Raw genomic sequence first — 57671 nt, 5'->3', positions numbered from 1 at the left:
AAAACCCATTTTAAAGTGCGGCAGCCGCTCGTACCAGGGTCCGGGTACGCCCATTTGCTCGGTGCAATTTTCGGCGGGTAGGTTGGCTATGGGGTGCAGGTTTTGTGTAGCCGCCTTTGCGCCCAAAAAAGCAGACTGGTTATTAAAATTTGTATCTGCGTCGGTCCGGCTTTTTATCCAGACCGCGTTTACATAATCTTGTTGCCAATTGGTAAACAAACTAACGCTGTAACCGGCTCCCATTATTTCCCGAAAATTTCCGGCGAGTTGTTCCAGTGGCAGTTTTTCGTAAACGTTTTGTCTCAGGTTAAAGCTGGGTTGCAGGGCCAGGGTTATTTTGGTAATAAAACCCAGTGCACCTAAATTTACCACTATGCCGTCAAAAATATCGCCGTTCTTGTCTTTAGAAAGTGTTTGCACCTCTCCGGTGGCCGTAACCATTTCCAGGGCTGTTACGGCCGTAGCCAGGTTGCCGTTGGTAACGCCCGAGCCGTGGGTTGCCGTTATAACCGAACCCGCCACCGAAATATGCGGTAACGAAGCCAAATTGGGTAAAGCAAACCCTTGGGCCTGCAGGTAAGGAGCCAATTCGCCGTATTTAATCCCGCTTTCTACCGTTATAGTATGGGCTTCGGCATTTAAATTCACTACTTTATTCAGGTTGCGCGTCGAAACAAACAGGTGCCGGCTATCGGCTATGTGGTTAAAGCAATGCCCTGAACCCAGCGCTTTTACTTTATCATGTTTTAAAATCAAGGCTTGTACTTCGGCTACCGACTCCGGATAAACAATTTGGTTGGTGCTAAATATAATATTACCGGCCCAGTTTTTTAAAGCGTTTGCGGTACCATCTGCCGGCGTCGGCGTAAGCAAGCTACCAGCCGGCTCGTCGGGTAAACGGGAATATAATTTTCTTTTCATGATTTAGTTCTTCCGGCAATGTTTTTTGCATTGGCTTAAGTAAGTAATCAACGATATTCTTTATTGTAAAACACTGTTTTTAAGTAATTTATACAAATAAATAGGAAAGGATAATTTTATCCTGGTCCTTACTATAAACTTTACCTTTTAGAAAAAGTCAGGTAAAATATTCGCTAAAAGATAATATTCTATAAACCTCTAACTAAGTAAAACAGTTTTCCGGTGCGGTCATATTTCTCATTTCTACGCAAGTTACCAGTCTTGTTCCGGCTTTAAATAAATAATACGTGTTGGTTTAAACAGGTAGAGCGGGCAATTTAACCTTTTATTTCAGGCACTTATCCCGGCACATCGGCCCTTCGGGTAAGATTATTTTTATTCGCTTTAACGGCACCGCATCTTTGTCAGGTAATCTTAAAAACAACCCTAAAACCTAAAATACACGATGAAAAATTTACTTATCTGCACGTTTGCAGCCGCTACTTTATTTTTAACCAGTTGCGAAAAAGAAGACCTTACTAAAACCAGCCGCCTGGCAGCTACCGAAAATACCACCGACGGCCAAAAAGAAGAAAACAACACGGGTAAATATACCCTGACCAGCCAATCGGTGGCCGAATGGAATGGCGCGGGACCAGCCGCCAACCACATTGGTACGTTTGCGGTAGAAAGTGCAGATATTAAGGTAAAGAAAAATAAACTGTACGGTGGTTCTTTTGTAATTCCTATTGCGTCTATTACCAATTTCGACTTACCCGATGAGCTGAAGCCGGTATTGCTGAACCATTTAAAAAGCCCCGATTTCTTTAACATGGCTTTATATCCCGAAGCAAAATTTAATATTACATCGGTGCAGGGCTACTCTGGTGCCGGCAATGGGGTAGCTGGTGCCAATACCCTGATTACCGGTAATTTTACCCTGCTGGACCAAACCCATGCCATTAGTTTCCCGGCCAAAGTAATTATTGCCAACGGCACGTTGCAGGCCGAAGCCAAACTGGTTTTAGACCGGACCCAATGGGGCATGGACTACGCCGCTGACCCTAACTTAGGCGAGCACCACATTTACCCCAATGTAAATATTCACTTAAAACTGAGTGCTTTAAATAAATAATATTTTCTGGTCTGGGTTGCTGATCCGCTGTATCCGGATTGGCAACCCGTCTGGCCGGGCATTTACTTGCGGCAATTTGTCTTTACAAACATATTGCCTTAATTAAAATTAATACCTGTAGATTTCTCTTGCACGAGGAGATTAGTTTAGCGTATGTTTAAATTTAGTAGCATCAGTCCAAATCCGTCATTCCCAAAGAATCTTCTGATTAGGTAAACCCTAAGGTTCTTTGGGAATGACGGAGATTAATGGGAGAAAGTGGCCATTTTATTCCGCTTTTTTAATCGTTAAATAAAATTTAAACATACTCTTATCACAAAACCGTTGAAAGAAAATATTTCTATTTGGCCGCGGCCTTATGTTAGCATCCATAAGCATTTGCTTATTTTAATCTAATGCGTTCTTAACCACGTCTTCCAATCTAAAGCAACTTTATCCCAGCCAAATTTGTCATAATCTGGTCTTCCGTTTGGCTTTAAACCAAAATAATTATGCTCTACACCTGGGTACGGCATAAAAGTAAAATTCTTCTTTCCTTCCCGGATAGCTTCTAAGCGTAAATAATCCTGAAAAGGGGCAGCCGCATCCTTGGTGCCATAGGTAATTAATACGGGTATTTTCAACTTCCTTAAATAGTCGATAGGTGGTTTAGAAAATGCATAAATATTCTTATAAGTATCGCCGGGCTGATAGGTTAAATCATTTTTCTTTTGAATTACCGTTTCATAAAATTCAAATTGCTTTTCGGCATAAGTACCCACCGAATCATCATTGGCTCTTATTTGAGAAATGATTGTCATCATACGGCCAAATGGGTTAGCATTAGAATAAATAACATGGGTAACATCTCTAGAAACAGAAGCAATTTGGGCTACCAGCCGGCCACCTTCTGAATGCCCGGCTAATACCAGCTTCTTTTTATCTACCCAATTTCTTTTCTTTAAATATTTAATCACCGCTATATCGCGGGGAATATAGTATTCTGGTATGTTTCGTTTGGCATAACCCGCCGGCAATAAGTTATTTTTTAAATCAGCGTAGTAAAAGTTGTTGGGGCCTAAATCTTTTTGTAGTACCACCAGCGGTACCGCTGGTTTACTTATAAAAACCAGGTGATAATCGTCGGATAAAATTTCTCTTTTAAATGGCATAATACCATAAGGCTTACCATCATCGGCCAAAATTATTAAAGGTATAGGACCAGAACCTTTCTCGAACAAGATTACTGGTTTTGCTTTTTCTTCTTCGCCTTTTTTAGATAGCACCAAAATATCGACGGTATCTTGCCGGAACCTTAATTGGAAGTGCCGAAAACCATAATCTTCCGGCTTTAAGCTTTGTGCTATTAAAGGATATTTAAGCAGGAAAAGAAAAAGAATACTAAAGAAGAATTTACGCATTACTTAGCTAAAGTTTATTTACAGCGAGCGAGCTATCTATAAATTAACAACTTAATGCGGAAATTTAAATTTTAAGGAAGATATTTCTTTCCCAAACCAACCAACCAGAGCGTATGCCTAAACGGAAGAATGCCTGCAGTAGGAACACATCAGGCTCCAACCTATCTGTTTACGTGCCTTAATTATTCAATATTCTGCTTAGAAAAAGCTTCAACAGATTTATTGCCAGATTATTGTATGACATTAAATTTTTATTTCTATTGGTTTAGCCCTAGTTTTGCGCCTCCTAAATAGTTTTAAACAAAGACCTGGATTAATGATTAAACGTAAAAAAGGCTTTGCCATTCTCATTGCACTATCATTTATTATCTTTTTTTCTGCTGCCCAATCTTTGCGCTTAGACCTTACAGAGGTTATTAATACCATCCAACCCGCTCAACCAACTACCGAAACCCTGACCACTCCAGTTAAAGAAATTAAAGCCCCTGCTCCTATTGTTTATGGCATCCCGACGGATTCTTTAGAAATAGTAGAAGACGTGGTAGAACGCGGCGAGAGCTTATCAACCATACTGGCCGCTTACAACATTACCCCCACAACCGTTTTTAACCTGGCCCAGAAAGCCAAAGGTATTTTTAACGTTAGAAATATTCAATCGGAGCGAAATTACATTTTGCTGCACACCCGCGATTCGGCCCAGACTGCCCAATATTTTATTTACGAACCCAACGAGCTGGAGTATGTTATTTATGACCTACGCGACACCCTGGGCATAACCCGTCACCAACGGGAAATGAAAGTAATTGAGCGGGAACTCGCCGGTGAAATTAAAGGCTCTTTGTACGAGTCGGTGCTGGCGGCGGGTGGCTCGGCACAACTGGTAAATAAACTGGCCGATATTTATGCCTGGCGCCTGAACCTAAACAAAATACAACCCGGCGACCAGTTTAAGCTTATTTTTGAAGAAAAACAGGTAAACGGCAGCACCATTGGCTACGGCACTTTAAAAGCGGCATTTTTCCAGCACAATGGCGAGCCGCTCTACGCCATTGGCTTCGACCAGGGCCGCGGCCTGAGCTACTTCGACCAGAACGGTAAAAGCTTTAAACGAGCCTTCTTGAAAGAGCCTTTAGAATACAGCCGTATAAGTTCGCGGTACACCATGAACCGTTTTCATCCGGTACAAAAACGGTACAAAGCCCATTTGGGCACCGACTTTGCCGCTCCACGGGGCACACCCATCCGGAGTGTAGGCGACGGCGAAGTATTAGAAGCTGGTTTTACCCGGGGCAATGGCTACTACGTAAAAATCCGGCATAACAAAACTTATAGCACCCAGTACCTGCATTTATCTAAATTTGCCAAAGGCATCCGGCGGGGCACAAAGGTACGGCAAGAGCAAACCATTGGCTACGTGGGCAGCACCGGCCTGAGCACTGGTCCGCATTTGTGCTACCGCCTCTGGAAAAACGGCAAACAGGTAGATGCCTTAAAAGTTAAACTACCCACCGCCGACCCGGTACAAAAGAAAAACAAGCCGGCATTTTTAGCGACCAAAGAAGAAATAGTAAAACGGATGGAAGCGCTGGAAATAAATACGCAGCAACCAGCAATTTTAGCATCCGAGAAAGCCCCGGCCAAAGAAAGCATTTAGTAGTTTTTTCCTGGCGCTAATATGGTTAACCAGCGAAATATTTACTTGTATATTCTAAATAAGGTCTGTGTTTACACAGACCTTATTTTTTCCTAGTCTACAGCATTATTTATACCATATAAGTAGCTGAACAAATAAAGGCACCTATTCAAATATGCTGAAAGCTGCCCCCCTTTTTCAGGTTACCATCAGGGCACATACTTCCCTTCTCGGTCATGCTGTAGAAGTTGTAGCATTCCAGCACCTGGGTTCCAAAAGCATATTCTGTTTTGGAAGTAAAACAGGTAATTAAGCTTTACAATTAGTTGCCGGTATGGCTTTCTACCCAGAAGATTCCCTCCGGGAATGACTTAAAAATGACGAAGATTTTAGAGGGAATAAACTGTTTAACATTTGTGTCTTAATTGTAGCCTAAAAAGCAGGGGCAGTAAATTTTTCAGACATTATTTTAGCTTACTTATTTCTGTACTGGTACTTAACCGGCTTTATCCGTTTGCTACAACTAAATTACCCGCTACATCTTTCCGTTTTAAAAGCAAAGCACAGAGCAACGATATTAGTAAGCCTACGGGTAATATTTCAGAATACGTAATTAGTACCACCAGTAACGGATTTTTATACATTTCTTTAAAGCTGGCCATTTCGGCGGCTTTTTTGCTTAGTTCGGCCTGGGTAGCGCCATCGTTTTGGGCTTGTTTAAGCGTGTAGGCGGTATATTTATCCATAAAATCCGGAACAAACACATAATAATCTACCAGCCACACGGCCGTATAAATGGTAGCGGCTACCAGCGTAATAAGTAAACCAATTTTTAAAGCCTGGGCAAAAGAAATAACACCGCCATTTTCCTTATCGCGGTAGTTTTTTACGCCCACAAAAATAAACGAGAAGGCCACAATCATGGCGGCATAGCCCAGCAGCATATTGCCTTCAAAATCTTCCTGGGTGTAACACATGGCTACCGAACCTACCATCCAGGCGGTAACCAATAAGCCGGCTATTATGCCAAAGCGCAGAATTATTCTTTTCATTTTCTTAATATTTTAAGTTTATCCGGCCCAAAAATGGGGTAAGTGCCCAATGCTTTCGTCATACTTTCGGGTGATTTTAGACTAGACTTAGCTTTTCACCCGAACGGGCGATAAATTTTAGGGAATAATGCCCAGTTTTTTGGCCTTATCAATAGCCTGGGTGCGGCGTTGCACGTCCAGCTTCTCGAATAATTTAGAAGCATGGGTCTTAACCGTGTTTAGGGACAGAAACAAACGAGCAGCAATTTCTTGGTTACTTAAACCTGCGGCCATTAAGCTTAAAACTTCCTGTTCACGTTTGCTTAAATTTAGCTCGGAAAGCGCAGCTTCGTTTAAAATAAAATCTGGTTCGCGCTCGATGTAAACTTCTTTCTCTACTACCACCGTTTTTATCCGCGCCTGGGTAAGTTTAAGTGTTAGCCAAATGCCCAAACCGGTAAACAGAATCGCAATGGCCCCAATGTATACTTCCAGCACATGATTAATAACCACCAAACGCCACTCGAGCCATTTTAGCAAAAACAGCAGCACGGCTAAACCTGTACTGTACAGAATAATTATTTTATGTTTTGCCAGAAAATTAAGAAGCATCTTTTTAAACTTAAGCCAATAGCTGCTTTTACCCGAATTTATGAATAACTGCATTTTTTATTACCCCAAAACCGGTATTTGCTTAGCCCCGGGTTAAAATTTAAGTACCGGTGGTTCTGTCTTTCTTTACCCGTTTATCCTGAAAATAATAAATAGTAAGGTAATCATTTCGGGTAATTAAAAGCTAATTTTTACCCCAAAGTTCTGGTATCCACCCGCTGCATTGCTTACTCTGGCCGGACAAAATCACGGCCAAGGATAAATCCAAAATTTATATATTACCTTTGGGTTGTATGGGGTTATTAAAAGTATCGGGTATTAATTTACAGGAAGCCGGCCAGACGGTTCTGCAAAATATCAGCTTTACGCAGGTCGCATTGCAAAAAATTGCCATTGCCGGCGAAACCGGTTCGGGTAAAAGCACTTTGCTCCAAACCATTGCGGGCCTGGCCCAACCCAGTTCCGGCGAAGTTTTGTTCCAGGATAAACGTGTACTTGGGCTGCACGACCAATTGGTGCCGGGGCATCCGGGCATTGCTTATTTGTCGCAGCAGTTTGAGTTGCCCCCCTTTTTACGTGTAGAGCAAGTTTTAAAATACGCAAACCAATTGCCCGGCCCAGCCGCCGAAACCCTTTACGATTTATGCCGCATCACGCATTTACTTTCCCGGCGAACAAACCAATTATCGGGCGGCGAGCGCCAACGCATTGCCCTGGCCCGGCTCCTGCTTTCTGCCCCCCAACTCTTACTCCTCGACGAGCCTTACTCTAACCTCGATATGGGCCATAAAAATATTCTAAAAGCGGTAATCCGGGATATCGGCGAAAATCTTAAAATATCGCTGATACTAGTATCGCACGACCCGCTGGATACCTTATCGTGGGCCGACCAAATTCTGGTAATGCAGGCAGGAAGAGTTGTGCAGACAGGTACGCCCGAGCATATTTATCGCCAGCCGGTAAATACCTACACGGCCGCGCTTTTTGGGCAATATAACTTAATACCAGCGGCCCAGGCTACGCTGTTTGCAGATATTCCGGGTTTACAACTTACCGGTAAAGACCTGCTTATCCGGCCCGAGAACCTGCAAATAGTACCTACAGGCCAAAAGGCATTGTGGGGAAAAGTAAAACAAGTAACTTTTTTTGGCGCTTATTACGAAGCCGAAGTTACCCTGGGTCCTGTTTTGGTAAAAGTAAAAACCAACCAGGCAAATATACAGGTCGGCCAAACGGTTAATATTTCGGTAGCACCCGAAAATATTTGGTTTGTATAACTAATTGCCTAGATTAGTTTGTACCCTTGGCTGCATATATATTAGCTAAATGGCCGAGTTCTGCTCCTGAATATTTTTCCGGCTGTTTGTAATAAGCTGAATTATACCGGCTCTTTTGGCTTCTCCCCCGAAAAGTTCCCCCTAAGATTAATACCAAATCTTTTAAAGTGTATTGTGTAGAGGCAAGATTAATATTGATAGAATACCTCTAAAACCGGTTATTCAGAAAGAATCTTCCGGGTTACCTAATCAGCAGATTCTTTCTGAATGCCGGTTATGGATGGTTTAAATTCTTTGCCGATTTTATCTTTTATGCAATCAATTTGATTGCTATTCCTCAAGACTTTGATCGCAGTATATTTTACAAAAAAATGTCCCCCAGAGAAAACAGTTTTGTTTTCTGCTGAAGGACATTCAGGGAAGTTCTAAAGCTATTACTACTTGGCGGTACCCCGACTAAATCAACCCATTCTGTTACAAACTGCGGCTATTTAGCTGGGGCGCGACCTGCTTTTGCTTATTTTTTACTTAAATCTTTGATTCGCATATTCCGGAAAGCCAGTTTAGAACCGTGGCCCAGGAAACCAATGTGGCCGGTGGTACGGTGGATACCCGGGTGATTCTTTTTATCGGCGGTGCCGTTTTTCCGGGCCTCGGTTAAGTCGCCGTCCAGAATAGTGGTGCCATTCAGGATTACTTTAATCTTCGGGCCATTCACAACAACTTCCTGGTAGTTCCACTCGCCTACTGGTTTTAAGTAACCGCGTTTAGCGGGTAAAATACCGTAAGCCGAGCCATGGTACTGGTAAGGGGCCAGCTTCTTGTAAATTTCGGCTTCGTTGTCTAATATTTGTAGCTCTATACCGTTGTAAGCGGCATCGCCTTCCAGTGGGGCCCGGATGCCCAGACCATTGTTGGCTCCTGGCGTAAGCTTAAACTCAAACCGGAACACAAAATCGCTGTACTGTTCTTTGGTGTACAAATTACCGCGACTACCCGGTTTAGGGTCTACCACCATATTGCCTTCGGCAATGGTGTAGTCGGTGGTGTTGCCCATAAAGTGGTGCATATTGGTACCATCAAACAATATTTTGTAACCTTCTTTCTTTTCGGCGGCGCTTAGTTCAAAAGGCTTGGGGCGGGGAATTTCCCGGATGTAAATATTGCGGTAAGCTACCGGCGAGCCGTGGGCTTGCAACTCAATTTGCTCTTCGGGGAAGATAGGCTGGTTGCGGTCCCAGAAGTTTTCCAGGATTACATTATCGGTTACCAACTCGCCATTCAGGTAAACCGTTACCCGGTCTCCTTGCATCAGTATCCGGAAGTTATTCCACTCATCAAGCGGGTTATCGGCTAATTTAAGTGGTTTGCTCGGGTGTACTTTGTTGTTGTACAAACCACCGGAACCTACCTGCGCACCTACTTTTACCCGGGCTGTATCCCAGATTTGTACTTGCGGGGTACCACGTAAATAAATACCGGCATCACCTTCTTTTTTCCCGTCGTCGTAAATCTTCCAGTCTACCAGCATTTCAAAATCGCCGTACTTCTTTAAGGTAGCAATATTCTGGCCTTTGCCGGTAAAGAATATTTCACCGTTTTTCACCTGCCAGCCGGCGCGCATTTGCTCATCAGCTTTGGCTTGTTCGGCAGCTAAGGTTTTGGCATCCATTTTGGCCCGTTTCAGCGGATCGCCTACTAAGCCTTTCCAGCCGGTTAAATCCTGGCCATTAAATAACGATACAAAACCGGGCTCTTTCGGCATTTCTTCCAAGAGCTTGCGGATGTTGGCTTTGGTATATTCTACCTCAGAACCCCGCATTACATTCATGGCTTTATTCAGGTAATTGCGTACATCTTCGCCAAAAATGGCTTTGTTACTCAGCGCAATATTGGTAACAGCCGTAGCCGCCGCTTGCTGCAGACTAGCATCATCGAGGTATTTGGCAGCAGTTAACAACGATAAATAGGTATTACCGCGGCCTACTTCTCTTAAGATTAAATTTTTCTGTTCATTGGTTTTAGCAATATCCAGTGCTTTGGTTAATAACAACAACTTTTGCTCGGACGGAAACTTAGCAGTACTTACCTGGCGGATGTATCCGCGCAAAGCTTGGTCGAAATAAGCCGAACCAGCATTGGCCTGGGCGATATTGTATAATTCGTTTGCCGCCGAAAAATCATTCCATTTACCTAAAGCGGCAAAGGCGGCTTTCTTGGTTTCTTCGTCGCCGCTTTTAAAATCGGCGGCTACGGTTTGGAGGGCCTTTTTACCGCCTACCCGGCCTAATACATTATAATAAAGTGTTTTTTTACCGGCAGGTGCCTGTCCCATTTGGGCCAAGATTAAATCGGCTTGCTGTCCGTTGTCTTTTACATCGGCAAGGGCGTTATAAATACCTTCCTGCATGGCGGCAACTTCTTCGGGTCTGGAGGCATTTTCCAGCAAAGCGTACAAAGTTGGTAAATGCTCCTGGGTAGCCATATTTTTTAAGGCGTTAAAGGCAGCCAATTTTACCACAGGGTCTTTGCTCTTGGTTTGCGCCAGCACCACACTAATTTGCGGTGTGGCTTTGCGGGCACCTAAAACTTCTAACAGAGCGGCTTGCGCCGGGGCTTTCATTTTAGGTAAAGCGGCCGCAACTTGTGGTACCACATTGTCGCCTTTCATGGTCAGAATAGCCGATTGGGCCGCTTTTACCTCAGTAGAATCGGCTTTGCGCATTAGTTTTAAAATAGCCGGTAAAGCTTCCTGCTGACCTACTTTGCCTGCAGCGGTAATGGCGGCTAATCTTACTTCGGGGTTTTTATTTTTTAAGCCTTTAATTAGTTCGCTGGTAGCTGCCGCATCCTGGCGATTACCTAACATATTAATAATATCGGCTTTGGCCGCCGGCTCAGCTTTTTTCAGGGTAGTTAACCATTGCTGGGTCTGGCCGTTGCCTTTTAACGCGGCGGCGTGTTTTAAGGCATTTACCCGGTAAGCCTGGTTTTTATCGGTAGCGGCGGCTAACAGTAAAGGCATGCTATTTTCGCCCTGCACGGTAGCCAGGTAATTAAGCGCGGCAATACGGGTATGTAGTTGGGTTTCCTGTCCGGTTTTACCTAACAAACTCTGGGCGGCTTTGGCAACCTGTTCTTTGTTTCCGGCAGTTACCATGCTCTCCATCCAGCGCAAATAGGCCGCGGTGGCATTGGCATTGTGGTAAATAAAATTAGCTTTTTCGGCTTCGGCCGCCAGCACACTTTCCGAAGCTGGATCGCCGATATTCGCCAAAGCAAAAAGGGCTACTTTTTTCAGGTTAGGGTCGTTGGTTGTAGCCAGTTTATTTATTTCAGAAACGGCTCCGGCAAAGCGGGCATCGCCCAAAGCCTCTACCAAAGATAACTGGCAGCTACCCTGGCTTTTTGCTAAAGTTGATAATAAAGCACTTTTGGCTGAATTGGAATTTATTTTAACCAAAGCCCGGGCCGCCGGACCGCAGAACTGCTCAGTAGCCAGCACTTTGGCCAAAGCCGGTACGGCTTCGTCTTTGCCTACCATTTGCAGTTGGGTAATAATAAACGATTTATTTGCCGGATCTGCTACTTCGTCGAGGGCTTTAATGTAAGCATTGGCGGCCATCATCCGCAAAGCTTCCTGATTACCCTGCGATACATAGTAAGAATAACCGCCTAAAGCATACTCCAGTTTAGAGTTATCGCCTTTGCCGGGCGGCACTAGCATTTTGGCCATGCTCAAAATACCTTCTTCGCCCAAAGCAGTTACTTCATTTAAATTATTTTTTAATTGGGTTGCATTGTCGGCCGGAAACAAGGCCAAAACATCGGCAATGCGGGTAGTTAAGGTACGGTTATCTGTTTTGGTCTGGGCCATTACTGGTCCCGTCAGCAAAAACAGACATAATAAATTTAAAAGTACTTTTTTCATGTATGGCTATTCTAGTTGGATACAAAAAATTAAACTTGGCCTTTAATTAAATAAGGAATGGGGCCCGCATAGGTTGATTAATTAACCGGTTGGCGCCTTCATCATTGATAAACTCCTGCTTCTCGGGATCAAACTTAAGGGAGCGGCCCAATTTTAAAGCAGCTAACCCCATGTTTACAATGGTACAAGAGCGGTGGCCATTTTCTTCGTTCAGGGCAAATTTGCGGCGATTCTTCACGGCATCCACAAAATCCGTTACCTGCGGTTGCGGATCGGGGAAAGCGGCTAATTTTTTCTCCAGGTCCGGAATAGTAGACCGGAAGCCCGGATATAATTTACCGTTTGGTCCTTCTATGTAAGCGGCATCTTTATCTTTGCCTTCGCCATCCAGAATAATCTGGCAACCATCGGCATACGTGTAAGTAATCCGGCGCCAGGTACCTACGGCATCGGTATGTTGTTGCGGCGCATCTATTTCTACTGATACCGGGCTGGTATTGTCTTTACCTAAGAAATACTGAACCGGATCTAAGTAGTGCTGGCCCATATCGCCTAATCCGCCGCCATCGTAATCCCAGTAACCCCGGAAAGTACCGTGTACCCGGTGCGGGTTGTATGGCTTATAAGGAGCAGGCCCTAACCAGGCTTCGTAATCTAAGGTATCCGGCACCGGCATGGGCGCTAAATCGGTTTTACCAACCCAATAAAATTTCCAGTCGTAACCTGTAGTAGCCCCAACGGTTACTTTTAAAGGCCAGCCCAGCAAGCCGCTTTCTACCAGTTTTTTAATAGGCTTAACCGGCGTACCCATGCCGTAGAAATTATCTTTAAACCGGAACCAGGTATTCAGGCGGAAAATACGCCCGTGTTGCTGCACGGCTTCTACTACCCGTTTGCCCTCGCCAATGGTGCGGGTCATGGGTTTTTCGCACCAAACATCTTTGCCGGCGCGTGCGGCATCGGCGGCCATAATGCCGTGCCAGTGCGGCGGGGTAGCAATGTGTACAATATCTACTTCGGGCAACTGAATTAATTCGCGGTAATCAGAAAAAGTTTTAACACTACTGCCAATTTTATCTAAAGCCAGCTTTAAATGTTTCTTTTCTACATCGCAAATAGCCACCACCTTGGTGCCAGCGTACTCAATATGGCCGCGCCCCATGGAGCCCACCCCAATGATGCCTTTGGTAAGATGATCGCTGGGAGCCAGGTAACCGGGCCCACCCAGCACATGCCGGGGTACAATGGTTATACCGGCTAAGGCCGCTACAGAAGTTTTTAAAAAGTTTCGTCTTGAATTTGCTTTTGGTGAAGTCATAGACTGGGAATAAGACTATATGTTATTAAATGGTTTCCGGGTAAAATTAAATGCAAGCAACGTTGCGAATATTTATTGATCTAAATTAGGTAAATGGCTTGTGTTTTTTAAATAGCTTACACTATAATAATATAAGCTACCAAATTTTACCTGCTTTTTAATAAAACGCCCGCTAATAAGCTAGCATTTAACTCAAAAAACAAGGTGCTTTGGCAAATAGATGCTCGTTTTGCTATTAAGCCCTTAAACTAAAACATATTTTTAATACTTTTATAATTTTTTTACAAAAGTTTTCTCAAATCGCTCAACTTTTAATACAATAGAGCATATAAAAAGATAAATATGTTAAAACCCAAACTAAGCCTTAACGCCTAAAACATTTGTTTATCCTGGCTAAAACACTCATAATCTGGCGCTTTAACTACTAACGGCAAACCTAAGGCCACTTAGCTTAACAAAATCTTATTTTATTCTGTCGGAATTACTAAAACTCCTTACTTTTACCGCCCAATACCAAAAGTAACGAGACACTATATTTATGAATAAGCGAATTGCTGTATTGCCCGGCGATGGTATCGGGCCCGAAGTAACCGCCGTAGCGGTGCAGGTTCTGAAGAAAATTGGCGAAGTTTTTAACCACCAATTCGAATTTGAGGAAGGTCTGGTGGGAGCTATTGCCATCGACGAAACCGGCAACCCATTTCCGGACGAAACCCTGCAACTTTGCCAATCGGCGGATGCTATTTTATTTGGTGCCATTGGTCATCCCAAATACGACAACGACCCTACCGCTCCGGTACGACCTGAACAAGGTTTACTGGCTATGCGCAAAGCTTTGGGTTTATATGCTAATATCCGGCCGGTAAATACCTTTAAGGCCCTGGCCGATGCCTCCCCGCTGAAACGTGAAATTGTAGAAGGGGTAGATTTTGTGGTATTCCGGGAATTAACCGGCGGCAGCTACTTTGGTAAAAAAGGCCGCTCCGAAGACCGCCTGAGCGCCTACGATACCTGTACTTACACCCACGACGAAATATACCGCATTACCAAACTCGCTTTTGAAGCCGCCGCCAAACGCCGCAAAAAAGTTACCTTGGTAGATAAAGCCAACGTAATGGAAACATCCCGTTTGTGGCGCGAAGTAGTTCAGAAATATGCCACCGAATACCCCGACATTGAACTGGAACTGATGTTTGTAGACAATGCCGCCATGGCCCTGATCCAGAACCCGCGCCGTTTTGATGTAATTCTGACTGAAAATATGTTTGGGGATATTTTAACCGACGAGGCTTCGGTAATTACGGGTTCTTTGGGTATGTTGCCGTCGGCTTCGGTGGGCAACCAGGTAGCCTTGTTCGAACCTATCCACGGTTCTTACCCGCAGGCGGCCGGCCAAAATATTGCCAACCCCATGGCCGCTGTACTTTCCGCCGCTACCCTCCTGGAAACTTCTTTTGATTTGATGGCAGAAGGCAAAACCATCCGCCACGCCGTAGAAGAAGCCCTTAACCATGGTTATGTTACCAAAGATATTAACCCGGAAAAATTTATGAGTACGACGGAAGTAGGCCAGAAAATCTGTGATTTTATTTAGCAGTAATATTTTTTTTATAAACACGGGTTAAGTAAAACCTGAATTTCCATTACATTCTTAATAAAATATTGCCTGCTAAGTAAAAGAGCCTGCTATTAATAGCAGGCTCTTTTACTTTATCATTTTATTCTATTACCAATCGTTTTTTAACCATTCCTTTATCTGTAATATTCTGTAGCAAATAGATTCCTCTTCCTATTCCTTTCAGATCAATAACCTTATCAAATTCGCCTTCAACATTCGGGAAAGCTTTTTCCAGAACCATTTTTCCATCCAGGCTTAATATTCTAACCAAAACATCCGTTTTTTCCTGAACAGTTGATTTAACCCTCACTTTTTCGGTTGTTGGATTTGGAGAAAGTAACAAATTTGATATTGCTCCCACCTCTTTAGTATCAGCACAGGCAACAACCGTAATATGCTGAACCGCAGTTGCTGTACAACCATGAGCATCGGTATAGCTATACGTTATAGGATGCGTGCCCACACCAGCTTCACCGGGAGCAAAAACACCGTTTTTAATTCCTACACCAGCGTAAACGCCTCCTACTGGTTGCCCTCCGGTTAAAGTAAAAGTGGTGATGTTATTACAAACATCGGTAAATGCAGCCAGGGAAACCGATGGAGCAGGCGTTATAGTAACCGTTATTCTAGTTCTATTGCTCTCGCATCCATTTACGATCTGAGATACATAATATTCAGTAGTACCTACACGAGTCGTATTTGGGGTTGGGGCAGTTGCCATGGCTTGTTCTCCGTTGGCTGAAGTATACCACTTGAGGTTATCACCTGCTGCGCTTAGAGCCGTAACCGTTGAGCCTTGGCAAAAGGAGAGGCTTGCTGTTCCGGTTGGTGCCGCAGGTATCGGATTAATGGTGGCGGTTACAGCAATTCTTTCACTTTCTCTATTTCCGGCTACTATCGATACATAATAAGTAGTGGTAGCGGCTAAACTAGGCATAGTAAAGGTAGCATTTGTAGCCGATGGAACAGCAGAACCTCCGGTTGCAGTAGTATACCACCTATAATTTCCATTGGCGGCACCAGAGGCAGTTAAGGTTACAGTACCGGGACCACAGTTAGCTGCAGCAGTAACGGTTGGTGCATTTAGGGGAGCACTAGCAAACTTCATGACCGTAGCTTTATAACCATTTGCCCCATCCCCATAGACTATAAAAGGAATACCCTTATTATTTACCGCTATACCGTTATGTCCAGCGGTACTTACAGTAAAACCCGCTGGCCCAACGTTTATCCAATTACTACCATCAAACTTCTTAACTGTTGCCTTTCCGTCATTAGCTCTATCCTGAAAAACTACATAAGGAGTTTCATTGCTATCTAGTATTAAGCTAGGTTTTTCCGCTTGGGCAATTGGGAAACCCGCTGTTCCAACATTAATCCAGCTATTACCATTAAATTTCTTGACTATAACTTTATTTCCATTCCAGTCATCTTTATAACAAACGTAAGCTACATTATGTATATCAATGGCTAAGCTGATTTGACTTGCCCCCCCTGCCGAAACACTATTGTCACCAACATTTATCCAACTATTGCCCTCTAATTTTTTTACAGTAAGTTTATCATCAACATCTCTGTAGGCTACATATGGTATACCATTGCTATCAAATGCTAAGTCAATATATGTACCATTTCTTGTTGATACTATTCCAGAACCCACATTTATCCAGCTACTTCCATTAAACATTTTTACGGTTACTTTATTCCCATTTGCGCCATCGCTATAGGCTACAAATGGAGTATTATTTGCTCCTAGGGCTATTCTGTTGAAACTAGTTGATCCAGCAGAAAATCCAGTTGTGCCAATAGTGACCCAACTGTTACCGTTAAACTTTTTGACCGTAGCTCTATAACCATTTGCATCATCACGATAACCTACGTATGGTGTTCCATTAGCATCAATCACTATTTGGGGATTCCATGCCTGGCCCATTGAAAACCCAGCCGCACCAACATTTTCCCACTTATTGCCGGTAAATTTTTTAACTGTAACTTTACCGTCATTCGGATTATCCATATAGCAAACGTACGGAGTACCACTCGCATCAAAAGCTATACTGGTGAAGTTAGACGATCCATCTGAAAAGCCGGATGAGCCTACCACTTGCCACATTCCTGTATCAACCGAAACCGGGGCACTAACAGTTAGAGATATGGTACTGGAAGTTTCCGAGATGCCATTGCTAACCACTACCCGATACTGGTAACCATTCATAGATTCAGGCACTTGGTTAAGGGTTAGGGTTGCCGAAGTAGCACCACGATATAAGTCGCTGTCCGAAATATTTACAAAAACTCCCGCAGTTCTTTTTTCCTGCCATTGATAAGTTAAGTTAACACCGGAAGCTATAATAGAAAAGTGCGCATCTTGATTTGTTTGAACAGTAGCATCTACTGGTTGCTTAGTAATAATAGGCCCAGACGACATATTAATTTTACGAACCCGGTAATTATAACCATCACTAATGTAAATATTTTGATTCAGGTCTATAGCAATATTATTAGGAATATTCAACCAGGCCTCGGTAGCTAAACCACCATCGCCTTTAAAACCCGTTATACCATTGCTGGAAATAAAACCACCCGGACCGTTACCGGCAATGGTACTAATTATGCCATTGCTGGTATTAATTTTTCGAATGCGGTTATTTGTTCCGTCGGTTAAATAAATATTGTTATTTGTGTCTAATGCTATTGTGCCACTGGTTAATAAAGCATTAATGGCTAAACCGCCATCGCCGTTATAACCGGCGGTGCCGTTACCAGCTATAGTATAAATAACACCATCACTTGCATTTATTTTTCGGATGCGGTTATCACCGGAAATATAAATATTACCACTGGCATCTACCGCCACTCCGCGCACATCCTTTACCAAAGCATTTGTAGCTAAGCCGCCATCGCCACTGTAACCGGCTGTACCGTTTCCGGCTATTACAGTTGGCCTATTATTAGGGTTTACTTTCCTAACCCGGTTAGCTTTGGCATAATAAACATTACCTGCGGCATCTATGGTTATATCGCCTTCGGTGCTAAAATTACTCTCAAATGTTTCTATCTTTTGTATGATACCATCTTCTGCATTTACTTTCCAGATACAATTATTACCTATATCCAGAATAAACAGGTTTCCACTAGCATCCACGGCTACATCGGCCGGGCCGTTCAGGGGCGTATTAGTAGCCAAGCCGCCACCAGCAACTGACCCAGCATTACCGTTACCCGCTACCGTACTAATTATGCCGGTGCTGGCATTTACTTTCCGAACAGAATTGGCATGAAAATCGGCAATAAAAATGTTGCCGTATTTGTCTACAGCAACGCCCGTCGGCAGCGATATAAAAGCGTTAGGAGCCGAACCGCCATCCCCTGCTAAATACGCCGATGGGCCATTACCCGCTAAGATGGAAGTACCATTACCTGCTACGGTAGAAATGGTTTGGGCCCAGGCACCAGGTAAAATAAAAAAAAGGGCCAACGCGAACAGGAGGCTACATAAAGAGATTTTTTTCCGGAACATATTTTCTATTTTTTATTATTCTAATAAGTAGTAATAAACAGGAGGCTATAACCAATATTTTCCTGTCTAAAAGAAATGAGCAAAAAGGTAATTTAACAGGGAAGTTAAATAGCTACCTGGCTACTGGTGCCCAGTAATCTAAATGAATAATAAATTAGAAAATGAAAGTAAATTTTTGTCATAAACGGCTGTTAATATATTATAAAAATTATTTTTTTAACAGATAAAATATCTCTGCTATTCAAAATTAATTATAATATACAACAATCAAAATATTTCAATTCGTAATTAATCAACAAAATAGAATTTTAGCAACTTAATTCAATTCATTATTTAGAAGATTACAATAATATAAACATCAGACTAATAAACCAGTACAATATTGGCTTAATACTCAAACCAATGAATGCCTAGTCTTTTAAAAAAGTATTTTGAAAAGAAACAGAACAGAAGATCTGGCTTTCTGCTTAAATATTTTTTAGTAATTATTCCCAGCCACGTGAAGGAATGGGGTTAAAACTTTAAAAAGATTAGAAGTAGAAATCTTATAAAAACAAAAGCCACACTAGAAAGCGCGGCTCATGTAAAGGTAAAAGCTTATTTATCTAACCAGAATTGGCCTAAAACTCAAACCCCATCGATACTTTAATTACCCGATTGTAGGTATTCAGGTTGCCGCCTTTATCAATGGTATTCAGGCCATAATCGTAGCCGCCGCTCAGGTTAAAGCCATTGGCAAAACGGTAGCCAATACCACCTACCAAACCCACATCGGTTTTCCGGATCTGGCTGTCGAAATTAATATCGGTGTTTACCAGGTTTAAACCCAATACGCCGGCCCGGGCATTAATTTTATTTGAAACCAGGAATGAAACCTGCGGACCGCCGTAAATATGAAAACCATCGGCTACAAAAACTTTGGCCAACAGCGGCACATCTACGTATTCGGCTTTATTGGTTAAAGTAGCTCTTAAGTTCAGAAAATCTAATTTTTCGGAAGAAAGCTGCCCCGAAAGCCGAATACCTTTCTGCGAATAATAAGCGCCGGGTTCTAAAGTCAGGAAAGAGGTAACCGGAATGCTCAGGTAAGCCCCCGCATGAAACCCGGACCGCATTTCGGTATTGGCGTAACCATCGGCAAGCTGCACAATGTTCTGGAAATTATTCATGGCGTTGCCTTCCCAGTTGGCGGCATTGTAGCCTCCTTTAATACCAATTTTAATGTCTTGGGCCGAAGCCTTATAGCAAGGAATACCCAGCAACACAAAGCTCAAAAAGAAGAATATTTTTTTCATGGTTGTTTTTTTTAAGGTTTATAAAATTTCTTTATCAGAAACTTTACTTACCCCTCATCAAAAAACCATGCCAATAAATTCAGGCAACTGCTGGCGGGGCGGCTCCCGCAAAACTCTGAATTACAACTTTAGAATTGCCACAACAATTAAGTTGTTATCAATCAATATTTTAAAAAATAATGACTTGCAGAAAAGTCGAAAAATATTTTTATGATTTAAATATTCCGGGCAGCGAATATCTGGTTCGGAAAAGTTTTTTTTAACTGCGGCCGCTTACAATTGAGGTTTAAACTTAAGCTAATTTAAATTGAATAAATATTCATTAAATGTATCCTTTTCTGGGCAATCATGCGTAGATAAGGCCATATCAAACATCTTACATATTATATCAATTCGTCTGTTTTTATGGATTCCAGAATACACGACCATTACTTAATTAGTACCACTTGCGGGAAAAAATTTGACCTACGTAATACCGAGAAAATTATTGAAAAATCTAATAGTTTGTTTAGTTACAACATCCACAAATTAAAATCCGGGGAATATATTATTGCCGAGAAATTCTTTACCAACCCTTACAACAACCGTTACATTTTACTAACCGACGACCAAATAGAAGCGCTGAAACTGAGTTAAGCAAACTTGCTCCTAAGTTTTAACGAAACGTTGCGCTTTAATGCTTCTGCTATTTTATTTATTTATACCAGCCAAGTGCCAAGAAATTGTTTATTAATTAATTAAACATCAGGTTCTTTTACTCACAACAACCTGGTAATTATTTAAATTAAACTTTAATATTCTTGTTGTAAAATCTGCATTTATTGGTTCCATGTAATATTTGTCGGCATGTTTTTGCACCAACCGGGCAACCGTGGTAAGTATAAGATTAAATAACCAGTCGTACGCCGCCCAGTTCCTGGATACCGTAAACAAAGCGGTCGCCGGGCGAGCCAATAAACATGAAATTTTTAGGAATATTCCATTTGCGCGATAACTCCTGAATAAGTTCAGGACCAAAATGGCCTTTCATGATAATAAAATCAACGTCCATTTCGGGGTAAGCCCGGTCCAGCACGTCTACCTCGTGCATCAGTTTTTTGGGTGGCGCTTCGTTTTCGCTCAAAATATTTACAATCTTAATGCGGCGGGTATGTTCATTGTCTTCGATGTAGCGCATAACCCGGTTTATATTGGCAATGTTATCGCCTTTGGTAAAAAACACAAATTGCTGCGCACTAATTTGGGTCATTAATCTTTTTAAATTGTAAGAGGTAACCGGAATAAAACGCCCCAAAGTTTTCTCTATTTGTTGCAGCAAATACGCCAACAAACCCAAAATGCTGAAGCGGTACAGCATAATAAAAACCAACGATGCTGTAGGAATAAAATATTTTAGAAAAACTTTTACATACGGCGGATTTAAGAGGGCATTGCCGGCTAAAGCGGTAAAAACAGCCAGTATAGATATAACTACCGTTAAAACCGAAGCCCGAACCGGACGGGGCAGGCGCTGACGCCGGAATTTAAGCAACAGGTTACCAATACCAAACAAAGCCATTACCGATAAAAAAGAAATGGTGTATACACCGGCCAAGGCCCCCAACTCGCCCCGGGTTATTAGCAGAATGGATACACAGAGCAGGAAAAATGCAATCATGATTAGGTAAGCAGTGCCCCGGCGGTTGGTTTTCAATAAGAATTGGGGCAAACACCTATCCAGGGTCATGCGGTGCACTAAGCCGGTTACGCCCACGTAAGAAGTTAATACGGCGCCACTTAATACCAAAGCCGCATCTATAGAAACAAGCCAGCCCAACCAATTACCGCCCACAATATTGCCGATGTAGGCCAATAAAGCCTCTTGGTTAGGCGCAACGGCGGCAATAGGTACTACTGATAAAGCCAGTAAAGCCGTTAAGGGATTAAATATTGCTACGGCAAGCCACATATTGCGCAGCGTCCGGATAAACACCCCCGGCGCCTGCTCTTCTACAAAATTAGCGGAGCTCTCAAAACCCGAAATACCCAACATGGCCGCGGCAAAACCAAAAAATAAAGCCCGCATAATGCCGCCCTCAAAAGGCTGGCTGTAATTTAAACTTAAAACACTAAATCCATTATTAAAGAGGTATATAAACCCAATAATGAGCAGCAAGGATAAAGTTAAAATATGCGTAATAAATATTATGACCGCTACTATAGACGACTCGCCGATACCCAGAATAGTTAGTCCCATAAAAAAGGCCAGTAAACCAATAGTAGCGTAAATAATGGGTAAACCCGACCACAGGTGATGCACATAATGCATGGCTTCGCTCGCCGATATAACTGCGGTAGCCATATAAGAAAGTAACGTAAGACAGGCAGCGAGCGAAGCCGTTCGCTTGCTGGTTGTATTCAGGAGCGCATTGTAAGCGCCCCCGTTCAAAGGCAGTGCACCTACTACTTCGCCGTATATTTTCCGGAATAAAAACAACACCCCGCCTACCAGCAAAAGCGCCAGCCAGGCATACTGACCAGAATAAATAATGGCTAATGCCGAAACGTATAAACAGGAAGATGTGATATCGTTGCCGCAAATAGCCGTTGCCGGCAATTCCTTTAGTTTAGACGCGTGCGAAGGGGAAACAGCATTCGTCAGATCTCTTTCCATTATAATTTTCAGAAAATATCTAGCTTAATTTTAGAAGGTATGTTTGTGGTTGCTACCGTAAGCGCTTACGTGTAAAACATGCAGTTGTTTTTCCAGATTTTATTCTGAACAAATAAGATTTCGCCGTAAAATTTTCGTGCTTTCTTTCTGATTAAAATCCCATGCCAAAGTAATATTCAGGTAAAGCCCAATGCCTGAAAAATAGTTTTCTTTCGCAAAAACTAACAGATGCAAAGCCAATGGCCAAAGCTAATTAAGCATAGCTAACCCACAATATTTACTGTGCCGGTTTTAACAACCATTATTGCTAAGACGGCAATATTTGCAGAAAGCTTTCTTTAGAATTTAGTATTTACCTGAATATTAATTTACCGTTGACGCGTCAGAAATAATTGTTCATCTTGTTTGGTTAATACGTTTTGCTGGAGCAGTTCTTCGGTAGCTAAATCTATTTGCTCCCGCATGTTATCAGTACACCGAGGAAAACCCAACAAGCGCGCCACTGCCGGCGCTACTTCAGATTGGATTAAGCCAAACGCATCGCCCATTACTTTCCGGATGGCCCGGGCTAATTCTGCGGGAGCCAGGTTTTCGAAATTACGACAGGCAGCCGGCAGCTGACTACGATCGCGTAAGGGTGCTTGCTGCATATCGGTGCGCCATAATATTTCTTTTTCGGCCCGAACTTCGCCGGATTGAACGGCCAGCGCAATTGCGGTTTCCAGTGCCGTCCGGATGCGGGGACCAATGCGAATAACCCCGGCTGCCTCGTTTAGGCGTTGCATTACATCCTGCTGGTGTACCGGGCTTTCTACCCGCACTACTTCGGTTACCCATTTAACGAGTTCTTTAGCGGGTATTTCGTATAACTCACGGGCGCCGGTATTTATTTTAAGCGCCGCCATTTGGTAAGGCGGCAGCGCCTGCCCCGAAGCTGGAGTTTTAATTTCTTCGCGTAAAACAGCAGGGGCTTCGGCTGCCAGCGGAGTAGCATTGGTTTTGGCTGAGGTTCCCCTATCAACCTCCCGTAAGGCTTTTTCTACAGCTTGCAGCAAACGTTTTTGTTCGGCGGCCGGGTTCCGGAACCAATCAGTGCTCCAGATGCGGTAAATCTCCCAGCCTAAACCGGCCAATACCAACTGCCGTAACCGGTCGCGGTCGCGGGCGGAGCGGGCGTGGTGGTAACTGGCGCCATCGCAGGCAATCCCCAATACATAACGTCCTGGTTGCTGCGGATGTACCACGGCCAAATCAATGTAAAAACCGGCGGTACCTACCTCCGATACAACCTGGTAACCGGCTTGTGTAAGCACTTCACTTATTGATGCCTGAAATAAATCGGCGGTTTCTTTTTCGCTGGCGGCGGCTAATACTTCCTGTCCGTTTTTAGCGTAGGTTAAAAAGGCTTTAAACGCCTGCACGCCGCGGGCCTGGGTGCGACTTAAATCAATATCATCGGGGCTTAAATTGGTAAACACTTCGCAGCGCAGGCGGGCCCGGGTAATTAAAACATTTAGGCGCCGTTCGCCGCCCATACCATTAAGCGGCCCAAAACTCATCGACAAAGAACCATTCTGCGTGCGCCCGTAACCAATACTAATAAAAATTACATCCCGTTCATCGCCCTGCACATTCTCCAGGTTTTTAATAAAGAAAGGCTCATTGGGATGATTCATAAAGAAACTCTCCAGTTCAGGTTCCTGCCGGCGCAGTACTTCTAAATGGGTAATAATGGCTTGCATTTGGGTCATGCTAAAAGCCGCTACGCCTAAACTGAGCTCCGGCGATCTACGGGCGTGTGCCATAATGGCTTCGGCTACCTGTTCGGCTTCTTGGGGGTTGGTCCGGGTTTTGCCCCGGTCGTAATAGGTATCGGGGAGGTGGTGGTAAACCAAACCAGCTTTATTACGGCCGGCATCGGGGCTCGGGAATATGACCAAACGATTCTCGTAAAATTCCTGGTTAGAAACGGCTATTAAAGACTCGTGGCGGCTGCGGTAGTGCCAGCGTAACATGCGTTGGGGTGCGCCTTGCGCCGAAAAAAGCCCCAAGATACTTTCTACATCGGCTACAATATTTTCTTCTTCGGTTTCCTCTTCTTTTATTAAAGCATCAAAAAAGCTGGTGGGCGGCATTTGCTTGCTGTCGCCGACTACTACTACCTGGCCGGCCCGTAAAATAGCGCCAAAAGCATCAACGGGTTTTACCTGGCTGGCTTCGTCAAATATTACCAGATCAAAAGCCAGGTTTTCGGGTGGCAAATAATTGGCAATAGAAAGCGGCCCCATCATAAATACCGGCTTAATGGTTTGGATGGCGTTACCAGCTTTGGCCATGAGCTGCCGGATGGGCAAGTGCCGGGCTTTTTTCTCGAACTCGCGCCGAAGCACCCCTAATTGCCCGCCCGCCTGGTGCAGCGGCAATTGGTGCCAGTGCAAAGCAGCCAGCCGGGCCTGGTTATACGCCAATAACAACGTATCTAAACGGCTGAATTTGCCAATTACATCCTCGTGACTAGATCGCTCGAAATGCAAAAGGGCTGGTCGTTCTTCGTAAGCTCTTTCGAGCCAGGCTTCGAGCCAGGTTTGTTTGAAAGCCGCCGCTAAATACTGAGCAGCATCGGGCCAGATAACCGCCAGATTGATAACTTCCTGCAGCCCGGCAGTTTGTAGCCGTACGGCCAAATTATTCCAGGCTACCATCTGGTGTAATTCGTCGAGCTGCTGGTGCCAGGCAGTATACAGCGCGGCCTGTTCGGTAAAAGGCAAATCGTGTACGTAATGGCCTTCGCCAAAACGCTGCGGCTCGTTTAGTTGCAACAATTCTACAACTTCGCTCCGGTGAACCGCTTCGGTTTGCAACGCTGTTTCGAGTTGTTTTTGCAGCGATTTAAGTTTTTCCAAATCGGGCTCCTGGGCCAGAAAATAAATAGCTGCCGCGGGCAGTTCACCAGCTTCTACGGCCTGGTGCAAACCGGTTGCCCAGCGATTTAGCTCGTTTAAACGGCTCCAATCCGAATCTTCGGCCTGCCACTGCCGCCCAAATGCCGCCTGACCGGTTGAGGTATATTGATGTACCAGCTTGCTTTGGCGCTGGGCTTCCAGTACAGCATTTACCAAGGTTAGCTGGGCTTCGTTGTCGGTGGGCAAACCCGTTAGGGTTAAGGCCGCTAATTTCTTTTTGCTTTGGCGGTAAGGACCCGATAAAAATTTCCACCACTTGGTACCGTACGCCAGTAAATCCTGCCGAATGGTAAGCATATCCGGCGACTCCCAGGCTTCGGGTAAAAGTGTATTTTGGTACTGCCGCTTAATGGTTTGGAGTTGGGTGCCGGCATTTACCAGTTTTTGCAATTCGTTGGCTTGCTGCCGCCAAATATCTGAACGCAGGTTAATGCCCCGGTAGGCCGGGCTCTGTTGCAGCCGGTGCGCAATTTTACCTATTAGTTCTGTTTCGGTTTGGGTATCAGGCACCGCAAAATCCAGCATATTAGCCAGTTGCCCGGCGGCTTTGTCTAAAGTTTCAACGGCCTGGGCGGCGGCGGCCAAGGCTGGTGCCAGGCGGTTTTGGTCGGAAGGTAAAAAGCTTTTGCGGCTGCTGCCCCAGTACAACAGGTTACCCGGCGGACCTATTTGGACCAGGCGCGCCTGGGTTTCGTCTACCAGTACTTCGCGGTTCGTAAATTCGTCGCGGGACCAGCTTAAAAGGGCGGGCAACACCAAGCGGGGCAAAGTAATATCGGTATATTTTTTCCGGTGCTGTATGAGTTGACCATACAGTTCGTACACCGTCAGGCCGCTCACGCCTACCGGGGTATTTACCGCCGTAGCGTAGTCGTTCAGGCGGCTGCGCAATTGCTCTAGTAATTTTATTTCGGTTTCGAGGGCGGGTTCTTTGGGTTTACCCAACTCCAAAGTGCGGTTCAGCTCCTGCAGTAAATCTTTTTTATTTGTTTTGTGGCTGTGTAATTCCAGGCAAGCCACGCCTAAACCCACTTTATCTAAACGCCGCTTTACTACTTCCAAGGCCGCCATTTTTTCGGCCACAAACAAAACAGTTTTGCCTTTGCCAATGGCCTCGGCTATCAGGTTGGTTATGGTTTGGGATTTACCGGTACCGGGCGGCCCCTGAATTACCAGGTTGCGGCCCTGGTTTACGTCCAGAATGGCTAAAGTTTGGGAACTATCGGCGTCTACTACCTGCCGGGTATCGGCGGGCAGCAGAAACTGGTCTAAGTGGGCATCTTCCGGAATAGCCGCCGCCGGCTCCTGGTCAAAGCCGGTATCCAGGAGCAGAGCATTGATAACCGGGTGCGCCTGGGGTTTGCCCGTATCGGGCCAGTTGGCTGCATCCAAGTCGTTGTACATCATAAATTTCCCAAACGAGAAAAAGCCCAACGAAATAGCTTTGGAATTAATTACCCAACCTTTGCGCCGCACCACCCGCCGCCAAACCTCATCAAAATATTGCCCCACGTTAATTTCTTCGGGCTCCGGCAGCTCCGGCAAATCAATATCAAAATCGGCTTTCAGGCGGGCCATTAACGATAAGTTGGTGCCAATTTCGCCGCCGGTATAACGCAACTGAAACCGCTCCCGGGCCGAAGTACGCACCAACTCTACGGGTACCAGAATTAGCGGAGCCGAACGCCCTTCTTCACTGGTCTCGTTCTCGTACCAAGTAAGGCTGCCCAAGGCCAGGTACAAAATACTTACGCCCTGCTCTTCAATAAACATGCGGGCCGAGTGGTACGTATCCAGCAGACGGGCATCTAGTTTATCCGGCGATTCTTTTGTCTGGAGCTTGTTATCCAGTTGCTCGGGCGTAGGCTCTTCTTCGGTTAAAGGTTCGGCTACCGGCTCGCCCAGCGTAACCGCGGTTTTGGCGTTCAGGGGCAAAAACGACATGGCTTTACCTTCCTTTACCAAAATCCGGTACACGGCCGCTGGTATTTCGTTTACCACCTCTACCCCGCGCGATTTTAAGGGCCGGTAGTTAAGCAAAGGGTTGCGTAAGCTTAAATCCAGCAATTCGCGGCGGGCCGCTTCTAATTTAATATTTATCGGGTGTTCTGTTATGGGCATGTAATAAATGAAATACAAATTCCTTAATAACTCGGGTCCTAAACTTTATGGAATAACTACCAATTGGTAGCCCATGGTATAGGTTAAATTTATACCGGTGCAATTCACTTTTATTTCCCGGCAGAGTTAAGTATAACGAAAAATCTCCTGAATGTTTATTTTAGCCAGCGGCTGCCAGGTAAATTTATATAGAATCTGTTACTATTTCTGGTTTATTTACCCCAGGTAAACAAGGTATTTACTTTCTTTTACCTGATGTATAATAATTAAAAAAGCTGTTAGTTTTGCAATAGTTAATCTATTTTTTTATATTAACTAATTAATTTTTACGCTTTTATTACGATTATGAAAATTCAGGATTACCGGCGCTTGCTAGACGACAAAGACTACCTGACCCAGAACATCTTACCCCTTTACCAGCAGGAAGAAGATAAATTGGGTTTCGCCAAAATGAAACTCCTGCACTTGTTTTTTGAAAATGGCATTCAGCATAACTACCATGTGCAATACCTCGAAACCCTTTGTTCTTTGCTCGACCAGGTTTGCACCCAAGTATTTTCCGTAGCCATTTACCAAAACGAGCCTTCCCAAACCGACACCGCCGACCGCCTGGTGCATTTTGCCTTACCCCACGATTTAGAAAACCTATCGGTAAACCTGCATTTTTACGAACTCATTTTCTCGGCGCTGGAAGCTTATGAAGTTTGCGCAAATATTACGTATTTGCAAGAAAAAGTATTAGCAGAAATAAACCGTAAGGCTGCGCAGGAACCCCAACCGCCCCAGGTTTTAAGGTTAATCTAGCGCCGGCCGGTGCGGCAAAGCAGGCCATGAGAATCCGAAAAAAAGTAAAAATGATATTGCCCGTAGAAGCATCGCGGTATATAGCCCTGGGCGCTTTTGTAAAAGCCGCCGAAAAAGAAAACTGGTCGGAGCAGGAAATTCAGTTTGTAATGGACGAGGTAGTAGAAGCAACGTCTGATGCCGAAGCTATGGCCATTTTGCAGGATTACGTGCAGGGGTGATTTTGTTAAGCGTTGTACATTAGTTGGTTTTGGCGGTTGTTAGTTCAATCTGGTGCATGTTTAGCGAAGCGCAACGCGTGCTACGCAAAAGCTGTTCTGCCGGAACTTTTTTATTATGCGATGTGAAAGCACCATTAAAAGGCTACCATTTTTTCCGGATAACTTTGGCACGCGTTACACTCCGTTAAACGCGCACCATGCAGGCCCCAATCGGGTATATTGATCTGTTGTTGCAGATGAGGAGCCTCTTGGATGATGGACCAGATTTCGGCATCACTGTAAAACTGCTTGATTAGCTAAGAAGGAAAAAGCGATTAACCTGGAGAGCAGGTTAACAGGCCTGGTTTCCATACACGCAACATTTTGCTGCGTGTATGGCCGCAGTTTCTGAGCAGCTTCCGTAGCCGCCGACGGTACCTGCAGTTTGTTTATCAACATTTAATAACTGGTATATGATAAACGGGACAATATACAAACTTGCTTTACAGCGGCCGCCGGATTATCTTAAATTGTAATCACTACTTTTCTCACCGTTTTCTTTTTTGAAAGAGATTTATAAATGTACTAATCGGCAAACAGGGGCAGACAGCAATACGCTTTATTTAAGAAACTTAGTAGCATCAACAACCTCAAAGTCCGGATTATCTTCGAAAAGCTGTTTAAGAATGTGCATATGGCCGTTACCAAAAACTACTAATATCCGCTTGTCTTTTTCAGTATCTACAAACTTGAGTATATTGCTATATATTCTTAAGTTACGTTTGTACCATTCGCCAACCAAATCTGCCCCAATATAATTATCACCGGCACCAACCCGGGTTAAAATGTAATTATAAATGTAATGGTTCTGTTCTAGTTGCTCCTGCCGGGTGTTTAGGAGTAAAAGATTTTGCTTAACTGTATGTGTGCGGAAGTAATTGTTTAAATATTGCACATGTTTTTCCGTGGCTTTCTCAAATGCAGCATAAAATCCCATGCCAGCACTATCGGCATATTGCTTAACTTTGTCTTCAAACCATAATCCGCCCGCATCAACACCATAGAACCGCTCATTATTAAGTTGCCCGGCAAGCTTTAAGCCAATTTGAAATTTTTCGTTAACATATCCTTTTGTAAGTTCAACCTTTCCGGCTTTGAATTTCTGATACATCTCATCTACTTCTGGCTGAAACCTGACACCTATTTCAGTGAAAATTTTCTCCGGCTTGAACTTCGCCAGGGAATTATTTACCTCTTGAATCTCTTTCTGCCGATGTTCTGAAAAATAGTCATCGACCTTAACGTTAAACTTGTCCTGACCTGGGTTAGCAAAGTGGTAAGTACCCAAAAGAAGTATTTTAATTTTTTGTTTGGGATGAATTAACGTTTGCTGGCAAAAACCGGAAAGGCTTATAGAAAGGAAAAAGATTATGTTAAAAGAAAATAACTTCATGCTAGGTGTTGATTACTTTAATAAAAATGAAATAAATAAAGCGGTAAAAGTCTTTGAATAGTCTTTTAGAAATCGATTTAAAAGACATTAAGATTAATAACTGCAATGCTCCCGGAATCTAAAAATATAAATATACAGGAGGTGCCCGAGTAGGTCACTTGAGACTTATAAAATCTAATTGAAGGTGATGGCCTTTACAGTTGGGAGAGCCAAATAAATCAGGAACTGCCCCTCTCCAGTAAAAGTCAACTATCTGCTGTAAACCATAATTATTAGATAAAAGGGAAAGGGGTGCGATGGCTGTCTTTAGATATCTTAATTTCATGTGACAAACCTATTAGGATTTCCTTGTAGCCAGGAAAAAGTGTGATGAGTCCCCTGAAAAAAGTGATAGAAATCCGAAATGAGAATTCAAAAGGTACAGTTTGGAATTATTTGCCTACCCTCCACAATAGCAATTTTCTCTGAGGTAAGTTCATAAAGTTGAGAAACTAGTGCATCAATTTCCTTATTCAGAGAGCGGGTACCTTCTCGGTAATTATACTATTTGTACATTAATATCTCTATAGTACTAAACTTTATCAAGCAAATAGACTTAAGCATTGCTATAGAAAAGTTGAATCTCTTGGTTACGCTACCTGAAAAATACCTGAAACTAAGTAGGCTTTTCTTGTTAAAACTTTGTTTAAGCCTATGTCCCGGAGAATAGTAAGCAGCTTTCTTCATTTTAGTTGCGGTAAAATTACCCGTACGCCTTATTACCTTCCTGGCAATACTGCCTGCGCCAATCCTTTCGGAACTATTATCCTGGCTTTTTATAACCAACTAACCATTACCAAAAGAATATTTTGCCGGCACCACTTAAACCGCTTAATTTTATAACTGGCTAAACAAGCAGGCCGTGCTTCAATTTTGCTTCAGATTCCGGAGCGATATTGGTAATTTAAATTTACGCGCATGAAAATATTATTGGTGGAAGATAACCCCGACTTGTCGGAAACGGTAATGAACTACCTGCGGCAGGAAGGGTATATTTGTGAAGTGGCCGTCGACTACAAATCGGCCGACGAAAAAATATTTGTGTACGATTACGATATAATTGTGCTGGATATTACCCTGCCCGACGGCAGCGGCCTGGAATTACTCAAGCGCTTAAAACAAAATCATTCCGAAGCCGGCGTAGTCATTGTATCGGCTAAAAACGCCCTCGATGATAAATTGGAAGGCTTGCACCTGGGCGCCGACGATTACCTGACCAAGCCCTTTCATTTGGCCGAACTGAATGCCCGGGTACAATCTTTAATGCGGCGCAAACGCTTTAACGGCCGCGACGAAATTGTGCTGGATAACATCCGGGTAAATACCACCACCAGCCAGGTGTTTGTAAAAGACGAGGAAGCCACCCTTACCCGCAAAGAATACGAACTGCTGCTGTACTTTATCAGTAACCCTAACCGCATTTTAAACAAAGAATCGATAGCCGAACACTTGTGGGGCGACAACATAGACATGGCCGATTCTTTTGATTTTATTTATACCCACATTAAAAACCTGCGCAAAAAAGTATTAACCAAAGGCAGTCGTAATAATATTAAATCGGTGTATGGCATGGGCTACAAATTCGTGTCGGAGTAAATGAAGCTTATTACCAAAACAACCCTGCTGTACCTGCTGATTATTGCCCTGGTTATATCGGGCAGCGGTTATTTTTTGTACGCCATTGCCGATAACTTTATTCAGGAACGGACCCAGAAATATTTCCGGTACCGCGAACACCGGGTGCTTACCATGTTGTCGGAGCCTTACCCGGATTTTAAACTGATAAACTCTTACAATCACATTAAAGTTGAGGTTCTACCCAAGGTAAAAGACCCGATTATTAATGCTTTTGACCGCGATATAGAACTTTTTAACGATATATCCGGCGAGATGGAAACCTTTCGGGTGCGCACCTTCGACAAAGTAATCCGGAGCAAGGTTTACCGCATTTCTATTTTTATGCCCATTCAGGAGTACGTGGTGCTGCATAAGCTTATTGTACAATCGGCGGTGTATATATTCCTGGTTTTGCTGGTGGTGTTGCTGCTGCTCAATTACATTGTATCGCAGTTTTTGTGGTTGCCTTTCCGGCACACGCTGGAGCAAATCCGGCATTATTCGGTAAATAAAAACCTGCCCATTGGTTTACTGCCTACCAGCACCGAAGAGTTTAAAGAACTTAATTTGCTGGTAGCCCAAATGGTTAACCGCATAGAACACGACTACCGCAACATAAAAGAATTTACCGATAATATTTCGCACGAAGTGCAAACGCCGCTGGCGGTAATGCGTGCTAAACTGGAAATACTACTGAAAGCCGGCAATATTCCGGAGCAGGAGTACCAGGCCCTGAGCGCTATTTACCAATCTACCTCGCGGTTATCTAAATTAAGCAAAACACTGGGGCTTTTTAGCCGCATTAACAACCAGGAGTTTAAAAGCAAAGACCCCATTAACCTGAAGGAATTTACCGAATCTATTTTATTTAATTTTAAAGAGCTGGCCGAGCTCAAAAGCGTAAAAATTAAAGCTGATTTAGACGAAAAGCCTTCTTTGCTTATAAATAACTATTTATTAGATGTTTTGCTTAGTAACCTGCTTAAAAATGCCCTTACGCATAACTACCGCAACGGCGAAATAAACGTGCAGTTAAAACCGCACCAACTAATTATTTCCAATACCGGCAGCCCCATTTCTTTTGAAGCCAACCAATTATTTGACAGGTTCCGAAAAAACCCCGATAAGCCGCAATCTTTGGGTTTGGGCCTGGCCATCGTGAAAAAAATATGCGACATGAATGGCCTGACCATTCAATATAATTACCAGAACGAACGGCATTACTTCGAGCTCCAATTTTAGCTGCTTCAGATTTGCAACAGATTTAGGTATTAATTTAACGGTATTAGGTTTAAAAATTGTCAAAAACCTAAATAAAACCTTTAATTAATACAAAAAAGCTAATCTTATGAAAAAGCTTTTACTTTTATTTTTTCTGTTTATTATTTTTTGTAACGCTTACGCTCAAAATATTGCGGTATATGGTACCGTACAAAATGCTACCGATAAAACCAATTTAATTGGTGCTACCGTGGTATTGTCGCAAGAACCAGAAGCTAAAGTAATTACCGGTGCCACCACCGACATAGAAGGCAAATTCAGGCTGGAGCCCATTAAGGCCGGCAAATATACCTTAAATGTACAATACCTGGGTTTTAAAACCTTAAGCAAAACTATTCTGGTACAAGATAAATCTATTAACCTGGGCAACCTGGCTATAGAAGAAGAAGCCAAAGCCCTGGGTGAAGTACAAATTATTGGCCGCATACCACCCGGCGAGCAAAAAGGCGACACCGCCCAGTTTAACGCCGAGGCTTTTAAAACCGCACCCGATGCCAGCGCCAACGATTTGGTGCAGAAAATGCCCGGCATAACCATACAAGATGGCCAGGTACAAGCCCAGGGCGAAAAAGTACAGCAAATTTTAATTGATGGCAAACCCTTTTTTGGTACCGATGTAAACGCTGCGTTGCAAAACTTACCGGCCAGCGTTATTGCCAATATTCAGGTTTTCGATAAAAAAAGCGATAAAGCCGAACTAAGTGGCTTTGACGATGGCGAAAGAATTAAAACCATTAATATTGTTACGAAGCCCAACCGCAAAATTGGCCGCTTTGGTAAAACCTCGGCGGGTTACGGCAGCAACGACCGCTACCTGGTAGGGGCCAGTGTAAACTTTTTCAGCGACGATCGCCGCATCACCCTCACTGGCCTCACCAACAATATTAATACGGTAAATTTCTCGGCCGATGCCAATAGTTCCGGCGAAAGCCAACCCACCAACGGCCTGATTAATACCAATGCCATTGGTTTAAACTACAGCGAAAATTGGGGCAAGAAAATGGAAGTTTCGGGTAGCTATTTTTATACCGACCGCCATACCATGCGCACCCAGCAACGCTACCGCGACTTTGTGCTGCCCAACGATTCGGGTCAGTTTTATACCGAAAACAGCCGCTCTACCAACACCGATGCGAACCACAACTTCTGGCTACGCATGGATTATAAAATAAACGAGCGCAACCGCATTTTGTACACGCCCAGTATTTTTGCGCAGAACCTGACTTCCGATTCTTATTTTTTGGGCCGGACCGAAAATGATTTCGGGCCGATAAACCAAACCGAAAACAATGCCAACGGCGACCACCTGAATTCTGATTTTAATAATAATATTTTATATAGCCACCGCTTTTTAAAACCGGGCCGCAGCGTAACGTTTAGGTTAAATACCAGTTACCACCTGGATGTTGCAAATAATTACCGGGTGGCCAAAAATAATTTTTATACCCCCACCGACAGCTCCGGTACTTTAAACCAATACACCAACCTAGACCGCACCGGCCTAAACTGGGAAGGCGAAGTATCTTATACCGAACCGGTAGGCAAGCACGGCCAGGTAGAACTGGAATACGAAGTAGGCAACCGCCGTAACGATTCGGACAAACGCACCTACGATTACCTCTTAAACGAGGACGATTATAATTCCCTGAATATTCCGTTGAGCAATACTTTTAAAAATGCGTACCTAACCCAGGAAGCCGAAGCCGGTTACCGGTATAACAACACCAAACTTAACTTTCAGGTAGAAGCCTCGTACCAACAGGCCCGTTTAGAAAATGAGCAACAGTTTCCAAGTAATACTAATTTAAACCGGTCTTTTACGAGTGTATTGCCGTTTGCCCGCCTCGAGTACAAAATAGATAATTCGCGCAATCTGCAATTTTATTACCGCGCCTTTACCAATGCACCCGCCATCAGTCAGTTACAAGAAGTAATTGATTATTCTAACCCGTTGCAGATAAGAACCGGTAACCCCGAGTTGCAACAGAACTATCAGAATTCGGCCCGTGTGCAGTACCGGGCGCATAACCCCGAAACCAACCGCTCTTTTTATGCCTCGGTTACGGCCAATACCATTAGCAACTACATTACCAACAGCACCCTTATTGCCACCGACCCCATTAAACTAAACGATGCGGTTACTGTAGGCAAAGGGGCGCAACTTATCCGGCCGGTAAACCTGGATGGCTACTGGGATATGCGGTCGTTTTTTAGTTACGGCCAGCCGGTAAACCTTATTTCTTCTAACGTAAACCTGCGCGGTTCTTTTGGCCATACCAGCCGCCCCGGGCTCATTAACGACGAAATAAACGTAGCCAATTCCAGCAATTTCCGGTTAGGCGTTTCGGTGAGCAGTAACATCAGCGAAAAAATTGATTTTACGGTATCTACCCACTCGGGCTACAACATTGTAAAAAACACCTTGCGCCCGGCCCTGAATAACAACTACTTTAACCAGAGCACCCATTTGCGCTATAACTGGATTATCTGGAAAGGCATTGTTTACCGCACCGAACTAAACCACCAGGCTTACTCCGGCTTATCGGCAGTGGGCCGTAATTTCCTGCTCTGGAACATGAGCGTTGGCAAAAAAGTATTCCAGAACCAGCGCGGCGAATTTAGTTTAAGTGTGTACGACCTGTTAAAACAAAATAATAATATCTGGCGCAATGTAGCCGATGCGTATGTAGAAGATGTGCAAACCAACGTGCTGCAGCGGTATTTCATGCTCACGTTTACTTACAATATCCGCTATTTTGGTTTAGGTAGTTCTATTAAAGATTTTGAAAAAAGATAGCCGGTAATAAGGCTTTCTGATAAATACGCACAACGCTGCTTGGGTAAATAAATATTCAGCATACCCTAATCTGGTGGAACTGATTGGGTTGCAGGAGAATTGCCGGGCGGTGCGCGTAAACTTTTTATGGTTTAGGGTTTAACCATAGCCGTTTGTTTGTTGTGTAGTTGGAGTGTTTGATCAATTCCCAGGCGGGGCAAAATGATATTTTTGTCTCGCCTTTTTTTCTGCCCCTGGTTAAGCCCCTGCTTGCTCCGGTTATTGGTTTTTAGCAGAATATTATATTTTTGGTTTAAATAAAAAGCGGTTCTGGGGTTTTACCTGCGTAGGTACTACCCCTATATTGGGCTTACTTTGGCGCAATTATTTCAGTATCAGCCTATTTTTAAACAATACCCTCTCGCCTGCGTTGTAATTAGGTGTTACGTGCTCATTAATTATGCTTACAAAATTATATCCTTTTGTGTTGCTCTTTCTTTTTCTAGTATCGGCCCAGGTTACCCAAGCCCAGGAACTGGCCAACGAAGGCACTGCCGGTGGTGGTAGCGTAAGGGGCAAATTAATTGACCAGAATAGCCGACAACCGGTGGGCTACGCCAATATTATTCTGGTAGCGGTAAACGACACCTCGCGTATTTCCGGTGGGGCCATGACCAACGAACAAGGTAATTTTATAATAGACCAGGTACCCATGGGCCGGTTTATTGCCAAAGTTTCGCTGGTGGGTTATGCCTCTAAACGTTTACCGGCCATTGCCATAACCGCCAGTGCGCCCGAAGTAAATTTGGGCACGATAACGTTTGCTACCAGCAGTGCCCGCTTAAGCGAAGTTAAAATAGAAGGCGAACGCCCCACGGTATCGTATGGCCTCGACCGTAAAGTAGTAAATGTAGCCAAAGACCTGACGAGCATTGCGGGCTCGGCCACCGATGTCATGAAAAATGTACCATCGGTAAGTGTAGATGCCGACGGTGGCATTAGCATGCGGGGCAGCAGTAACCTGCGTATTTTAATTGATGGCCGACCGACCGGTATGGTAGCCGATAACCAGGCCCAGATCCTGGAACAAATTCCAGCCAGTTCTATCGAAAGTGTCGAAATTATTACCAATCCTTCGTCGCGGTTCGATGCCGAAGGCGAAGGTGGCATTATTAATATAATCCTCAAAAAAGAAAAGAACCAGGGTTTTAACGGCTTGGCCTCGGTAAACGTGGGCACCAACAACCGCTACAATGCCTCCGTGAGCGGCAATTACCGCTACCGCAAATTTAACGTGTACGGCAGTTATGATTTCCGGAAAGATAACCGCAATGGTTTTGGTAACCAGGAGCGTTATACCTTTTACGAGGGCCGCACTACTTTCCTGGACCAGGACGAAGATGAAACCCGTAATTTTAACAACCATAATGTAAAACTGGGCCTCGATTTTGCACTTACACCCCGGCAAACCCTAAGTGGCTCCGTACAATACCGCAACCGCTTATCGCGAGAAACCGAAATGGTCATTAACCGGCTTTACAGCGGCAACACCAGCCAGAACTTAAATCAGCATTATACCCGCGAAAACCTGGAGCGCGACTTAAGCGATAATATCGACTATACCCTGGGCTATCGCCATACGTTTGCCAAAAAAGGCCGGGAATTAACCGCGGATCTTATTTATTCTACTGCCGCGGGCAATGAAGACCAGGATTTTACCCAAAACTTTGTGGTATCTGACGAATCTAAAGCACCCATTTTTGACCGTAGCCGCACAGATGAAGCCAACTCGCAACTAACTGCCCAGGTAGATTTTACCGAACCCGTTGGCGAAGACGGGCGTTTTGATGCCGGTTACAAAAGCATTATTAGCCAGCGCGACGATGATTACCGGTTTGAAAATTTAAACCTGGCTTCCCAAACCTGGCTGAATAACCCCAATATTTCTAACAATTTTATTTTCGACCAAAACGTACAAGCTTTGTATGCCACCTACGGAAATAAAATAGGCAAAACCAGTTACCAATTGGGCAGCCGCCTGGAGTACACCAAAACCGAAGGTTTTCAGAAAGCCCTGAACGTAACCGCCCCCGATACCAGTTATCTAAATTTTTTCCCGAGTGTATTTATTACCCACGAGATTAATAAAGACAACCAGATGCAGATAAACTACAGCCGGCGCATAAACCGGCCCGGCATGTGGAATTTAAATCCGTTTATTGATTATTCCGACCCGTTAAATCCCCGGGGCGGTAATCCTAATCTGCAACCTGAGTTTTCCAATGCTTTTGAGTTAAGCCAGATTCATTATGGGCAACAAGGTTTTAGTTTAAACACTACTTTGTTTTACCGCAAAACCGAAAACGTTATTCAGCGGTACCGGCAAATTCTGGACAGCATTACTACTTTTAACACCGATATTAACCTGGCTTCGCGGCAGGCTTACGGTTTAGAATTGGTGGCTACCCGCACTTTATTTGGTATCTGGAAACTAAACGGCACCGCCTCGGCCTTCCGGAATATTTTAACCGGTGCTAACGCCGGCACTAATATTAACAACCGGAACTTTAGCTGGACGGCCCGCCTGAACTCTACCGTTTCCTGGAAAGGCTTTGACCTGCAGGTGGCCGCTAATTATCGTTCGCCCATATTACTGCCCCAGGGTACTTTCTCGGCGGTATATTTTACCGAAATGGCGCTAAAAAAAGATGTACTGAAAAAGAAAGGTACTCTGAGTTTCCGGCTGAACGATATATTCAATACCCAGGAATTTAATATTAACCAAGCCGGCGAAGATTTTAAGTCTGATTCTTACCGCAAACGACAATCCCGGATTGCCTTTATTGGCTTCTCGTACCGTTTCGGCGATGCTACCGGCCAGAACAACCGCCAACGCGACCGGCGCAACCAGGAAAACAGCTCTGACGATACCGCTGTACCCGATTTAAATTAAAATTATTATTACTTCCGTTATGCACTTGAAGATATTAACGTTCGGATGCTAAATGGTGCGGGCACGCCTCACTCGTATCTACTTTTTCCAGCCTTTAGCCACTATCTTTCCTTGAAATATTTGTTTATAGCGCCCAGAGGCCTGCGGGAATTTTCACCAGCAAGACGCTGGCGAGAGAATTGGATAAAGTGCGCAAGCATCTCTTTAATAGTGTAAGCCAAAGCTTTAAAAACTACTCCGGAAATAATAAATATTCCGGGGTTGGCCTGAGGTATTCTAAAAAATACCAAACGGCATCACTTGGTATTATCTGGGGTCTTCCCAAACCAGGATTTTGTTTTTTGCCTCCGCAAAGAAATTCCGGCATTTGCCGTCACCGCTCCCGGTTATGCCCCCATCGGGGCTGCAAAGTACGTTACAATTCTGGTCTAATACCAGGCTAGGTATATCGCAGCAGGAAGGTGCAATATAATACACTTTTTTGCCGTAGTAAGTGTATTGCCATATTTCTGCCGGTGGATTCTTTTTTGGCAACGTTTTAAATTCGGCTATTTTTTCTTCGATACAAGTCGGCAGGCCAGCCATAATATCGGTTTCCTTACAACCAGAAAGAACAGCCAAAACAGCGAAACAGAAGATTGCCTTTTTCATAAGTAATTATTAACCAGCCAAGTTTATCGTCTATCTGTAAGATTCCTATTTACCGCATTTAGTTGCATTATCATAAAAAAAGCCCCGCATGTGGCAGGGCTTTGGGCATTCTAAAATATTAATAAATCGTGATGCAGCCATTACGATTGGCTCAGGTAGCCTACCCTGGCGCCGTCTTCGGTTACCAGCACCCCGTTGCTGCCTACAAAAAGGGTATCGAAGTAAGAACTTTGCAACACATAAGGGTAGTTACGACTGGTGGTAGAGGCCATTTTACCTACTACTTCTACCCGGCCATTATCATCCACATGAATCAGGTTTAGTTTTTTAGTCAGATAAAACTGCTCGCCCGGCACGGCCCGGAAAGTTACTTTGCGCAAAATATCCTGCGGGGTAATAACCACCCGCTGTGCCGAGGTTTGCCGAACCGGGGTTTGGGTACGGGTTGGCGCTGCCGCTACTACGGTTTCGTTGGCTTCCGGACGAATATTAGGCCGCACCACAGAACCATTGCTTTTGGCGCTGGCTACAATCTGCTCATTGGCACTTTTCCAGCCTTTGCTGATGGATGCCAACCGGTTACTCCGGCCCGGATGCGTACGCGAACCTGTTTCGTCGGATAACAAATTAATGGCAGCTTGGGCATCGGCTAAGCTGGCGCCCATTTTGCGCAATACAAAACCCGAAAACTCATCGGCTTCCAGTTCATCTTGCGGGTTGCTACCGCTTCTGGATAACGTATGGCCGTTCAGGTGATGGCCTATTTCGTGGGCCAGTATACTTACCGCAGCCCAGTCGGTTTTAACTGCATTGTTAACGGCGGCCACAAATTGGCGGTTATACAAAATATAGCGCTGGCCATTGTAAATAACCGCCGCGGCATTTTCTATATCTGCTTCGCGCACCTCAAACCGGGGTTTAAGGCCAACTACATCAATAATTTCTTTTATAATATCCCGTGCACCCGGCTCGCCGGCAACTGCACTGGGCGCAACAGTTGTTTTATATTTAGCCAGGGAAGCTCCGGTTACGGCAGGCGCCTGCACCAGCGATACCAAAACTACTAACCAAGCTAAACTCTTTTTTAAGACGGTTTTCATAGCTATCTTCCTTCAAATATATTTTCCTGTATAATTCTAATTTTCACTTTGCCAAAACTACCGGATTTATAAAGACCGTAAGTTAATTTGGACTAAACCTAATATAGCAAGTTTGCTGCCAATTTTTGTAAAATAATGCGATCAGGCAGGATTTACCGATGTAAATTTTAACGGTAAATAGTTCAAACAAAGTATAATGCTTTAAATTAATTTTTGGCTTTATGTCAGGTAAAATTAGCTTTTCCAACTTTGCTTAAAACAAAAAACGCAGCCCCTTATTCAGCTGGGAGCTACGTTTAATTATGGGTATTTAATTGGGCAGAGAACCGATTGCGGTACGGCCTACTAAAAAGATCAATCAGGCATTAAGCCAATCTTTAAAGCGCGTTACTTTATCCAGGCTTACAAAAACTTCGTTATTGGGTGCCGGTTGCAACTCTACCTGTAATTTACTTTTGGGGTAAATATGAATATTTTCAATAGAGGATAGCTTTACAATAAACTGCCGGTTAATCCGGAAAAATTGCTTGGGATCTAGTTGCTCCGTCAGCTGATCGAGGCTGAAATCTAAGGGGTATTTTGCTTTTTTGTCGGTAACCAGGCACACAATTCCTTCATCGGCATGAAAATAAGCAACCTCATCAATAGAAATGGTTTTAATTTTCTGGCCCGCTACAATCGAAAACCGGCTGCGGTATTCCGGCTCGCGTTGCCGGATTATCTGGTACAAAGCCTGCATATCTACGGGATTGGGCTCCACGGTTTTTACCCATTGGTTGTACTTCTGCAGGCTGCGTTCCAGCTCTTCCAGGGTTACCGGCTTTAAAAGATAATCTACACTTTTTAGCCGGAAAGCTTTAATGGCATACTCGTCGAAAGCGGTGGTAAAAATAATGGGTGAGTTAACTTGTACCTGGTCGAAAATGCTAAAACTCAGGCCGTCTTCCAGGTGAATATCCAGGAAAATCAAATCCGGGTCCTCATTATCTTTTAGCCAATCCACCGACTCCTCCACCGATTCCAGCTTAGCCAGTACCTTTATGGCCGGATCAATCTTCATAATCATGCTTTCCAACCGAATGGCGGCCAGCTCTTCATCTTCGATAATAATAATATTCATAAGAAAGGGTATTAACAGCCGTTAAGAATGGGGGTTTAACTTAATTTATATCCTTGCCTTTATTTAGGCCAACCAAGGGTTTGCCCATGGGCGGCAGACCAGCCAATTACGGGTCTGGGAGTTATTTTGCTACCTAAAATAAGCACTTAATGTTAGTTTGCGCTCAAGCTTAATGCCGGAAATTATTGCAGCAAGGGAATTTTGGTAACGTACTTGCGCCCTTCCACGCCAAACTGGGTGGGTTTATCGGTAATGTAGCCGTAGCGGTTAGAAATATTACGCAAACCCACCCCCGTAGACGCAATGGTATCGTCGCGCACCTGCAGGTTATTTGTTACACACAGGTAGTTGTCTTCGTTTACCTCAATATCTATTTGCAACGGCGATTTTTTAGAAAGCACATTGTGTTTAATGGCATTCTCGATGAGCAGTTGCAAGGTAAGAGGCGGCAATAACCAGTTCAGGCGGTCGGCCGGCAGGTTAATATTTACTTTTAGCTTATCTTTAAACCGAATATCGACCAGAAAAATATAAGAATAAATAAAATCGAGCTCAGTTTTTAGCGGCACCATGTCATCGGCTTTGTGCTCCAGCACGTACCGGTAAGCTTTAGATAATTGTTCGGTAAATTTTTCGGCCATGCCCGGATCCAGCGAAATAAGCGAGGTAAGCACGTTTAAACTGTTAAATAAAAAATGCGGGTTTACCTGGTTCTTAAGCGAATCGAACTGAGCCTGGGCAATTTCTTTCTGCATTTTTTCGGCTTGCAGGCTGGCCTGGTGAATATTCTTAAAAATATGGAAACTGGTGAGAATACCATAATAAAGCGCCGAAAGCAATACCAGAATAATAAAGTTTAAGCGCATGGCGGTGGCATCGTTCAGCGGACCAGCCAAATCGCCTTTCTGGTAAATTTCGGCCGGAATAAAACCCACCACCACAAATACCAGTACGCTGTAAATTTTAAATAAAACTAAGCCAATCAAGTATTTTTCGGCATTCATCTGCCATTTGGGAAAGTGCCGGTCCAGGAAAGTTATAATCCGGATGTAGCCTTCGTAAAACAGCGTAAACATGACAAAGCCCGTTGCCAAATCGAACAGGAAATGGTCGAGCTGAAAAAAGAACTTACCGTAAAAAAGATAGCCCAACAGGAAAGTCCAGACCAGCGACAGAACCATGGCAGCGCCTAGCTTAAAAGCCAGCATGCGCATGATTATATTGGTTCTTCTGCTGGTTAAATTAACGGCCATAACACAATTCCTATCGGTTTTAACTAAGAATAAAAATACAGATTTTCGGGGAATATATTTGTTTATCCAGAGAAGTTTATGGTTAATTTTAATGAAGGTTAATTATTTGCTTAACAAAACTTTAAAGCAAATTTAAAATTGTTTCACCTTATCTCCCCCTTCATCATTCTGCTGGTTGCCGGAACAAGAGCCGGGGAAGTACACTTAGCCCTTATGCACTTACCCCGTTCCTGAACAAACACTAAACAAACAAACAAACAATTTAATACTTAACCCAAGTTGCCCTTACCAAAATATAGTGGTTTTTAAAAGGACAATAAAACGCCGAAAGAACTTAAACTTTACTTTATGCTTTTTTATGTCTTTCTGTTTTAACCAAGATTAATACAAAACCAATACAGATAAAAACTAAAGTGGCTGAATGCCGCATGCGACTACCTGAATGCCCGAAATAAGGGGTTGAAATTTTCTACAGCGGTTGCGCAAAAGGTAATAACCGGACAGCAGTTGTGGGCCAGCCTAAAAAGTCAGAACCCAAATAACCTAATGGCAGATGAATATGCTTGCTGGCTGATTAAAGATTTTTTTAACCTTATTACCAGATTAACATTGCCGGAAATTTAAGGCGTTGGCTTAAACCGGATAGATACCCGGACGGTTTGGCTTATCTTTTGCCCGGCTTGCTGCGTCGGTTCCCAGGCCGGTCCTTCTTTTACCAGGCGCAAAGCCTCGGCATCGCAGGCTGGGTCCAGGCTTTTAATAATAGTAAAATTTGTACGTTCGCCATTGGGGTTAACGGTAAAACCAACCACTACCCGGCCTTTTACTTTCTTTGTTTTAGCCGCCTCGGGGTATTTTAAATTTTGCTGAATATACTTCCGGAAAGCTCTAAAACCATTTTTGGGTTTGGCGTAAGCGATCGCGCCCGTTACCGCATTTTTGTTCTGCGTACCGTAACCTACTACCACCACTTCCGATAAAGCGTGGGTATTAGCTGCCATCTCTACATTTAAGGCCAGCGGTGCGCCCAGGTTGGTAATCTTTTTTTCGGTGGTGGCATAGCCAATAAAACTAAAAACCAAAGTTGCCTCATTACTACCTGCCGGTAAATGAATAGAATATTCTCCCCGCTCGTTTGTAACCGCCCCAACTGAGGTACCTTGCATTGATACGGTAACGCCCGGCAATGCTTCGCCGGTGTTGTCGCTAACCTTGCCCGTAACTACCCGGGCGGCAATATTGGCGCTACCACGTATGGCCAGTACAGACTCTCCCCTTGCGGCAACTTTAGCTTTATTTACCTGTACCCCTGCTACCCTCCCCGCTAATTTATTTGGCAAGTCCGTAGCTGTTTGGGCTATTGTATCGGGCATAATGGCGGTGGGGGCCTGCGTTACAACCATCTTTTGTTCGGGAATAGCTATTTCAATTGAGTCGATGAGCGGCACCGCCTTTTGGGTTTTTACCGCATTTGTGGTTGGCAACTTTAGGCGGGGCCCCGGAGCGCTTATTGGCTGGGGCGTATGCTGGGCATATTTATTAGCTAAAGAGTCTGGTTTAAACGCAAGTTCCTTTTTTTCTAAAGTAGAGGATGGTGCTGGTTTAATTACCGGGTTAGTACCGGGCAATGCGTTGGTAGGAGCACTACCCAGCTTTTGGTTAACCGGCGTAATATTCTGCAAATTATAATAAACTACTGCCGCCCCGGCCAATATAAATAAGACCAAGGCCGCCGCCACACCCCAGTTTTTGGTTTGCGCGTAGAACGGCACTACTTTTCTTTTATGAGCCAGGGTCGTGGCCAACCGGCGGTTTATATCCTGTACAGCGCGTTGGGTAACCGGTTCCGGCGAAGCGGCTAAGCCATCTAAAACATCGGCACACATTTGGCAGTCGAGTAAGTGCTTTTCTACCCGGTGCTGTTCCGTTGCCGGCAAAGCACCGGCCTGGTACCGGCGTAGCCGCTCCAGCGACACGTGGCCATCGGTTGAGTCGGTATAGAATCTATCGGTCTGCATGGTGCCTTTCCAGGTAAATTTTAAGGTTACGCCGGCCGTTCTGGATGTAGCTGCGCACTTTGTTCAGGTCGTAACCGGTTATTTCCGAGATTTCTTTATAGCATTTTTGCTGTAGGTAAAACAAATCTACGCATTGGCGTTGCTCTGCCGGAATTTGCGCCAAGCCTTTTTCCAGTAAAGCTAAGTCTCCGGCTGGAGTGTCTTCCTCAGCCAGATGCAGCGGCCAGTTATTTTGCATACTTAGTTCGGCGGCATCTACCCAATTTTTTTTCTTTTCGTAGGCTTTACGGCTCCGCAACTGCATTAAACAATGGTTTTTAGCGGTAACGTGCAGCCAGCTTTTAAAATTATTTACTTCGTGTTTTTGCAAACTTACCGTCAGGTTTTCAAAAATCTGCATAGCGGCATCTTTGCTGTCTTCTTCGTCTTGCAAATATTTATAGCAAACCAGGTACACCATTTCTGTGTAGCGCTGGAACAAAACCCCAATAAAATCCAGATTGCCGGTTTCCCGGTACTGCTGCAGCAGCACCTGGTCATCGTCAGGTTCGGGTTTATTTCGGGAAAACAGTTTCAGGAACATACCGGCAGAAAATCGCCTTAAAAAACAAAATTTCTTTTAAATAAAAATTTATTTCTTTTTATGTAATTCCAACAAAGGCTGCATCGTGGGTTAAAAAAATATACCACTATGCAAAAAATAATATTCACCCTTGCCCTTTCATTAGCTGTGCTGGGATTCAGAAATTCCGCCGAAGGAAGAATTATTACTGGCTCTGTTACCGATGGATTTTCGGGTAAAAGCCTGCCCGGCGTACAAATACATGTTAAAGGAACTGCATTAGGTTCTACTACTGATAATAATGGCCAATACGCAATTGATTTATCAACTGATAAAAAAATATTGGTCTTTAGTTTTATTGGCTACACCACCCAGGAAATAACGGTTAAAGACCGAACGTTTATCGATGTTAAGTTACAACCCGATAGTAAAGCTTTAAATGAAGTGGTGGTAATAGGCTATGGAACCCAGAAAAAAATAGCTATTACGGGAAATACCGCCGGCGTAAACTTGAGTCGTACGACACCCACCCGGATGGCACCGGATTATTTCGGTGCCGTTTATAACGCCGAAGATTATAACGCTAATCAGGAAAATATTTTTCTGGAAGCCCGTAAAAACCCGCTTTCTACCTTTTCGATTGATGTAGATGCCGCTTCTTACAGCAATGTGCGGCGTTTTTTGCGCAATGGCCAGGCCCCACCCCAAGATGCCGTACGGGTAGAAGAAATGATCAACTATTTTAAATACGATTATCCGCAACCAGCAGGTTCTGATCCGGTATCGATTACCTCCGAAATGGCCCTGTGCCCCTGGAACCCGACGCACCAACTCCTGCAGATTGGTTTGCAGGGCAAAAATATTCCAACTCACAATTTGCCGCCGGCCAATCTGGTATTTTTAATAGATGTATCGGGCTCGATGATGGGGCCAGACCGGTTAGATTTGGTAAAAGCCGGTTTTAAGTTATTAATAGCGCAACTACGGGCGCAGGACCAGGTGGCAATTGTGGTGTACGCCGGTGCGGCCGGTATGGTGTTACCCCCAACGGCCGGGTCAGAAAAAGAGCGCATTACACAGGCCCTGGATGGTTTGCAAGCCGGCGGCTCTACGGCGGGTGGTGCCGGTATTTTGCTGGCTTACAATATTGCCCAGGAAAATTTTAAAAAAGAAGGCAATAACCGGGTTATACTGGCCACCGATGGCGACTTTAACGTGGGAGTATCGAGCAATGCCGAGCTGGAAAGGTTAATCCAAGAAAAGCGCGAAACCGGAATTTTTCTGACGGTACTGGGCTTTGGCATAGGCAATTTAAAAGATGGTCGCATGGAACAGCTCGCCGACAAAGGCAACGGCAATTACGCTTACATTGATACCATACTGGAAGCCAAAAAAGTGTTTGTAAACGAATTTGGCGGTACCCTGTTTACCATTGCCAAAGACGTAAAACTACAACTGGAATTTAACCCGGCCCAGGTAAAAGCCTACCGGCTGGTTGGTTACGAAAACCGGGCTTTAAAAAACGAAGATTTTAATAACGATAAAAAAGATGCCGGCGACCTGGGCTCCGGCCATACGGTTACGGCTCTTTACGAAATAATTCCGGCCAAAGCGGCCGCCTCCCGAAAAAATCAACCTACCGTAGACGAGCTAAAATACCAGCAAAGCCACCTGAATGCGGCTGCCAATTCCCGCGAAGTACTTACTTTAAAGTTACGCTACAAAGAACCCGCCGATCAGCAAAGTAAATTGCTGCAAAAAGTTATTCTGGATAATCAAACCAGCCTAACTAAAACTTCGGATGATTTTAGGTTTGCGGCGGCTGTGGCCCAATTGGGTTTATTGCTCCGCGATTCGGAGTTTAAAGCCCAGGCCAGCTATCAAAACGTACTGGAACTGGCCCAGCAGGCCCGCGGCCGCGACGAAGACGGTTACCGCATCGAATTTATTAACCTGGTAAAATCGGCCGAAATATTACAGGTCTCAGCGCAAAATAACAAACCCCGACGCAAAGATTAGCCCCACCACGCAGTATTGCGCAGATACCTTACATTCATCTTTTTTGCTTCTAGCAACATGAAAAATACATTTTCTTTACAGATTCCGAAGCCCTGCGCCGCCGATTGGGACCAAATGGCCGCTACTGCACAAGGGCGTTTTTGCGCGGCTTGCCAAACCACCATTCTGGACTTTACCAAAATGGATGATACCGCTATAAAAAACTTCTTCCAAAATTACCCGGGTAAGGTTTGCGGCCGGTTTGGGGCACACCAGTTAAAAGAATATACCTTACCCGTACAGCGGAAGCCATTTTTTACCTTCTTGTCAGTTTTGGGCTTAACGGCGTTTATCGCACCGGTAGCAGGTTTAAGTAAATCGCCAGCAATGGTTACACCAGCCAATGTAATTACTGTAATACAAGAGCCAATTGCCAAACAGCCGCAATCAGAAGGGGCAGAAAATAGGTATACCGTTACCGGAAAAATAACCGATGGCAAGGACAACCAGCCGTTGCCGGGCGTATCAATAATAATAAAAGGCACTAACCTGGGCACTATTTCGCAACCCAATGGCCGCTTTACGTTACAAATTGACCAGCCCGTAGGTAAGGTAACTTTGGTTTTTAGTTTTATTGGCTATACAACCATAGAAAAAATAATAGATTTTAAAAATACATCGGCCATAGACGTAGCGGCTATAAATTTAACCTTAGATGCCGCCATGCTCGGCGAAGTAGTTTATGTTGGCCAGGTTAAAAGCGGCTGGTATAAACCCCAAAATATTTGGTGGCGGGTAAAAGGCTTGTGGCAGCGGTAATTCTTATTAACTAACCCTATTTAGAATGAAACCTAAAAATGAGATAAAAGCATAAATATGCCTGTCTGGTGAAAACACCATAGCTGTCAGGCTAAGGAATATTTTAGAAGAATTAAAGGCTGCTTGCGCTAGTTTATAACTGGGAGAGCTTATAAAAGGAAGTTTTGGACAGCCGGCCAGTTGAAAACTGGTCATTATCAATAGGCACAAGTTACGCTTCGCTAAACTTGCGCCAGCTCTGAAGTGATTAAAAAAATCAGCAACGGCCGCTGTTTACCTTATCCTTAAAATTCTAAACAGGATCTTATTTAAAGTAATATGCAATATTTGTAAAATATTAAACATCAACCATATACACCTAAATATTTATGCTTTTAAAAATCTGATTAATTTGCTTCTGGGTAGCCTTTGCTTTTGTTTAAGAGTAAGTTTAAGTTTTAAATGGAAATTTGTTTCGCGCCGATTGTTCAGAATAAGGGCATAAACTGAATATTTCCGGAAATTTAATTAGCTTAACTGCTTAATTGGCTCTGCATGGAATACCTAATACTTATCTTGCTACTGCTGTCGTTGCTTTTAATCCTGAATAAACTGCGCGACAGAACCCAGGAGATGCACGTCCGCTTTAACCAGTTAAACCAGGAACTCGAAAGCATCCGGGCCGCGTTGGTGGCCCTGCAAAAGCAAGAGACACCGCCCGCTAAAACCACCCAGCCCACGCCGGAGGCACGCCCCGCATCTTCATCGCCGTTGGCTGCGCCCCGGCCGCAACCAGCCAAACCGGTTTTTACCGAAGAAAAGATCTTAGCCGATTGGGCTACGCAAGCCAAAGTAACAGAAAAAGAAACTGCCTATATAGCTGAACCAATAGCGCCCGCCACTCAACCGGTGCTTCCGCCACTTGTTCCCGCCGAACCCCAACTAAGCTTCTTCCAACGGTTTCTGCAACAAAACCCCGACCTTGAAAAATTTATTGGCGAAAACCTGATTAACAAAATCGGGATTGCGATTCTGGTGCTGGGCATTGGCTACTTTGTAAAATTTGCCATTGATAAAGATTGGATTAACGAGATTGGCCGGGTGTTTATCGGTATTCTGGCCGGAGGCTTGTTAATTGGGTTGGCACACCGGTTACGGCATCTACCGGCATTTAGCTCGGTGCTGGTGGGCGGCGGCCTGGCCGTGCTTTATTTTACCATTGCCATTGCTTTTCATGAGTACAGCTTGTTTAGCCAAACCGCCGCTTTTTTAATTATGGTGGTTATTACTGGCTTTTCTATCTTGTTGTCGGTGTCGTATAACCGGGTAGAACTGGCAGTAATTTCGTTGGTGGGTGGCTTTGCTACGCCGTTTATGCTGAGTACCGGGGCCGGCAATTACCTGGTTTTGTTTATTTACGTGCTGATTTTAAACGTAGGCATGCTGGTACTGGCTTACCTCAAAGGCTGGCGCATTATAAACTGGGTGGCCTACTTATTTACGGTGGTGCTGTACGGCGGCTGGCTATCTACCAGGGTGCTGGGCGTAAAAGAGGCCCCTTACCTGGGCGCTTTGGTTTTTGCCTCCTTGTTTTACCTGGTCTTTTTCCTGATGAATATTGTTAATAATTTAAAAGAAAAAGCCCGCTTTTCGGCCCCGGATATTACCATCTTACTCAGTAACACGTTTTTTTATTATACCGCCGGTATGCTGGTACTGGCCCAACTGCAGGGAGGTTTGTACCGCGGCTTGTTTACGGTGGCCATTGCGGTATTTAACTTTGGGTTTGCCTTTGCCTTGTTCCGCAGCCAAAAAGCCGACCGGAACTTGATTTACCTGCTTATTGGTTTAGTTATTACGTTTATCAGCCTGGCCGTACCCATTCAACTCGAAGGAAATTACATTACCATGTTCTGGGCTTTGGAGGCGGTGTTGCTCCTGTGGCTTAGCCAGAAAACCGGTTTACGGTTGGTCGCCTTTGGGTCGGTGGTGGTTATGGCCCTCATGCTGGTAAGTCTGGGCTGGGACTGGATAGCCGTTTACCTGAATTACCAGCCCCAAGCCCCTAAATTAGCGATACTCCTGAACAAAGGTTTTATTACCAGCCTTTTGGCAATTATGAGCCTGGTAGCCACTTTGCGCCTGCTGCAAGCCCAAACCGAACCCATCCAAATCCGGAAATTCCAAATTCAGATTCCGGGCTACAGGCGTACTTTAACCTTGGTATTAACCGGGGTGCTGTACCTGGCGTTGCTTTTAGAATTAAATTACCAATTAAATATTTATGTACCCTCGCCAGACAGCCGCATCATTATTACGGGCACTTATAATCTAGCCTTTATAGTGGGTTTGTTTTTGCTGGCGCGGTACCAACGGCAGCCGGTGCACCTGGGTTTAATTTTATTTATCGGCTTCCTGGGCATTGCGGCTTACCTTACTTATTACAGTGGGGCGGTAACCAACTTGCTTAAGGCCCACTTGCTGTACAGCACACCGGGCTTTGTAGGTTTTTACGTACACTACCTAAGCACCATTTTGGTAACACTTTTGCTATTCCTGATTTACCGCCACCGGCAGGTGCTGGCTAGTTTTCTACCCAAAGCTCCCGGCTTGCTGCTCTGGCTGCTTTCGTTTGCCATGGTGTATACCGCTAGCGCCGAACTACTGTACCATGTACTTTACTTTAAATTAACGGCCACTGCCCCCGGACAAACGGCGGCCATTGCGGTTTTTGAGCGTTTGGTGCGGCAAACAAATAAAATTGGCTTTCCTATTTTATGGGGCATTTGTGCGTTTGCGCTCATGTACCTGGGCTTACAAAAGAAAAACAAAACTTTACGCATAATTTCGCTCTCGTTGTTTGCCTTAACCTTGCTCAAATTATTTATTTACGACATCCGGGGAATTTCGGAAGGCGGCAAAATAGCGGCTTTTATCTCGTTGGGTGTGCTGCTCCTGGTTATTTCTTTTATGTACCAGAATATAAAAAGAATAATTCTGGCCGATGAAGCAGCGCCGTCGGTTACTCCCGAAAAAGAATAAAAATGGGTAAATATATTTTTTTTCTGCTGATTTTTCTGGGTAGGATTCCTGGGGCCACCGGGCAAAATTTCCGGTACGAGGCCCCTTTGCCCCCGGTTACGCAAGAAAACTTTTACAAAATTGCCATTACGCCACCCGTAGCAGCTCAGCTAAAACCAGACTTTTCTGATATCCGGCTTTTTAATGCGCAAAAGCAAGAGATGCCTTACCTGCTCCAACGCGAGCAACCCGTGCAAATCCGTAAGTTATTCCGGGAGTACGAAATTGTGCAGAAAACCCTGATTCCGGGCGGTAATACCACGTTAATATTGCGTAACCCAATCCGGAGTAAAATAGATAATATCCGTTTACTTATAAAAAACACCAACGTCCGGAAAAAAGCCCACCTCAGTGGCAGCAACGATGCGCAAAACTGGTACGGCATCGAAAATAATTACGATTTGCACACCCTTAACAGCAAAGCCGCTACCGCCGAAATTAACCTGTTAAATTTTCCGTTAAGCGATTACGAATATTACCAACTTGTTATTAACGACTCCACAAGTGCACCCCTGAATATTTTATCAGTAGGTTATTACGATACCTTTGCCGAAAACGGCAAGTACACGGCCCTGCCCCAGATCAATTTTACCCAAACCGATAGCAGCACCCTGAAACAAACCTTTATTTACTTTCCGGAGAAAAAACCGGTACACGCCGACAAGTTAACTTTTACAATAACCGGCCCCACGTATTACCACCGGCAAGCTACGCTGTACAGCGCGCAATACAGAAAAAAGAAACGCCGACGTAAAGCAGAGAAAACGTACGAACCGGTAGTCAGCTTTATGCTCCAGTCAGATAAAGAAAACACGGTGCTGCTAAGTAATTTTAAGTCTGATGATTTTTACCTGGTTATTCACAACCAGGACAATCCGCCGTTGCAAATAAAGCAGGTGGCTTTATACTTCCTGAACACGTATATAGTGGCTTCGCTGCAAAAAGAGCAAACGTACCGCTTACAGTTTGGCAATGCAGAAATGCCGATGCCCAGCTATGATTTAACGTATTTTAAAGATAACCTGCCCGCTGAACTTCCGGTTATTTCGCCGGTAAATATTAAAGCCATGCCTACACCTAGCCAACCGGCTCCGACTACCATTTTCACAAATAAAAATATTATTTGGGTAGCCATTGTACTGGTTATTGGCTTTTTAAGCTTTATGACTTACCGCATGATGCAGGAAACAGGCAAAGAAAAAGTTTAAGGTAATCAGAACAAATCCGCTGTATTAGGGAATTCTCTTATTAAAAAAATCCCAGCTGTTTGTAGTCTTCCGCAGGATTACTGCAAACTTTAAATTAAAACAGGTAGTCTCCAACTTAACACTGCCTGCAAATAAGCAACAACTACCCCCGTTTACCACCAGCATAGTCTATAGCACTGGCGCCATATAATGCACTGGTACCGAGTTCCTCCAATTTCATATAATGTTTTAAGTATCCTTCCGGAAACCCCAAACATCCAGACCTAAAATTCTACTGGAAAATATAAATAAGGAATTACTTGGCTATGGAATAATTTATTTCCACATTGATAATGAACCTAATACAATAACTTATAAGAACTTTATTATTACAGAATACCTAATTCAGGTGTAATAAAACCCGAAGCGTTATTTTAAATTAGCCAAAGTTCTGTGCTAAGCTATTATTAAGTTTACTGGTGATACATAAATAGAAATAATTGTAAGAACAGACATTAAATCAAAAGTAATGAAACGGGTTTTGCTATTTCTACTGTTCTTTGGCACTTCCCTGAAAGGCATTTCTCAGAGAGAAGCTACTAACTGGTATTTTGGCAAAAAAGCCGGATTTAATTTTAGTAATGCCAGCCCAGTTATGCTTAACAACAGCCCAATGGAGTCTGAATTTGCCTGCGCTACAATTTCAGATAAAACCACGGGTGAATTGTTATTTTATATGAATGGAGAAAATGTATGGAATCGACAACACCGAATAATGCCCAATGGAACCGGAATTATCCCGGGTAAACATCACCTTGTTAATATTGGCCACAATTATCTGTCTCAAGGTGCATTAATTGTTCCAGACCCCGGCAATTCTAATTGGTATTACTTGTTTACCCTTGATTTAGCTATGCCTTTGGCAAGTCTACCGGGCAATTTAACCGGGGCCATTACCGGACTTTATTACTCCGTTGTTGATATGCATTTAGATAACAATAATGGGGATATTATACCGTCAGGAAAAAATATTTTTGTCGCTGATGGATTGATTGAAAAACTGACGGCTGTTCCTCATACAAATGGGCGTGATTTTTGGATTATTACGCACGAATGGGCAAATAATGTTTTTCAGGTACGCCTGCTTACCAGTAATGGATTGGCTGAACCAAAACGTATAGCCATAGGCCCTCCAACCCCTTTTAACTTACCGGATACGGTTGGTTTAATTAATAATGGCCGGTTTGCAGGACATGAAGAATCAGCCGGAATTTTAAAAGCGTCACCCAATGGTAAGAAACTAGCTTGTTCTTCTGCAGGTAAAGGCCATGTAAGTCTGTTTGATTTTGATGCTTCTACGGGTAATATCTCTAACCAAATTGATTTAGGGAGTTTTATTGATGCTTATGCGTTATCTTTTTCTCCTGACAACACTAAATTATATATTGATAACTATAATTTAACACCTGATAAAAAAAGCAGAAATTTAATTAGTCAGTATGATTTAGAGTCTGGTGATACCAATGCTATTATAGCTTCGGGAAAAAGCATTATTTACGGGAACCCGAATACTAATATAAATATTACCCCTGAACACGCCGGCAGCTGGTTTTATGCATTGCAAATTGGTTTAGATGGCCGGATTTATGGTAATAACGGCTACGAACAATCTGGAAAACCTAATACTAATCACAACTATAATATGTTCGTGATTAATAAGCCAAATGCTTTGGGCTTTGCCAGCGATATACAATATAAACCTTTTGATTTTATTGCTGAGCAATCAAACGGAGGATTACCAAACTTTATGCAGAGTTACTTTAATGGTTTGGAGCCTAGAGATGATGATGGAATAGTATGTAGCCCAGATAGCGCAATTACTATTTTCCCAAACCCAACGAAGAACATCTTTAAAATTAACGTTAATTCAGTTTGCTTTCAAGTAAAAACAATCAGTATTGTAAACAGTATTGGTCAGAAAGTAGCTTCTCTGCCAATTGAAGAAGGCACGGGAGAAATAGACATGAGCAAGTTGGCTGCGGGCTTGTATTTGCTACAAATAGCAAATACAACAAAACAAATCATAAAGAAAGTAATAAAAATAAAGTAAAGAAGTGCATTCTAAAGCTGTTGCCCCCTTTTGACGCAAGTTTCCCCTGTTGTTTGTAATCTTCCGCAAAAGGACGGCAAACTTTTCATAAAAAGCAAAGTCTCCGACTTACTAGGCTTTACCCAAACACTTTACTTTTCTTTCATTCCCTCCAGAAAGCAATGGCGGCAGCGGGCTTCGTACGTGTCGGTTTCGCCGAGCAATATTTTTTGCGCCGAAGCCGCTTTCCGGAAAGAGTAAGAAGCAATATCGCCGCAGTTCATGCACACGGCGTGTACTTTGGTTACGTATTCGGCTACGGCCATAAGGGCCGGCATGGGCCCGAACGGTTTAGCCTGGTAATCGAGGTCGAGGCCGGCCACAATAACGCGGGCGCCGGTATTGGCTAAAGTCATGCAAACATCTACCAAGCCATCGTCGAAAAACTGGGCTTCGTCTATACCAACCACATCGCAGCCGCTGGCCAGCAGCAACATGTCGCTGGCAAACTGAATGGGTGTAGACCGGATAGCATTGGCATTGTGCGACACCACATCTTGGTCGTGGTAACGGGTGTCTACCGCGGGTTTAAAAATTTCTACCCGTTGTTTGGCCAGTTTAGCCCGGTTTAACCGCCGGATTAACTCCTCGGTTTTGCCCGAAAACATAGAACCGCAGATTACTTCTATCCAGCCGCGACCCGATGCATAATTTTTATTTCCTACCCGTGGTTCAATAAACACGCTGTTATCTTTTTATTCTTAAACTTTATTTGCGGCCGGTTTACGCCTCTTTTATATTCCTGCTCCGTGGCAAACCAACTTTTTGGAATGGGCTTTTCTTAAATTTAAAAGCTTCCATTCTATTAAATATTTATCTATCTCGCTTAGCTGTATTTATCCCAAATTAACTCTAAGGCTCTGCCACTAATCAGCCTAAACCATAAACTTGAAAATATACAATTTTTACCCAGAATAAACCTGATGCGGAAACTTAGTTTCTTCCGGTACTTGGCCAATGGCGGGCCCGGCTAAGGTACACTGGCAGGTAAGCCTTTCGTTTTCCCGCAATCGTCCTTGTGCCCGGTAGCGCTGTTCCGGAGCGGTTAAATCGCCAAATTCCTGTATTCCGGCTAAAACTATAATCCGACAGGTGGTGCAACGGCCTTTACCGCCACAGGCGTGCATCCAATCTATACCGGCTGCGCCTATGGCAGCTAATATTTTTTGGCCGGGTTCTACTAAAACCTCTTTCTGAAATAGGTTTTGCAGTATTAGTTTAAACATATTTTACTACCTTTACGAAGAGATATATAGGTAATGGAACACAAATATAATCAATTAAACCTGGAGCGGTACAGTACCTCTCTCGCTAAACTTTTGTGCGACCGCTGTTTTGCCGGTTCTCCCAGCGTTAATGGCCAGCAAATCATTGGTTTTACGCCGGTTAAGCAAGTAAACCTTTTTATCATAAAAGAGCTTTTGCTGCGCTGGAACCAGGAAATGGCCAATCTTAAAAGCCCTTACTTTGATTTTGAAAATGACGAGGTAAAAGAGGCACTGGTGCAATTTATGAATGTGTTGTCGCGGAAAATATTAATTAAGCGTCCGCATTTTGAGCCTTTGCTGGCTAAAGCCATTGCCGATACTTTTAAGTGGGTGTTAGACCCGGTAACGGCTTTCGAGGAAAAGTTTTTGCCCTTGCCCGATGCTATTACGGCGGCCAAGTTGCAAAGTAACCTTAAATATATTAGCCTGAACAAAGATTTGATAAAGGATTTTCTGGATAATCTGGGTTCCGGCAATTTAAATTATCACACGATTTTACACGAATTCAGGTCTTACCTGGCGGCACATAAGCAACAGTTAGTTCCGGTAACCGAGGTAATAGCTGAGTTTAATAATTTATTGCCTTTACAGGCCGAGGACCTATTAAACCGCCCGGCTACAGCTACAGCGCCCGCACCGGTACCAGCACCGCCAACTTACAAGCCTGCAGCCCCGGTAGCGCCCACTCCCAGTCCAATAAGCCAGCCAACCAGTGTTTCCGAGCCCATTGCCCCGGCTGTAACTCCGGAAAACCGGTTAAACGAAAAGTTCCGGACCGACAATAAACCAACTTTAAACGAACGCCTGGCTAAACCAGCTCCTATACTGGCCCATAACCAAATGGCAACCAAGATTGAGTCCTTAAAAGATTCTATTTCTATTAATCAGCGGTTTGGGTTTATTAACGAATTATTTAACGGCGAAAACCTACAGTATTACAATGCCATTAAAACTTTGGATGAGTTTAAAGATGCTGAAACCGCTAAAAATTTCGTACTCCAGGATTTGGCTCCCCGCTACGATTGGAGCAAAAAAGAAGACCACGTAAACAAATTATTGCGGTTAATAGAACGCAAGTTTGCCTGAGAAAAGTTGTAAGTTTTACGTTATAAGTCGTAAGTAAAAGCTTTTGGGTTGCTCATCACAACTTAAAACTTTTTACTTACGACTTATTACTTTTTACGATCGGGTTAAATCCTGTTTACGGTGGGTATCGAGGGCCAGCAGTATAAATAGCAAAATGGTAAACGACCACAGCGACGAACCGCCGTAGCTAAAGAAAGGCAACGGAATACCTACTACCGGTGCCAAGCCAATGGTCATGCCAATATTTACCAGAAAGTGGAAGAAGATAATAGATGCCACACAATAACCGTACGAACGACCAAAAACGGTTTTCTGGCGTTCCGAAATAAATATTATCCGCGACAGCAAAGCCATAAACAACCCGATTAAAAGTAAACTCCCAATCCAGCCGTGTTCTTCGCCAATGGTACAAAAGATAAAGTCGGTGCTTTGCTCCGGTACAAAATCGAACTTGGTTTGGGTGCCGTCCAGAAAACCTTTGCCGTACAAACCACCCGAGCCAATCGCAATTTTAGATTGCGTTACATTCCACCCAAAACCCAACGGATCGGCCTCCGGATTAATTAAAGCTTTAATGCGGTTTTGCTGGTGGGCCTGCAGAATATTATTCACAAAAAAATCGACGCTAAAAATCATTGCTACAATGGCCAGGTAAATAGGCACAATGGTGGTAAGACGCCGCAAAAGCCGCTGATTTAACCAAATAACCAAAGAGAATAAGACCGTAATAGTACCTACAATTATTAGTTTGGGTACCAGCAACGTAATAATAAAAATACCTACGGCAATGGTACCAACAATCAAAATCAGCGGCGACATACTTTCTCGGAAAAAAGCCAGCAAAAAAGCCGCAAACACCAACGCCGACCC

General features: G+C 43.9%; 38 protein-coding genes (1 of these 38 running past the window's edge). 18 read left to right on the top strand and 20 right to left on the bottom strand.

What is annotated here, in order from left to right:
• Window positions 1-921 carry the 5' portion of an FAD-binding protein gene (locus tag ACO1R6_RS20845; protein ID WP_486267044.1) on the bottom strand. Its footprint begins 423 nt before the window's first position, so only the first 921 of its 1344 coding nucleotides appear in the window; the start codon lies at window positions 919-921; its stop codon lies off the left edge, out of view.
• Between the two features lie 445 nt (window positions 922-1366).
• Here ACO1R6_RS20845 and ACO1R6_RS20840 point away from each other — a divergent pair, with 445 nt between their 5' ends.
• The gene (locus ACO1R6_RS20840; RefSeq protein ID WP_486267043.1) at window positions 1367-2035 is read left to right on the top strand and encodes a YceI family protein; all 669 of its coding nucleotides are present in this window, start codon (window positions 1367-1369) and stop codon (window positions 2033-2035) included.
• Window positions 2036-2427: 392 nt separating this feature from the next.
• On the opposite strand, the gene ACO1R6_RS20835 is transcribed toward ACO1R6_RS20840, so the two are convergent.
• On the bottom strand, window positions 2428-3435 hold the full coding sequence (locus ACO1R6_RS20835) for an alpha/beta hydrolase family protein (RefSeq protein ID WP_486267042.1): 1008 nt from the start codon (window positions 3433-3435) through the stop codon (window positions 2428-2430).
• Between the two features lie 316 nt (window positions 3436-3751).
• Here ACO1R6_RS20835 and ACO1R6_RS20830 point away from each other — a divergent pair, with 316 nt between their 5' ends.
• On the top strand, window positions 3752-5089 hold the full coding sequence (locus ACO1R6_RS20830; protein ID WP_486267041.1) for a peptidoglycan DD-metalloendopeptidase family protein: 1338 nt from the start codon (window positions 3752-3754) through the stop codon (window positions 5087-5089).
• Window positions 5090-5574: 485 nt separating this feature from the next.
• Here ACO1R6_RS20830 and ACO1R6_RS20825 read toward each other — a convergent pair whose 3' ends face one another.
• A complete protein-coding gene (locus ACO1R6_RS20825) occupies window positions 5575-6120 on the bottom strand; it encodes a DUF4199 domain-containing protein (RefSeq protein ID WP_486267040.1) in 546 nt (181 codons plus the stop codon).
• A 117-nt stretch (window positions 6121-6237) separates the two neighbouring features.
• A complete protein-coding gene (locus ACO1R6_RS20820) occupies window positions 6238-6711 on the bottom strand; it encodes a response regulator transcription factor (RefSeq protein ID WP_486267039.1) in 474 nt (157 codons plus the stop codon).
• A gap of 293 nt (window positions 6712-7004) precedes the next feature.
• Here ACO1R6_RS20820 and ACO1R6_RS20815 point away from each other — a divergent pair, with 293 nt between their 5' ends.
• Entirely contained in the window at window positions 7005-7988 is a 984-nt protein-coding gene (locus tag ACO1R6_RS20815) for an ABC transporter ATP-binding protein (RefSeq protein WP_486267038.1), read from the top strand.
• 517 nt (window positions 7989-8505) lie between these two features.
• Here ACO1R6_RS20815 and ACO1R6_RS20810 read toward each other — a convergent pair.
• Window positions 8506-11919, bottom strand: a complete 3414-nt coding sequence (locus ACO1R6_RS20810) for a 3-keto-alpha-glucoside-1,2-lyase-like domain-containing protein (RefSeq protein WP_486267037.1) — start codon at window positions 11917-11919, stop codon at window positions 8506-8508.
• A gap of 46 nt (window positions 11920-11965) precedes the next feature.
• Entirely contained in the window at window positions 11966-13237 is a 1272-nt protein-coding gene (locus tag ACO1R6_RS20805) for a Gfo/Idh/MocA family oxidoreductase (protein WP_486267036.1), read from the bottom strand.
• Window positions 13238-13775: 538 nt separating this feature from the next.
• Between ACO1R6_RS20805 and leuB the strand changes: the two genes are divergently transcribed.
• Window positions 13776-14831: a 3-isopropylmalate dehydrogenase gene (gene leuB / locus ACO1R6_RS20800; RefSeq protein ID WP_486267035.1), complete on the top strand. Its 1056-nt coding sequence runs from the start codon at window positions 13776-13778 to the stop codon at window positions 14829-14831.
• 124 nt (window positions 14832-14955) lie between these two features.
• Here the strand turns inward: leuB and ACO1R6_RS20795 are convergent, their stop codons facing one another.
• Window positions 14956-18375 carry an Ig-like domain-containing protein gene (locus ACO1R6_RS20795; protein ID WP_486267034.1) on the bottom strand — a complete coding sequence of 1140 codons (3420 nt, stop codon included), beginning with the start codon at window positions 18373-18375 and terminating at the stop codon, window positions 14956-14958.
• Between the two features lie 620 nt (window positions 18376-18995).
• Window positions 18996-19670 (bottom strand): porin family protein, encoded by a 675-nt coding sequence (locus ACO1R6_RS20790; RefSeq protein WP_486267033.1) that lies wholly within the window; start codon window positions 19668-19670, stop codon window positions 18996-18998.
• Between the two features lie 405 nt (window positions 19671-20075).
• On the opposite strand from ACO1R6_RS20790, the gene ACO1R6_RS20785 reads away from it, so the two are divergent.
• On the top strand, window positions 20076-20306 hold the full coding sequence (locus ACO1R6_RS20785; RefSeq protein ID WP_486267032.1) for a hypothetical protein: 231 nt from the start codon (window positions 20076-20078) through the stop codon (window positions 20304-20306).
• Window positions 20307-20556: 250 nt separating this feature from the next.
• On the opposite strand, the gene ACO1R6_RS20780 is transcribed toward ACO1R6_RS20785, so the two are convergent.
• Complete coding sequence (locus ACO1R6_RS20780) at window positions 20557-22323, bottom strand: APC family permease (protein ID WP_486267031.1); 1767 nt, start codon at window positions 22321-22323, stop codon at window positions 20557-20559.
• Window positions 22324-22691: 368 nt separating this feature from the next.
• Window positions 22692-27407: a DUF3320 domain-containing protein gene (locus tag ACO1R6_RS20775; RefSeq protein WP_486267030.1), complete on the bottom strand. Its 4716-nt coding sequence runs from the start codon at window positions 27405-27407 to the stop codon at window positions 22692-22694.
• Between the two features lie 345 nt (window positions 27408-27752).
• On the opposite strand from ACO1R6_RS20775, the gene ACO1R6_RS20770 reads away from it, so the two are divergent.
• Window positions 27753-28211, top strand: a complete 459-nt coding sequence (locus ACO1R6_RS20770) for a hypothetical protein (RefSeq protein ID WP_486267029.1) — start codon at window positions 27753-27755, stop codon at window positions 28209-28211.
• A gap of 26 nt (window positions 28212-28237) precedes the next feature.
• On the top strand, window positions 28238-28432 hold the full coding sequence (locus tag ACO1R6_RS20765; protein ID WP_486267028.1) for a hypothetical protein: 195 nt from the start codon (window positions 28238-28240) through the stop codon (window positions 28430-28432).
• 598 nt (window positions 28433-29030) lie between these two features.
• Here ACO1R6_RS20765 and ACO1R6_RS20760 read toward each other — a convergent pair.
• Window positions 29031-29864 (bottom strand): DUF5694 domain-containing protein, encoded by an 834-nt coding sequence (locus tag ACO1R6_RS20760; RefSeq protein ID WP_486267027.1) that lies wholly within the window; start codon window positions 29862-29864, stop codon window positions 29031-29033.
• A 693-nt stretch (window positions 29865-30557) separates the two neighbouring features.
• Here ACO1R6_RS20760 and ACO1R6_RS20755 point away from each other — a divergent pair.
• The 5 genes from ACO1R6_RS20755 to ACO1R6_RS20735 all read left to right on the top strand — a co-directional run bounded on the left by ACO1R6_RS20755 (window position 30558) and on the right by ACO1R6_RS20735 (window position 38530).
• Window positions 30558-30746, top strand: a complete 189-nt coding sequence (locus tag ACO1R6_RS20755) for a hypothetical protein (RefSeq protein ID WP_486267026.1) — start codon at window positions 30558-30560, stop codon at window positions 30744-30746.
• Between the two features lie 75 nt (window positions 30747-30821).
• Entirely contained in the window at window positions 30822-31499 is a 678-nt protein-coding gene (locus tag ACO1R6_RS20750) for a response regulator transcription factor (RefSeq protein ID WP_486267025.1), read from the top strand.
• The gene (locus ACO1R6_RS20745; protein ID WP_486267024.1) at window positions 31500-32762 is read left to right on the top strand and encodes a sensor histidine kinase; all 1263 of its coding nucleotides are present in this window, start codon (window positions 31500-31502) and stop codon (window positions 32760-32762) included. It begins immediately after the preceding gene.
• A 106-nt stretch (window positions 32763-32868) separates the two neighbouring features.
• Entirely contained in the window at window positions 32869-35598 is a 2730-nt protein-coding gene (locus ACO1R6_RS20740) for an outer membrane beta-barrel protein (protein ID WP_486267023.1), read from the top strand.
• Window positions 35599-36037: 439 nt separating this feature from the next.
• Window positions 36038-38530, top strand: coding sequence for a TonB-dependent receptor (locus ACO1R6_RS20735; protein ID WP_486267022.1), 2493 nt, complete (start codon window positions 36038-36040; stop codon window positions 38528-38530).
• 306 nt (window positions 38531-38836) lie between these two features.
• On the opposite strand, the gene ACO1R6_RS20730 is transcribed toward ACO1R6_RS20735, so the two are convergent.
• From ACO1R6_RS20730 to ACO1R6_RS20705, 6 genes are all read right to left on the bottom strand, one after another.
• A complete protein-coding gene (locus ACO1R6_RS20730) occupies window positions 38837-39181 on the bottom strand; it encodes a DUF6970 domain-containing protein (protein ID WP_486267021.1) in 345 nt (114 codons plus the stop codon).
• Between the two features lie 140 nt (window positions 39182-39321).
• The gene (locus ACO1R6_RS20725; protein ID WP_486267020.1) at window positions 39322-40281 is read right to left on the bottom strand and encodes a M48 family metalloprotease; all 960 of its coding nucleotides are present in this window, start codon (window positions 40279-40281) and stop codon (window positions 39322-39324) included.
• A 358-nt stretch (window positions 40282-40639) separates the two neighbouring features.
• Window positions 40640-41401 (bottom strand): LytR/AlgR family response regulator transcription factor, encoded by a 762-nt coding sequence (locus ACO1R6_RS20720; RefSeq protein ID WP_486267019.1) that lies wholly within the window; start codon window positions 41399-41401, stop codon window positions 40640-40642.
• Between the two features lie 182 nt (window positions 41402-41583).
• On the bottom strand, window positions 41584-42654 hold the full coding sequence (locus tag ACO1R6_RS20715) for a sensor histidine kinase (protein WP_486267018.1): 1071 nt from the start codon (window positions 42652-42654) through the stop codon (window positions 41584-41586).
• A 620-nt stretch (window positions 42655-43274) separates the two neighbouring features.
• The gene (locus ACO1R6_RS20710) at window positions 43275-44672 is read right to left on the bottom strand and encodes a TonB family protein (RefSeq protein WP_486267017.1); all 1398 of its coding nucleotides are present in this window, start codon (window positions 44670-44672) and stop codon (window positions 43275-43277) included.
• The gene (locus tag ACO1R6_RS20705; RefSeq protein ID WP_486267016.1) at window positions 44659-45255 is read right to left on the bottom strand and encodes an RNA polymerase sigma factor; all 597 of its coding nucleotides are present in this window, start codon (window positions 45253-45255) and stop codon (window positions 44659-44661) included. The genes ACO1R6_RS20710 and ACO1R6_RS20705 overlap by 14 nt, the downstream gene beginning before the upstream one ends.
• Before the next feature lie 108 nt (window positions 45256-45363).
• Between ACO1R6_RS20705 and ACO1R6_RS20700 the strand changes: the two genes are divergently transcribed.
• The 5 genes from ACO1R6_RS20700 to ACO1R6_RS20680 all read left to right on the top strand — a co-directional run bounded on the left by ACO1R6_RS20700 (window position 45364) and on the right by ACO1R6_RS20680 (window position 54408).
• Window positions 45364-47253 (top strand): vWA domain-containing protein, encoded by a 1890-nt coding sequence (locus ACO1R6_RS20700; protein ID WP_486267015.1) that lies wholly within the window; start codon window positions 45364-45366, stop codon window positions 47251-47253.
• A 57-nt stretch (window positions 47254-47310) separates the two neighbouring features.
• Entirely contained in the window at window positions 47311-48051 is a 741-nt protein-coding gene (locus ACO1R6_RS20695) for a carboxypeptidase-like regulatory domain-containing protein (RefSeq protein WP_486267014.1), read from the top strand.
• 534 nt (window positions 48052-48585) lie between these two features.
• Window positions 48586-51072: a DUF2339 domain-containing protein gene (locus ACO1R6_RS20690; protein WP_486267013.1), complete on the top strand. Its 2487-nt coding sequence runs from the start codon at window positions 48586-48588 to the stop codon at window positions 51070-51072.
• A 2-nt stretch (window positions 51073-51074) separates the two neighbouring features.
• Entirely contained in the window at window positions 51075-52319 is a 1245-nt protein-coding gene (locus tag ACO1R6_RS20685) for a hypothetical protein (protein ID WP_486267012.1), read from the top strand.
• Window positions 52320-52827: 508 nt separating this feature from the next.
• The gene (locus tag ACO1R6_RS20680; RefSeq protein ID WP_486267011.1) at window positions 52828-54408 is read left to right on the top strand and encodes a T9SS type A sorting domain-containing protein; all 1581 of its coding nucleotides are present in this window, start codon (window positions 52828-52830) and stop codon (window positions 54406-54408) included.
• Between the two features lie 131 nt (window positions 54409-54539).
• On the opposite strand, the gene ACO1R6_RS20675 is transcribed toward ACO1R6_RS20680, so the two are convergent.
• Complete coding sequence (locus ACO1R6_RS20675; RefSeq protein ID WP_486267010.1) at window positions 54540-55130, bottom strand: thymidine kinase; 591 nt, start codon at window positions 55128-55130, stop codon at window positions 54540-54542.
• Window positions 55131-55352: 222 nt separating this feature from the next.
• Window positions 55353-55673, bottom strand: coding sequence for a 2Fe-2S iron-sulfur cluster-binding protein (locus tag ACO1R6_RS20670; RefSeq protein ID WP_486267009.1), 321 nt, complete (start codon window positions 55671-55673; stop codon window positions 55353-55355).
• Between the two features lie 33 nt (window positions 55674-55706).
• Between ACO1R6_RS20670 and ACO1R6_RS20665 the strand changes: the two genes are divergently transcribed.
• Entirely contained in the window at window positions 55707-56801 is a 1095-nt protein-coding gene (locus ACO1R6_RS20665) for a hypothetical protein (protein WP_486267008.1), read from the top strand.
• 93 nt (window positions 56802-56894) lie between these two features.
• Here ACO1R6_RS20665 and rodA read toward each other — a convergent pair.
• Window positions 56895-57671 (bottom strand): rod shape-determining protein RodA (rodA, locus tag ACO1R6_RS20660; protein WP_486267007.1); only part of this gene is annotated, 777 nt, incomplete at its 5' end.

The organism is Adhaeribacter sp. (assembly GCF_057359045.1).
This window is presented reverse-complemented; position numbering and strand designations above follow the sequence as displayed.

Excerpts from the sequence above, each read along its gene's own strand:
- ACO1R6_RS20840 (WP_486267043.1), top strand. The coding sequence starts at position 1,367 with ATGAAAAATTTACTTATCTGCACGTTTGCAGCCGCTACTTTATTTTTA.
- ACO1R6_RS20835 (WP_486267042.1), bottom strand. The coding sequence starts at position 3,435 with ATGCGTAAATTCTTCTTTAGTATTCTTTTTCTTTTCCTGCTTAAATAT.
- ACO1R6_RS20830 (WP_486267041.1), top strand. The coding sequence starts at position 3,752 with ATGATTAAACGTAAAAAAGGCTTTGCCATTCTCATTGCACTATCATTT.
- ACO1R6_RS20825 (WP_486267040.1), bottom strand. The coding sequence starts at position 6,120 with ATGAAAAGAATAATTCTGCGCTTTGGCATAATAGCCGGCTTATTGGTT.
- ACO1R6_RS20820 (WP_486267039.1), bottom strand. The coding sequence starts at position 6,711 with ATGCTTCTTAATTTTCTGGCAAAACATAAAATAATTATTCTGTACAGT.
- ACO1R6_RS20815 (WP_486267038.1), top strand. The coding sequence starts at position 7,005 with ATGGGGTTATTAAAAGTATCGGGTATTAATTTACAGGAAGCCGGCCAG.
- ACO1R6_RS20810 (WP_486267037.1), bottom strand. The coding sequence starts at position 11,919 with ATGAAAAAAGTACTTTTAAATTTATTATGTCTGTTTTTGCTGACGGGA.
- ACO1R6_RS20805 (WP_486267036.1), bottom strand. The coding sequence starts at position 13,237 with ATGACTTCACCAAAAGCAAATTCAAGACGAAACTTTTTAAAAACTTCT.
- leuB (WP_486267035.1), top strand. The coding sequence starts at position 13,776 with ATGAATAAGCGAATTGCTGTATTGCCCGGCGATGGTATCGGGCCCGAA.
- ACO1R6_RS20795 (WP_486267034.1), bottom strand. The coding sequence starts at position 18,375 with ATGTTCCGGAAAAAAATCTCTTTATGTAGCCTCCTGTTCGCGTTGGCC.
- ACO1R6_RS20790 (WP_486267033.1), bottom strand. The coding sequence starts at position 19,670 with ATGAAAAAAATATTCTTCTTTTTGAGCTTTGTGTTGCTGGGTATTCCT.
- ACO1R6_RS20785 (WP_486267032.1), top strand. The coding sequence starts at position 20,076 with ATGGATTCCAGAATACACGACCATTACTTAATTAGTACCACTTGCGGG.
- ACO1R6_RS20780 (WP_486267031.1), bottom strand. The coding sequence starts at position 22,323 with ATGGAAAGAGATCTGACGAATGCTGTTTCCCCTTCGCACGCGTCTAAA.
- ACO1R6_RS20775 (WP_486267030.1), bottom strand. The coding sequence starts at position 27,407 with ATGCCCATAACAGAACACCCGATAAATATTAAATTAGAAGCGGCCCGC.
- ACO1R6_RS20770 (WP_486267029.1), top strand. The coding sequence starts at position 27,753 with ATGAAAATTCAGGATTACCGGCGCTTGCTAGACGACAAAGACTACCTG.
- ACO1R6_RS20765 (WP_486267028.1), top strand. The coding sequence starts at position 28,238 with ATGAGAATCCGAAAAAAAGTAAAAATGATATTGCCCGTAGAAGCATCG.
- ACO1R6_RS20760 (WP_486267027.1), bottom strand. The coding sequence starts at position 29,864 with ATGAAGTTATTTTCTTTTAACATAATCTTTTTCCTTTCTATAAGCCTT.
- ACO1R6_RS20755 (WP_486267026.1), top strand. The coding sequence starts at position 30,558 with ATGTCCCGGAGAATAGTAAGCAGCTTTCTTCATTTTAGTTGCGGTAAA.
- ACO1R6_RS20750 (WP_486267025.1), top strand. The coding sequence starts at position 30,822 with ATGAAAATATTATTGGTGGAAGATAACCCCGACTTGTCGGAAACGGTA.
- ACO1R6_RS20745 (WP_486267024.1), top strand. The coding sequence starts at position 31,500 with ATGAAGCTTATTACCAAAACAACCCTGCTGTACCTGCTGATTATTGCC.
- ACO1R6_RS20740 (WP_486267023.1), top strand. The coding sequence starts at position 32,869 with ATGAAAAAGCTTTTACTTTTATTTTTTCTGTTTATTATTTTTTGTAAC.
- ACO1R6_RS20735 (WP_486267022.1), top strand. The coding sequence starts at position 36,038 with ATGCTTACAAAATTATATCCTTTTGTGTTGCTCTTTCTTTTTCTAGTA.
- ACO1R6_RS20730 (WP_486267021.1), bottom strand. The coding sequence starts at position 39,181 with ATGAAAAAGGCAATCTTCTGTTTCGCTGTTTTGGCTGTTCTTTCTGGT.
- ACO1R6_RS20725 (WP_486267020.1), bottom strand. The coding sequence starts at position 40,281 with ATGAAAACCGTCTTAAAAAAGAGTTTAGCTTGGTTAGTAGTTTTGGTA.
- ACO1R6_RS20720 (WP_486267019.1), bottom strand. The coding sequence starts at position 41,401 with ATGAATATTATTATTATCGAAGATGAAGAGCTGGCCGCCATTCGGTTG.
- ACO1R6_RS20715 (WP_486267018.1), bottom strand. The coding sequence starts at position 42,654 with ATGGCCGTTAATTTAACCAGCAGAAGAACCAATATAATCATGCGCATG.
- ACO1R6_RS20710 (WP_486267017.1), bottom strand. The coding sequence starts at position 44,672 with ATGCAGACCGATAGATTCTATACCGACTCAACCGATGGCCACGTGTCG.
- ACO1R6_RS20705 (WP_486267016.1), bottom strand. The coding sequence starts at position 45,255 with ATGTTCCTGAAACTGTTTTCCCGAAATAAACCCGAACCTGACGATGAC.
- ACO1R6_RS20700 (WP_486267015.1), top strand. The coding sequence starts at position 45,364 with ATGCAAAAAATAATATTCACCCTTGCCCTTTCATTAGCTGTGCTGGGA.
- ACO1R6_RS20695 (WP_486267014.1), top strand. The coding sequence starts at position 47,311 with ATGAAAAATACATTTTCTTTACAGATTCCGAAGCCCTGCGCCGCCGAT.
- ACO1R6_RS20690 (WP_486267013.1), top strand. The coding sequence starts at position 48,586 with ATGGAATACCTAATACTTATCTTGCTACTGCTGTCGTTGCTTTTAATC.
- ACO1R6_RS20685 (WP_486267012.1), top strand. The coding sequence starts at position 51,075 with ATGGGTAAATATATTTTTTTTCTGCTGATTTTTCTGGGTAGGATTCCT.
- ACO1R6_RS20680 (WP_486267011.1), top strand. The coding sequence starts at position 52,828 with ATGAAACGGGTTTTGCTATTTCTACTGTTCTTTGGCACTTCCCTGAAA.
- ACO1R6_RS20670 (WP_486267009.1), bottom strand. The coding sequence starts at position 55,673 with ATGTTTAAACTAATACTGCAAAACCTATTTCAGAAAGAGGTTTTAGTA.
- ACO1R6_RS20665 (WP_486267008.1), top strand. The coding sequence starts at position 55,707 with ATGGAACACAAATATAATCAATTAAACCTGGAGCGGTACAGTACCTCT.